Raw genomic sequence first — 41,793 nt, 5'->3', positions numbered from 1 at the left:
AGCTCAGCAGCCGGGTGAAGACCAGGTAGAGCAGACGTAGCCACACAGCATGAGATCCTTCCCGGCGCGCGTTGCTCTATCCATCGCTGCTGGTCACCGGGCCAAGCCGAGTTCTGGAACCCGACAGGGTCGCTGATGTCGTCCTGCACTGGATGACCGAAGACTTCGGCAACGCCGGCAGCCGCACTCACGAGTACGGTGCCCGTGCCAAGAAGGCGGTCCAGCAAGCCCGTTCCTTCCTCGCGAGCACCGTGGGCGCCAAGACCGAGGAAGTGATCTTCACCAGCGGGGCCACGGAGTCCAACAACATCGCCCTGCTTGGCCTCGCCCCGTTCGGTGAGCGCACCGGCCGGAAGCACATCATCACGTCGGCGATCGAGCACAAGGCCGTCCTGGAGCCCCTGTTGCACCTCGCGGAGAACCGCGGCTTCGCCGTGGACTTTCTTGAGCCGGGCCCGTCCGGCCGTATCACCGTCGAGCAGGTGATAGAGCGCCTGCGCCCCGACACGCTCGCGGTGTCTCTGATGCACGTCAACAACGAGACCGGCGTCATCCAACCGGTCGCCGAGTTGGCCGAACGTCTGCGGGCCACGCCTACTTACCTGCACGTGGACGCCGCTCAGGGATACGGCAAGATCGCCGATGACCTGTCCGCGCCAATCGACCTGATCAGCATCAGCGGTCACAAGATCGGCGCGCCGAAGGGGGTCGGAGCGCTCATTACACGACGTCGCGGCTGGGAGAAGGTGCCGCTGGAACCGATCATGTTCGGCGGCGGCCAGGAGAGGAAGCTGCGCCCCGGCACCCTCCCCGTCCCTCTGATCATGGGCCTTTATGAGGCCGCGAAGATCTTCCACGAGAGCCGGGACAACTGGGAACGCGACGCGCGAGCGATGCGCGAGCAGATCTTGGAAGCACTCGGCAAGACACGCTTCCGCCTCAACGGAGATCAGGCACACACCGTGCCGCACATCCTCAACGTCTCCTTCGACCAGCTCAACGCTGAAGCACTGATCGTCCGGCTCAAGGACCAGGTTGCCATTGCAACAGGGTCTGCGTGCACCAGCGCCTCCTACACCCCTAGCCACGTGCTCCAGGCGATGGGCCTTCCCGACGACGTAGCCGCAAATGGGCTGCGGTTTTCCTGGTTCCCTCCGCAGGCAAGGGACTTCGACCCGCTGCCCATTGCCGAGACCATCGCCCGCATGCAACCTCAGGAAGGCTGACCAGCCTACGCCTCGGTGCGACGCACCAGGCGGTGCCCGCGCAGCTCCCGGCCGCACCTGACGAGCTCGGCCTCCCAGCCGTTCTCGGTCCCGATCAGGTGCGGCCGTTCATACAATCCCGCCCGCGTCTCAGATTCGGTCAACCGGCGATATCGCGGCACATCCGGATCATCCGGTGCCAGAAACTCGTGCTTGCGGTGCAGCAACGGCCGGTTCGCCGAACTCTCATAGGAGAGATGGGATGCCTGAAACGTCTGCAGGTCCACCATGTAGGAAGATCGAATCCGCGGATGCGGGTCTTTGTCAAAGTCCGGGTAGTCCAGCCACGACACCGCTCGCCCTTGGTGCTTGAGCTTTGCCACTGTCCACTGCTCCGGGCGACCGGCAGCAATCGAAGCGCAGTGCTCGTACAAGCGCAAAACCGTCGGGATCCGCTCCAGCGTACGTCGATGCACATACAGCGCCGTCGGTGTCACCTTGCCTGCAACGGAGGCGTTCATGGCATTGCGCACATATCCGTCGTCGCGGAGCTTGAACAACAGCCGGTCAGCCCGCTGGCACGCCTCCTTGTAGGAGCTGAAGAACGTACGTACGTCCTGCTGTAGCCCCACTGGCAGACTGCCAAACGGTCCACGGCCGTTGAAGAGCTCCACCGCCAGGTAGAGCAACGTGTTCAGCGTCGATCGCTTAGCCCCCGCAGCGGCCCGCTCAGGATCAGCACCATCCCGCACCAGACGCTTGACCTCACCGGGGCGCAGATGAGCCAACAGCTGCGCAACGGTCCGCGGCATCTCCTCAATCCGCGGCGGACGTCCCCTACGCTCGAAGAAGTCCGCCACCGCACTCACCGCCGAGGCAGTGTCCTCGGAAGCAAGCCACTCGGCATCTGGGATCACACGCTGCGCCAGATAGCTCAGCCGGGCGCCCTCGTCCCGGAACGCGTAGACGACCCCTGGCGCAGCCGCCACCACCCGCGCGCCGGTCACCTGCTCCACGTACTCCCGCAGCTCACTCGCGGCATATAGATGCTGAAACGTCTGCAGGCTCGTCAGCAGGCCGTCACCGAACTCCTGACCGTGGACCTTTGACTTCTCCCATGTCAGGCGGGCTGAGACCACCAAAAGCGTCGAGGCCAGCTCCCACGCCTGCTCCAAGGTCTGCCGACGCTCTACCGGATCCTCGATCACGTTCAACACATACGTCAGCAACACCACGTCGTTGGCGCCCAGTTGTGTGTCAGAGCGGTAATACGGATCCCACCCCGTCACCTGGCAGTCCAGTTGCTGCAAAGCTCTGACATCGTCACCACGGCCACAGCCGTAGTCGAGGATCGTCCGCTCAGGTACCAACTGGCCGTCCGCCAGCGCCTGACGCGCGGGCACCGACAGCGTCATCCGCCCAATCGCCGTCCGCCGACGCTCACTACCCCAGATTTGCTGCATAACAGACACCTGCGTCCAGGTAACGACACCATGAACAGGGTAGAAGACGTTGGACCGGCCCACCCACGCAACGACAAAGATGCTCCCAAAGTGCCAATAGGCGGCTGTCTGGCAGTTGGACGGTTGTTACGCACGCTGGCCGGTCCTTGCGACGGTAAACGTAGCCTGGCTATGAGCGCACGCGAGGGGTGTAGCACTTGACGCTCGCCGCCGCGTCTGCCACCGCGGGAGCTATCGGGATGCGGCAGGCCTCTTTATGTGACTGAGCCACTTCTCGACCAGTGTCGCTTGAGTAGGGGTAAGCCCCGCCAGGGAACCATCCTGGAGTTTTTTGCGCAGATCCGTCCTTGTGAGGGACCTGGATAGTTCCTCGATTTCCCGGGCACCCACGATACGGCTTAGAAATAGCTCGAGGAGGAAGCTTGAATCTGGGTATTCCAGCAATTTTCGACCAGCCAGGGTCAAGTTCATGTGGTCATTCTCAACATCCACTAGACCCAGGGAAACCAGGACACGCGACCGTCGACGGGCCTCATCGGGGCGCGTAATAGCAGGAAACCGCTCCTGGAATTTTGCGACGTAGTCGTCCCAGCTCGGCTGACCGTCGGCAAGGTCCGTCATAGAAACGATGCAGTCCAAAAGATCCTTGCCTCGATCCGATGGCATCTTCTCGATGTAGTAGCGCGGCTGAGCATTTTGAGGCGGCCGGGAGGAGCTTCCTTGAATGGGGCTACCAGCCTTGCCTGTAATAGTTGCCAATGCCTCCAAATCGAGGGAAAGGAGGGAAAGACGCGACGCCTGGACGCCAATGCCGTGCTCAGTTAGCAAATCAGTCAACAACCGGCCATCGATCAGGTGAATTGGAGTGAGAGCATCATCCAAGGCCTCCTTGGGAGCATCCTTAGTGTACTTTCCAGTGGTCACGATAATCCCTTGCGTGCCGGCCCTCAGCGTGCCCCTGAGTTCTCTAACCTCCTTGACTGTTACCGGTTTCGACCAGCGCTTCACCTGAATCGCGGTAGGTACTGTCATAACGGCGCCTGCAACGAGAGTGGCTCGGACGTCAACGCCACCATCCTTAGATCTTCTAGTGACCTTTACATCTTCGTATCTCATCGCAGTGAACAAATCAGCCACGATGTGCTCGAATACTTCCGGAGGAACTTCTCGCAATTGCTTCAGCAGCTGCTCTTTGACTTGCTCATTTTCTTGTTCAATGGCCAGCTCCGCTCGGTTGCCGGGAGGGCGGAGGCGAATGGACCTCCCGGACATTGAAAAGCGCTGTCGATAACCCCGCGCCGAACGCAATCTGTCATCTCTCAACAACGCTTCAAGCAACTGCTCTTGCGCGAGGGTGCTGCTGGCAATCTGTTCGTCGCCCAATTCCGTGAGAATCCGGTCAAACTCCAGAGGACCCCCACTGTGGTCACGGAGGACTTCGTAGACCTTGTGAGCGGTGAGCTGTCCAGGAGTGGCGAGAACTGTGAAGGCGGAGTCCATCGGAGGTTTGCGTACCTTCTGTCAGGTTGGGCGCGTGTTGTCGGTGCGGCCGGCACATGAAGTAGAGGCAAGTGTCAGGAGCAAGCATGGCACTGAGGTCTGACAACCCACGGTGGGATCAAGGCATTTGGCCCCGCACCCAGCGGACAGCTGGTAGACGAGCAGTGGCTATCAAGACCTACCCATCCCCCTGACCAGCCAAGACGCCGCTGAAGCAGACGCCCTCCGGAGCCGTGTGCCATGAGCTGTCGGATCGGCGCAGGGTACTTGCTAGCACCCGTCGTTGATGGTCGTACGATCTGCTCACGCTCGTGATGGCACGGCGTGAAGCGGGAGGGGTTCATGAGGCTTTTCAGGTGGGGACTCGCAGCTGCGGCCGCAGGGGCGAGCGTGCTGGCCATGATTCCCGGCACAGTTCAGGCGGCACCGGCGGCTTTCGTCCGTTCCAAGCCGACCTGCACATATGGCGAGATCACCGGTTCCGGCAACTTGTACAAGATGCCGACCTCCACGAAGGCGGGGCAGAACCTGGTCACGTACACCACCGTGCGCAACGCCAAGTCGGCACCGCTGTCGGGGTGTTCTTCGACTACCAGATGGAGCCGCCGAGCAACCAGAAGGGCGCGGCACCGACTGTGTGGTGGAAGTTCAACGGCGGGTCGTGGCATCACTTGATCACGACCTGGTACCCGGCGACCAAGTCGTCCAACGCCCATTGGATCGGCGGCGACGCTGTCCTCGGAAACCTGCCCGGCTTCACCACCCGCACGTTGGAGATGACCGTCGACTATCCCGCCGGTGCGACGCCTGGGCCCTACGACAACAACCTCTGGATGGGGGCGAAGACTTGCGGATACCAGTTGCTGGGAGGGATCTCGGTCAGCACGGTGTACCTGCCGCGGTAGACCACTTGCTGGTCCCCGATACAGCAGCGAAATACAGCAACCTCCCCGACCGCAGCGACCCAACGCAGTTGTCACCGGCCGAGCGGCAACCTGTATGACCGCCGATGACCGTTCCCTCTACACATCGCCGGAGCCGTCGATCGCGCACACGTTTGCACCGAGAGACAGCCGAACCATGAACCGCACACAGCCCGACCAGCCCACGGACCCCACATTCAAACGACACCGTCGCTGTGACGACCAGAGACCCAGCGTTGACCGGCGAGGACCCTGCTTCTCATGTTCTGCTGCTCCTGCCGAGACTCGCACCTTCGGCCAAGCCTTATACCAGACCGTACGTCGCTTCGATCGTGACCACCCCCTCGCAAAACCGCAGCTCACGCCCATTCCCATCTGCCTGGTGCCCTGCTCAGGGCTCGAACCTGCGGCCAATGACGAATGAGGCTCGCCATCAGCAGCTCTGATGGGCCACCACTTCGCTCCACAGAGGCGACGTTCACATCATCGGCAGGACAGGCGTGAAGTCTAGCGACTACTCCTCACCCCTTGGACGACCAGGGCACCGGCGGCACGCCCAACGTGCGTGATCGACGACGACGGACTCCTCGCAGGCGAGTACGGCAACCAGTACTCTCGCGCGATGGACAGGTCCACTGATGCCCGTTCCCGAAGACGCATCCAATTGGGCGGCCGGTGGCCAACCGAAGGGCCCGATACCGCGCGAAGCGGCGTCCCACAGCGCTCCCATTGTGGGAGTGCCCCGTCTGCGGGGCGGCGCCAAGGGGCATTGCACCGACCTTACGGGATAGCGAGCGCCCTAGCGATGGCAGGCAAGGAGGGCTGACCTGCGGAATCAGGGAGTCGTGACCACTGGAGCCGCCCCGCAGCCCCCGCCCCATGGGGAGCACCCCACCCCGCTCCCTTGGCCAAAGGTCGGCCAGAAGCCACCAAGGGGCCTTTAGGCCTCTCGATGGCCGCTACATCAACATCATCCCGGGTGACCTCGCCGCCCACCGGTTGACGACGGCGCGCAACGCCCCCGTACCGCGCCCCACATCCACCCGACCGGGCGACGGACAAATCGCCCCCGATTGACACCACTTGAGGCTGGGAGCAAGAGCGCTCCCAGAGGGCTCCCCGTTCGCTCCCACCGCAAACACGACAAAGGCCGCTTCCGTTACTCACGGAAACGGCCTTCGACCTGCGGTTTCGCAAGTCGGGACGACAGGATTTGAACCTGCGACCCCTTGACCCCCAGTCAAGTGCGCTACCAAGCTGCGCCACGTCCCGGTGCTTGATCGGCTGGGGTTTCCCCGGCTGACCGCGCACGAGAACAATACCGCACTTCGGGTGGTGGCCGCTCGCACCCCGGGGGCCCGACATCTACCGTGGCCATGCAGACACACAGAGTCACCGTTGCTCGGGTGCCGGGTCTTCGCCCAGGAGGTAGCGGGCGCCGGGGCCGGTCTGGGCGGCCGTGTCGGCGGGGTTGTACAGGCGGCACCTGGTCAGTGACAGGCAGCCGCAGCCGATGCAGCCGGTGAGGCGGGTGCGCAGGCGTTCCAGGTCGGCGATCTGGGCGTCGATGCGGCGTTGCCAGGCGCGGGCGACCTGGGCCCACTCGGTGGCGTTGGGCGTGCGGTCGGCGGGGAGATCCGCCAGGGCCGCGCGGGCCTCGTCCAGGGTGAGGCCGACCTGCTGGGCGGCTCGGATGAAGGCGATGCGACGCAGCACGGCCCGCTTGTAGCGGCGCTGGCCGCCCGCGGTGCGTTCGGAGTGGATCAGGCCCAGTTCCTCGTAGTAGCGCAGCGCCGAGGTGGCCAGGCCGCTGCGGGCGGCGAGTTCGCCGATGGTCAGGCGATCGTGCGCGGTGAGCGACATGAGCCCGACAATAGCCGGTCAGCGCCGCTTGACTTCAAGTGAACTTGAAGTTGCACGATCTTCGCATGACTTCCACCAGCAGTGTTCATGACTTCACCGACCTTCCGCGGCTGATGTCGCTGATGACCGGCGACGAGAAGCACGGACCGGCCGCCACCTCCACGCTCGATGTGCTGTGGGTGCTCTACGACCGGGTGCTGCGGGTCTCTCCGCAGACCGCCGACGCCCCCGGCCGGGACCGGTTCCTGCTCTCCAAGGGGCACGGCCCGATGGCGTACTACGCCGTGCTCGCCGCCAAGGGGTTCATCCCGGAGGAATGGCTGGCGGGGTTCGGGGCGTACGAGTCGCCGCTCGGGTACCACCCGGACCGGACGCTCGTCCCCGGCGCCGAGATCGGCTCCGGGTCGCTCGGACACGGGCTGCCGCTCGCCGTGGGCACCGCGCTGGGGCTGAAGGCGCAGGGACTGCACGGCACCCGTACCTGGGTGCTGGTCGGCGACGCCGAGATGGACGAGGGCAGCAACCACGAAGCGGTCGCCTTCGCGGGCGCGGTCGGCCTGGAGGGGCTGCACGTGGTGGCCGTCGACAACTCGTCGGCCACCTACGGCTGGCGCGGCGGGCTCGCCTCGCGCTTCGAGGCGGAGGGCTGGTCGGCGCTCACCGTCGACGGGCGTGACCATGAGGCGCTGTACGAGGCGTTCACCACCGCGCACCCGGGCCGACCGCACGCCGTCGTCGCCCGCGTCGAGCCCAAGGACGCCTGACCACAACAGCCCCCACCTCAATTTTGCCCGCACAACCGTTAGTTGATGGGACATCAGCCATGGACACCATGCGTGAACGATTCGCCGCCGTCACCACCCGCCTTCTCGACGAGGATCCCCGGCTGGCCCTCGCCCTCGCGGTGATCTCCGGTGACCGGTTCAAGGACGCGGCCCGCGCCCACCCCGACCGGGTGATCGACGTCGGCATCCGCGAGCAGTTGCTGGTGGGCGTGGCCGGTGGGCTGGCGCTGGCCGGGATGCGGCCCATCGCGCACACCTTCGCCAGTTTCCTGGTCGAGCGGCCCTTCGAGCAGGTCAAGCTCGACCTCGGGCACCAGGGCGTCGGGGCGGTGCTGGTCAGCTCGGGCGGCTCGTACGACATCGCGTCCGGGGGACGTACCCATCAGGCGCCCGGGGATGTGGCGCTGCTCGACACCCTGGATGGGTGGACGGTCCACGTACCCGGCCATCCAGACGAGGCGGAGGCGCTGCTGCGGCATGCCGCAGCGGACGGTGACAACCGCGTCTACCTGCGGCTCACCGAACAGTCCAACCGTGAGCCGCTGCCGGTCTCCCCCGGACGCTTCCAGTTGCTGCGCGCCGGACGGTCCGGCGTGGTGCTGGCGGTCGGCCCCATGCTGGACGCGGTGCTGGAGGCGGTCGAGGGGCTGGACGTGACCGTGCTCTACGCCTCCACGGTGCGGCCGCTCGACGCGCACACGCTCCGCGCGGAGGTGCGGCGCGCCGAGGCGGCGGACGTGGTGCTGGTCGAGCCGTATCTGGCCGGTACCTCCGTGTCGTACGCCGCCGAGGCGCTGGCCGATGTGCCGCACCGCGTCCTGGGCCTGGGCACCGCCCGCGAGGAACTGCGGCGGTACGGGACGTGGCAGGAGCATGTCGCAGCGCACGGGCTGGACGCGGCGGGGTTGCGCGAGCGGATCAGCGGCTTCCTGAGGTGAGGGCAGGCGGGGCGCCGCCCGACGGCACGCCAACGCACGAGGCGCGCCCCCCACCACCGGGGAGTACCGGCCGCCGCATTCCTGGGGTGCGTCAGCGTGGCGGCGCGCCCCCTACCACCGGGGAGTACCCCGCGTACCACCTTGGTTGACCCCGTTCTTCCCACCACAGGCAGACGCCCCGCACCGCCCTGACCCCGTACGTTCCCTTTCGCAGGAAGCAGAGCGGCGGTCCACGGGCGCGGGGGATCCGCGGACCGCCGACCAGGCTCCGCGTCCGATCGTCCGCCCCCGAATCCCACTGGAGCCACGGAAAGGGACAACCACGGTGAACGGAAAGACACTCGCCACCCGGATCGGGCTGGTCGGCGCGGCCATCGGACTCGCGGTGGGCGCGTTCGCGGGCACGGCCAACGCCACCACCGTGGCGGGCTACGTCGGCTCGGGGCAGACCAACAACAGCCACGCGGTGTGGTGTGTGCAGAAGCTCATCGACGACTCCCCCGCGCCCTACACGACCCCGACCGACGGTGTGTTCGGCCCCGACACCGAGAACGCCATCGAGTCCTTCCAAGTGTGGGCGCACATCCGTCGGGACGGCATCGTCGGCCCGCAGACGGGAGACGCCCTGCTCACCAAGTTCCACGACTACTACGACAACTACTGCTACGGCTATCTGCCGACCACCTGGTAAGGAGCGGCACGCAGTAGCCGACACCGCAGTAGCCCACGCACACAGCAGGCTGTCCCGTGACCGAGGTTGGCGGTCACGGGACAGCCGTGTGGCATCCCCCACTACACCGCGGGAACGATGACGAGGCACGCCGAGCACATCTACGCTGCGCCGATGCACCTCGGCAAAGCGCTGGTCCGACGCCTGAACGAAGGCAACTCGCCGCTGTTCGACGTGCTGTTGGCGCTGTCCTGCGCACTGGTCAGCCTGCTGCTGGGCCATGAACGGCCGCCAGTCGGCTGGCGTCCGATGGACTGCACAGGCTATCTGCTGACCGGCCTGGTCAATCTGCTGGTCACCATGCGGCGGCGGGCTCCGGTGCTGACGTGTGTGGCTGTCTGCTGCGGTTGGGTGTGCTACATCGCGGCGGGATACTGGCCGGTCGTCAACAGCGTCGGCGCCCTGGTGGCGATCTACTCCGTGGCGACGAACCGTTCCGCCCGGGCGACGGTCTCCTGCGCGGCGCTGGCCGGGGCGGTGTGGATCTACGCGGGGCGGGCGGGCAGGCAGGACTCGGTGTCCACGGTGATCGCGCAGGCTGTGCTGTGGCCCGCGGTGATCTGCTACTTCGGCCGCGTCACCCGGCTCTCCGCGCAGCGCAACGTCCAACTCTCCCGTCTCACCGAGCGGTTGCGGGAGGAGCAACAAGAACGCGCCCGCCGCGCCGTGGCGGAGGAGCGGGTCAGGATCGCCCGCGAACTCCATGACGTGGTGGCCCACCACATGTCGGTGATCTCCGTCCAGTCGGGGTTGGCCCGCTACGTCTTCGGTTCCGAGCCGGACACCGCGCGCGGCGCGCTCGACACCATCGCCGCCACCAGCCATGAGGCGCTCCAGGAGATGCGTCGGCTGCTGGCGGTGCTGCGTCTCGGGCCCGAGGACGCCGACGAGCGGCAGCCGGAGACGGCCTTCGCTCCGGCCCCGGGCCTCGACCGGCTCGACGAACTGCTCGACCGCGTGCGCACGGCGGGCGTACCGGTGGAGTGCCGCACGACGGGCACGCCCCGCACCCTCACCCCGGCCGAGGAGTTGTGCGTCTTCCGGATCGTCCAGGAGGCGCTCACCAACGTCATCAAGCACGCGCAGCCAGCCCGGGCGAGCGTCACCATGGAGTTTGAGCCGCACCTGCTGAAGGTCACCGTCACGGACGACGGCCGCCCCCGGCCCGGCCACCCCGACGCGGCGCCCGGACACGGGTTGATAGGCATGCGTGAACGGGCCAGGATCTACGGGGGCACGCTGACCGCCGGTCCGCGGCCCACCGGGGGGTTCCAGGTCACGCTCACACTGCCGACCGCGGCGGCGCCGCCGTCGGCCGAGGTCTGAGCGGTGCGGATCGAGGTCTGAGCGGTGCGGATCAAGGGGGCGGGGATGACGAAGGTACTGGTGGTCGACGACCAGGACCTCATCAGAGCCGGTATCGCGGCACTGCTGCGCGCGGCACCGGGCATCGAGGCGGCGTACGAAGCCAAGGGCGGCGAGGAGGCCGTCGAACTCGCCGCCGCGCACCGACCGGATGTGATCCTCATGGACATCCGCATGCCGGGGGTCGACGGGATCACCGCCACCGAGCGGATCCTGGCCGAGGCGCCCGAACCACCGCCGCGCGTCCTGGTGTTGACCACGTTCGACCTCGACGAGTACGTCTACGCCGCGCTGCGGGCGGGGACGTGCGGTTTCCTCCTCAAAGACGCCGGCCCGGAGCGCCTGTTAGCCGCCGTGTCGACGGTGGCGGGCGGTGACATGCTCTTCGCACCGAGCGTCACCCGCCGCCTCATCGAGGCCTACGCGCCGCGGCGCAGCGCCCCGGTACCGGTTCCGGACGACCTTTCCACGCTCACCGGCCGCGAGCTCGAAGTCCTTCGCCTCGTCGCGAAAGGACTGTCCAACCAGGAGATCGCCGACCAACTCGTGGTCAGCGAAGGCACGGTCAAGACCCATGTCAACCGTCTGATGACCAAGCTCGGCCTGCGCAGCCGGGCCCAGGCCGTCGTGGCCGCCTACGAGACCGGGCTCGTCGTACCCCGTCAGCGCGGGGCGGCACCGCCGAACGACCCATGGCCGACGCGACCGAGCGACCGTTCCGGTTAGCGGCTCAGCGCACCCGTCCACGCGGCTTCAGCGGCCCGGGCGGATGGTCCCAGAGCGGGCAGGCCCTCGAACGGATCGCCGCCGAGCGGTACGAGGTCGGTCGCGGTGTCGGCGCGCAGTGGCAGTCCGGTTCGGCCGCAGCCGAGGTGGAGCAGCGAGCCGGGGACGAGCGGTACGTCGTCCACGATCGCGCCGTCCGACATGGTGAGCACCGGGTACTCGAAGGACGGATCTCGAAGGACAGATCGAGCGGCAACGTCACATCGGCACCGGCCTCCAGCAGCAGGTCCGCATCGGCCAGCGGGGGGGAACATCCGGCCGGGTCAGACGGCGCCCGTCCAGTTCGCCCGGGATGACGGTGGCGCAGGCCCGGGGCGGTGAGCACGGGCAGGGCGGTGTGGTGTTCGGTGGCGCGGTGGGCGTCGGCGGGCGGCCGTGCGCCCGCCCCGACGGCGAGCGCCACCCGCGGTTGGGCGCCGTGCAGGAAGCGGGCGTGCTGGCCCGGGAATCCTCGAAGTGCGCGATGCCCCGGTCCGGTGGTCATCAGGCCCAGCTCACCGGGGCGTAGGGTGCGCAGGCTCCCGAGGTTGCCGCGGTGCGGCACCTCGCCCGCGCGCAGCCGACGGACCGTCTGGAGGCCGCGATGTGCGGATGCGGCGGAGCCCGCATACCGGGTCCTTGGCGATGTCATCGGGGCCGTAGTGGTCGGCGAAGCACCGTGTGCCGAGCATGCGCCTGCCCAAGTCGGATAGCGGAGGCCGGACTTCGGTGCTCTCCGCCAGCAACGCCCGGCCCCTGGTGTGCAGTTCGCGCACCGGCTCGGCCGTGACGGCGGTGCGACCGCCGCTTGAGGGCCAGTTGGTACCCGCCTCCGCGGCGTGGCTCACGGCCGGTCTACGGGACGACGGTGACCGGCCAGCGGGCGGCCTTGACCAGCCGGACCGCCAGCGAGCCGATGATGCGGTGCCCCGCCTGTTCCGAGGCTCCGACGACCACGGCGTCGGCACGCAGATCGTCGGCGGCCTTGGCCAGCCCGGTGAACGGGTCCCCGGCGAAGGTGTGGAACTCCCAGCGCAGCGAGGCCGCCTCGCCCATCCGCTCGACCGCCTCCCGCACCTGCGCGACGATCTCCTCCGCGACCTTTGAGGTCGCCTCGGCCATCGGCACGCCGAGACCGGCCGAGCTGGCCATGACCATCGGCTGTACGTACACCATGGCGAGCAGGGACCGCTGCCGTCTGGCGAGGCCCGCGGCGTAGGCGGCCGCGCGCCATGAGGACTCGGAGCCGTCCACTCCGACCACTATCACCTTCGGGCCGTCCGTACCGAGCTCGAACGCTGACCCCGCGTCGTTCTCCATCACGCCTTGAGCGTAAGTCGTGCGCGAACGTTCCGCGGGGCTGGGGCACCGCCACGGCAACGGCGCGGTCCCCACACTCCCACCACTTTGTGAACCCTTGGCCAACATGCTGCTTGCCGAACCGTTGCCGTTCGCCTCACCGTACTCACCAGTCGCTACCGTTCGCCTGCCTTTCCGCGGCACCGCGGATCTGGCGGGGTACACGACCGCCTCCGGGTCCGCGCCACCGGTTGGCCAACCACACCATCTAGCAGGAGGCACCTGTGATCGCTCGTCGATCGACCGCCGCGGCCATGGTCGCGGCAACCGCCCTGGTCCTCGGCGGCTTGGCACAGCCCGCGGTGGCACAGCCGGTATCGGGCGCGGCCAGCACGACCGGCGGTTCGCTCTCCGTCTTCGCGTGGAACGTCGACCTCGGCACCGCCATGGTCGACTCGGTGGAGAACGAGAAGGCCGCCGAGCGCACCCCGGTGGTCGAGTCGGTGATCCGCCAGCACGACGCCGATGTCGTGGTGCTGGACGAGCTGTTCAACCATGCCTCGACCGACGACATCACCGCCAAGCTCGCCGACATCTACCCGTACCGGACGCCCGTGGTCGGCCAGGTGTGTTCCGGCGGTGGGTGGAACGGCATCAGCGGGGACTGCTCCAACTCCCCCTTCGTCATCAACGGCGGGACGGTGATCCTGTCCAAGTACCCGATCACCGCCCAGTACGCCCATGTGTTCGCCAACTCCACCTCCGGGACCTGGGACTACAACGCCAACAAGGGCGCGGCGCTGGTCCAGGTCGACAAGAACGGCAGCAGGACCTGGGTCGTGGGCACGCATCTGCAGGCGGACCAGTCGAACACCTCGACCGACACCACGCAGGCCACCCGGCTCGCCCAGCTCGGTGAGATCCGCGACTGGGTCAACGGCATCGTGGGCTCGGACGGGCCGGTGCTGATCGGCGGCGACCTGAACGTCGAGTACCACAACGGCCAGTCGCGCGGCGACTACGCCAACGCCCAGACCGCGGTGGGCGGTGTGCTCGGTACCCCGGCGAGCGATCCGTCGCAGACGCTCACCACCATCGACTGCAAGGTGTCGGCCTGGTGCCAGTACATGGCGGGCGTTGAGAGCTTCCCCACCGACTACACCGACGACGTGGACTACCTCGGCTACCTCAACGCACCGGGACGGCCGACCCCGACCGCGCTGCCGAACGTCGTTATTGACTTCGACCCGCAGAGCGGCTGGGCGCCGGGACAACTCGACACCAACGCGCCCAGCGACCACTACCCCGTGCAGGCCACGTTCCAGCTGGGCTGACGCCCGACAGCCGCGAGCACCGGACACCGGCGGTCAACTGGTCTTCCGCCTCATGCGAGTTACCCGTCCTCGTATGAGGCGGCCAGTTGCCGCGGCGCCGCCTGCCGCCAGGAGTCCAGCAGGATGGCGCGCAGTTCCCCGACATCCTCCACGGCGGCGAGCCGGACCCGTACCCAGGCGAAGTTGTCGTCATGGCCGCGGCGTATGAAGAACTTCTCCGGCTCCGCGGCGATCAACTCGTCCCGGTCCAGCATCGGGCACTTGACGCTGATGGAGGCGGCGTCCTCGGCCAGCCACGCGAAGGACTTCCCGTGCACCCGGAAGGACGGCATGCCCCAGGCCAGCTTCTCCACGGCCTCGGGCAGGGAGAGCGCGATTCTGCGGACATCCTCGGCGTCGGCCATCTCGGTCCTTTCGTTCCCACCGTTCACTACAGACGGTAGTGCCCAGCACCGGCCATGGCCGTCGACAGCGCTTCCATGCGCCGCCCAGGCGCCCACGGCCGCTCCCCGCGCTCCCGGCGCGGTACCGCGCCACCCCGGCGCGCGCGGTGAGTTGACGTGCCCGGCACCTGGAAGCGGGCACACTGGGCCGCATCGTTCTTCGCACTTCCGAGGTCGGCCGCCGTGACACCGAAGCTCCCACCTCCCGACCCGTCCCGCTCGCCGCTGACCGGATGGACGCGGGCGCACTGGGAGGCGGTGGCCGACCGGCTGCTGGACGCGCTCGTTCCGTATGCGACGCCCGGCTGGGCGCGGTACTGCCTGCCGGGGCGGGCGAGCTGCTCGGGGGGCGCCTCGGACGGTCTCGAAGGGTACGCACGGTCATTTCTGCTGGCCTCCTTCCGTATCGCGGGCGCCGGCGGCCACGTGGACCGACGCCTGACAGAACGCTACGCGCGGGGTCTGACAACGGGCACCGACCGCCGCAGCGACGAGGCGTGGCCGCTGATCAGCGAGCGGTCGCAGCCCATGGTGGAGGCGGCCTCGATCGTCATCGGGCTGCACGAGACCCGCCGTTGGATCTGGGACGGGCTGGAGCAGGCCGTCCAGCAGCGGGTGGTCGACTGGCTCTCCGGCACCATCGGAAAACGGACGCACGACAACAACTGGCGGCTGTTCCAGGTGGTTTGCGAACAGTTCCTTGCCTCGGTGGGCGCCGCATACCGCCAGTCGGACATCGACGGCGGCCTGGACCGGATCGAGGACTGGTACGTCGGCGACGGCTGGTACACCGATGGCACCGGCCGCAACTTCGACCACTACAACGGCTGGGCGCTGCACCTGTATCCGCTGCTGTGGGCGCGGATCGCCGGGGACCGCGCCGACCCCGCGCGGGTGGCCCGCTACCGTGACCGGCTGCGCCGCTTCCTGGCGGGCTACCAGCACTTCTTCGGCGCCGACGGCGCGCCGGTGCACCAGGGCCGGTCGCTTACCTACCGCTTCGCGGCCGTGGCGCCGGTGTGGCTGGGCGCGCTCACCGACTCCACACCGCTGCCGCCGGGCCGCACCCGCCGCCTCGCCTCCGGTGTGCTGCGGCACTTCACCGAGCACGAAGTGCCTGACGGGCGCGGGTTGTTGACCCTCGGCTGGTACGGACCGTTCCTTCCGGTCGCTCAGCGCTACTCCGGCCCGGCGTCACCGTACTGGGCGGCCAAGGGCTTCCTCGGACTGCTGCTGCCCGCGGACCACCCGGTGTGGACCGCCCGCGAACTCCCGTTGCCCGTCGAGGAGTCGGACCAGTACGTGGCGCTGCCCGCACCCGGCTGGCTGCTGCACGGCACTCGCGCCGACGGCATCGTGCGGCTGCTCAACCACGGCAGCGACCACGCGACGCCAGACCTCGCCGACGATCCGCACTACGTGAAGTTCGGCTACTCCTCGCGCACCGCGCCGCAGACCGCCCCGCACGCCCGGGCCGCGCTGCTTGACGGCCATCTGGCGCTGGTGGCCGCCGACGGGACCGCGTCCCGCCGCACCGTCATCCATCCACTGGGCGTCACGCGCTCCCGCGCCGCCTCCTGGCACGCGGCGCGGCTGCCGGGCGACGGGACCGGGTACCGCATCGAGACCACCGCCCTGCCGTACGGCGGCTGGGAGGTGCGCGTGCACCGGGTCGAGGCGCCCGCCGGGGTCACGGTCCGCGAGGGCGGCCACGCCGTCGCCGGAGCCCGGCCGCCGGTGGCCGAGGCGGGTGACGGGTGGGCGCTGGTCCGCCGCGACGACGGTCTGACCAGCGCCGTCGCCGGGCTGTACGGCTGGTGCGGCGGTCATGTCGCCCGTCACACCAACGCCAACGCGTTCGGCCCCTGTTCGGCCGTCCCGTACCTCACCTCGGCGCCGCACCCCGGCGGTCACAGCGTCCACGTCACGCTGGTCGCGCTGTCCGGCAGCGCGGTGGCCGCGGCCGTGCTGCGTCAGGTCGCCACCGCCGAGGTGGTGGACGGCACGGTCGTCATCCGATTCGCCGACGGCACCGAGCTGCGTGCATGACGTGACCGTCAACTGACCTCGTCGGCGGCCAGTTTGGCGGGCACCGGGGTGGGTCGGCTGTCCGGCGAGGGCACCGCGACCGGACGCCACCAGGGCTCCAGCGGCAGCTCGCCGCTCGGCTCGAAGGGCCTGCCCGGCGGCGGCAGGGCCACCGAGGCACCCACCGCGAGGGCGGCGGCGAGGGTGCGCTCCGCGGGCTCCTCCCAGGGGTGCGGGGCGAGGTTGAACGTGCCCCAGTGGATGGGCAGCAGCGCGCCGCGCAACGTCCCGGCGGACAGGTCGGCGTGTGCCTGTAGGCCCTCCTCCGGGGTCATATGGATGTCCGGCCAGAAGTCGCTGTACGCGCCGATCTGGATCATCGCCGCATCGAACGGGCCGTGTTCGGCGCCTATGTCGGCGAAGCCGGGGAAGTATCCGGTGTCACCGCTGTGGTAGATCCGGTGCTCGGGTCCGCGTACCACCCAGGAGGCCCACAGCGTGTGCTGCGTGTTGCGTATGGCGCGTCCGCAGAAGTGCCGGGCGGGGGTGGCGGTGAAGGTGAGCCCGGCGACGACCGCGGACTCCCGCCAGTCCAGCTCCACCATCTGCCGGGCGGGCACGCCCCACCGCTCCAGGTGCGCGCCGACGCCCAGCGGGACCGCGAACGTCGTTCCGGTTCGCACGAGTTGGCGGGTGGTGGGAAGGTCGAGGTGGTCGTAGTGGTCGTGCGAGATGACCACGGCGTCCAGCGGCCCCAGTTCGGCGAGCGGTACCGGGACCGGGTGCACCCGACGCGGGCCGATGAAGCCGAACGGGGAACAGCGCTCGCCCCACACCGGGTCGAACAGCACTCGCCGCCCGTCGATCTCGGCGAGGACGCTGGAGTGCCCCATCCAGGTCAGTCGCAGTCCCGACGCGGGCGGGGTGGCCAACTCGGCGACGGTGTACGGATACACAGGGACCGGGGCCGCTGGATGTCTGCGGATCCGGTCCGCCTTGCGCAGCTGGGAGGTGAGCATGCCCCAGCCCGGGCCGCGCGGCGGATGGGACGGACCGGTCGGGTTGACGAACACACCGTCCCTGAAGTTCGGAGAGCGGCGGATGCGCGCCATCCGCTCCCCCGTCGGATCCGCGCCGAAGGACAGCGGACGCCAGCCGGTCATGCGCGCCGCCCCGGCTGCCCGTAGGCGCGCTCCACCCGCAACCGCATGACCAGCCGCCGATCGGCGACCATCGCCGCGCGGTACTCGTCCCAGTCGGGGTGCTCGCCGCGCACCGCGCGGTAGAGGTCGATGAGTTCCTCGACCGCCGCGTCGTGCGGGTCGGTGGCGACCTCGGACAGTTCGGCGGTGCCTTCCGCCACCGTCCAGCTCCAGCGGTCGGGGCTGGTCACGTGGTAGCTGGCGCGCGGATCGCGGCGCAGGTTGCGGGTCTTGGCGCGGTCGTCGGTGATGGAGACCCGGATGATCCGGTTCTGCGGATCGTAGTGGTGGTTAACGTTGGACAGCTGCGGCCGTCCATCACGCTTGAGGGTGACGAGGACGCCACCGTCCACCTCCGTCAGCAGCCGCAGCAGCTGCGCTTCGCGCTCTTGGGCGTCCGAATCTGTTGCCGTCATGACGACCTCAACGCGCGGCCGCCGCACGGTGTTCCGGTGCGCTGCTCCTGTCCGGTGGATCCCCTCGCGGGCGCGGCCGGTCGGCACCGCGGCGGGAGGTCTGCCGGGGTCACGCCCGTACCGCGCGGACCGGGCGGCGGGCGGCGCACACATGGGGGCCGGTGACCGGGGCGTGGTCGCGCAGCGGGCCGACCCGCAGGCCGCGGCGGTCGCAGGTGTCCAGCAGCATCGGCAGCGCGCCGAGCGCAGAGCGCCAGGCGCCGGGGGCCGAGGTGCAGTCGGAGTCGTGCAGCAGGATCGTGCCGCCGCCGCGCAGATCGGCGGTGACCGTGCGGTACACCGAGCGCGGGGTGGCCCGCCGGGTCCAGTCCTCGCCCCAGCAGGTCCACAGCACGGGGGTCAGGCCGAGCCGCCGTACCGCCAGGTGCGCGGAGGTGGACATCACACCGTACGGCGGCCGGAACAGCCGGGGCATCTGGCCGGTGATCTCGGCCACCCGGTCCCGGGCGCGCGCGAAGTCCTGGTACGTCGCGCGCGGGCCGCGCAGCAGCAGCGGGCGGTGCTGCCAGCCGTGGATGCCGATCTCGTGCCCGGCGGCGGCCATTTCCTTGAGCAGTTCGGGCGAGCGGTTGGCCATCGAACCCAGCACGAAGAAGGTGGCGCGGATCCGGTACTCGTCCAGCACCCGCAGGAAGAACGGGGTGGACAGCGGATCGGGGCCGTCGTCGAAGGTGAGCGCCACATGGTCGGCCCGGCCCTGTCCGGACAGCGCCGGCATCAGCCGGTTGCGCAGCGGCCCGAAGGTGGAGATGACGGGAGCGGCGTGGACGGCGGCGAGCGCGGGCAGCGCCAGGCATCCGGACTTGAGGACCGTACGGGCCAGACCGGGCTTCCGGGTGGCGGGCATCGGCGCTCCTTCTTACGGGCTGGGCGGGCTTGCGGTGGTTGCGGGTTGGGTCAGCGGCCGAGGTCGTGCAGCAGGTGGAAGCCGCCGCGTGCGACCGCCGCCTCGGTGGTCTCCGGACCGGCGAGCATCGTGGTGGCCAGGGCGGCGGCCAGCACGATGGCGGTTCTGCGGACCGCGGGGCGGCGCAGCGGCGGCGGGGCGTTGCCCGCCTCGGGTGCCGTGGTGGCGGCGGCGCCGAGGATCTCGGCGACCGGTCCGGCCACCGGGTCGGCGTGGAACAGCGCGAGGGCGGCGGCGCGTTGGGCCTTGCCCAGTCGGCCTTCGAGCAGTTCGCCGAGCACCGGCTTGAGGTCGTCGCGGGAGTGGATCCACACGGCGAGGCCCGCCTCGTCCAAGGCTGCGGCGTTGGTGCGGCCGTGGCCGGGTATGCAGCCGTAGGAGGCGACCGGCAGTCCGCTGGCGAACGCCTCGAGCGAGGTCAGCCCGCCGGCGTTCTGCACCAGCACGTCGGAGGCGTGCATCAGTCCCGGCATGTCCTCGACCCAGCCGAAGGCGTGCTCGATGCCCAGGGCGCGCAGCCGGTCGGCGAGCGCCTGGTTGCGGCCGCAGACCACGACGGGCACCGCCGCGCCGCTGTCGCGGATCTCGGTGGCCACCTGCTCGACCGGGCCGACGCCCCAGGATCCGGCCACCAGCAGTGCCAGCGGCGCGCGTTGCGGGAGTCCGAAGCGGGCCCGGGCGGCGTCCCGTTCGGCCGCCGTGGCGGGACCGAAGCGCGGATTGACCACCGGACCGGTGGCGGTGACCCGTTCCGCGCCCGCCGCCCTGGCCTGCGCGGCCGGTACCGAATGGGCGGCGAGATGGGTGTCCACCCCGTCGGCCACCCACATGGGGTGGACGGAGAAGTCGGTGAGGTACGTCAGCACCGGCACCGGCAGCCGACCGGACCGGCGCAGCGCGCCCAGCACCTGGCTGGCCAGCGGATAGGTGGAGACCACGGCACGGGTGTCCGGCGGCAGCACCCGAAGCGTGCGGGACTCGGCGTGGCGCAGTATCGCGCGGGTGAGCCGTCCGGTGTCACCGTCGTGCTCGGTGGCCGCGTAGATGCGCTGGTAGGCCCAGGGGGCATAGGTCAGCAACTGGTGGTAGCCGCCGCAGATCAGCGAGCCCAGTCGGGCGGGCAGCAGGTCGAGGAAGTCATGGCGGTCGACGGTGGCACCGGCGGCGGTGAGCCGTCGGGCGAGTTCGGCGGCGGCGCCGTCGTGTCCCGCACCGACGCTCGCGGAGATGACCACGATCCGGCCCGGGACCGCTGTGGTGGGGTACGACACGACCGACCTTGCCTCCGTACGTCGGGGAGCGCTCCGCGCGGGCGACCTGGGGCGCCCCGTCGCCGAAAGCCGGTGCGGCGCGGCGCGATGGGGTGCGGGCAAGCGGAACTCTACAACGTGTAGTAGTTGGCTTCCGACCCACGCGCCCCGGAAAAACCCCGCATTCGCGAGCTGGTCACGAGCGGCCGCCCGCACGTCACCGAGCTTTTACGCGAAGTAGTAGATTGCGGGGTTGTATCGCGGGAGTGGATGCCATATGCGAGGAGGCCGGTCACATGGCAGGGGGCAGGGCGCGCTCGGCGAGCGGCAACGGTCGCAGAGCCGCCGGGGAGTTGGAAGCCGATGTGCTGGCCGCGCTGTGGGCCGCCGCCGAACCACTGACCGCCGCGCAGGTCAACGAACAGCTGCCCGGCGACCTCGCGTACACCACCGTGCTGACAATCCTGTCCCGGCTGTACGACAAGGGGATGCTCACCCGGCGCCGTGAGGGGCGCGGCTACGCCTACGCGCCCGTCGAGGACCAGGCCACACACACCGCGGAGCGGATGCGTTCGCTGCTCGACCGCGGCCCCGACCGGGCCGCGGTGCTCTCCCGGTTCGTCTCCGAGCTGTCCGCCCAGGACGAGTTGCTACTGCACCGCCTCCTTGCCGAGCAGGGCCACCCGAACCTCCGGACGTAGCAACGCGGTTGGGCGGGCCGTCCCAGGACGCGGCCCGCCCAGGTGAACACCAGACCAGCGGCGAATGAACAACTGTCGCTGATCCACGGTGCTTTTACGGACTGTAGTACGTTCTCCCCTGCCCGGGGCCTGTCCGGGTTCTGCTCCCTCGACCGAAGGTCGTCGATGTTCTCCGTCCTGACCTACCCCGAAGCGATAGGCGTCGGCCTGCTGCAAGGCGTCACCGAGCTGTTCCCGGTCTCCAGCCTCGGCCACAGCATCCTGCTGCCCGCGCTGCTCGGCGGCCAGTGGAAGCGTGACCTCAATGTGTCCGCCGAAGGCTCGCCGTACCTGAACGTACTGATCGGGCTGCACCTGGCCACCGCGTTGGCGCTCGTCGTCTACTTCCGGCGGGACTGGGCCAAGGTGGTGCGCGGACTGTTCAGTTCGATTCGCCAGCGGCGGATCCAGACCGTTGAGCAGCGGCTCGCCTGGCTGCTGATCATGGGCACGATCCCGGTGGGCGTCGCCGGGCTCGCCCTGGACAAGGTCTTCCGCAGCACCCTCGGCAAGCCCGTGCCCACCGCGGCCTTCCTGGCGCTCAACGGCATCGTGCTGTACGTCACCGAGCGGTTGCGGCGCGGCGGCACCGGGCGCCGCCGGGCGGGCGCGTCGGTGGCGCCGGGCGAGGAGCATCTGCACCCCGACGACCTGTCCGACCGGCGGATCACCAAGCTGACCTTCGGCCAGGCGGCCTGGGTCGGCGCCGCGCAGATCCTCGCCCTGTGCCCGGGGATCAGCCGCTCCGGTTCCACCATCAGCGCCGGGATCTTCCGGGGCATGAGCCATGAGGACTCGGCCCGGTTCGCCTTCCTGCTGGCCACACCGGTGATCGGCGCGGCGGCGCTGCTGAAGGTGCCCTCGCTGCTCGGCCCGGCCGGTGACGGCATCCGCGGTCAGTTGCTGGCGGGCAGCGTGGCGGCCTTCGCCGCGGGGTATGTGGCGGTGCGCTTCCTCACCAAGTACTTCGAGACGCGCACGCTCACCCCGTTCGCCGTCTACTGCACGCTGGCGGGGCTCGGCAGCCTTGCCTACTTCACGCTGACCTGAGCCTTCACGCTGACCAGAGCGCCGGGCCGCCGGGTCAGCGGCCTATCTCCTTGCGGGTGATCCGCTTCAACCTGGCCCGCTGCGACGGATCGAGCAGCAGATATCCGCCCACCGGCACGCCGATGATGACCAGCAGCGCCGCCCACAGCGGCAGCACGTACAGCAGCACAAGTCCGACCGCCACGCCCCCGACGGCGTATGTAGCGCGCTTTGACATCGCTTCCTCGCCTTCCGTCCGCGGTACGGGCCGCGCCAGCACGGCTCCGTTCTCCGCCCCACATGGACAACGCCGCCCGTCAGGGTGCGGTTCCCGCGCCTGCTTCATACACCCGTTCGGGTGTAGGGCGGGGTCAGTCGAGGGTCGCGGTGAGGGTGATGGTGGTACCGGTGAGCGCCTGGCTGACCGGGCAGTTCTTCTTGGCGTCCTCGGCCGCCGTGGTGAAGGCCGTCGCGTCCACCCCCGGCACCTCGCCGCGCACGCTCAGGTGGATCCCGGTGATGCCCTCGCCCGGCTGGAAGCCCACCTCGGCCTGGGTGTGCAGCGTGGTGGGCGGCGTACCGGCCTTGGTCAGGATGTTCGACAGCGCCATGGAGTAACAGCTGGAGTGGGCCGCCGCGATCAGCTCCTCCGGACTGGTCTTTCCATCCGGCTCCTGCGCGCGGGACGCCCAGGTGACCTCGGCCTCCCCGATGCCGGAGGAGTCGAAGGTGACGGTGCCCCCGCCGTCGAGCAGCTTGCCTTCCCAGACGGTGTGCGCGATGCGCTTGGTGACCACGGCGGATACCTCCTGTGGGTTAATGGGAGTGCTGGCTACTTACGGGATGCGAGTGGTGCACGATGCGGGTGTTATGGAACTCGTGCGGGTACTACGGGCGAGCGGTACGCGGCGCGGAACGGGTCCTCCCGATCATCCGCCACCGTGGTCTCCGCGCCGCGGCGCACCTCGCGGAACCGGGGCGGCTCCCCTCTTCCGGCCTCATTTCGGGCACCGGTCGGTCTCCCCGGGAGGTTCACCTGCCGACCAGGGGCTTCACGGGAATCACCCGTCTCTGAGAACCTTCACATCCGATTCTCATAGTCGTCGTCGATGATCTTCCCGCGGGGGCAGCAACGCCCTCTTGGACCTTGGCAGAAGGGTCACCGCATGTTCGGGCAGCAGCGGTTCCGGCGCGGCGGGTCAGGCCGCGCCCTCTCCCGCCGCGTGTGCCGCGATGTGGCACTGGTCCTGGGCTGGCTGGTCGTGGTCTCGATCGGAAGCACCGCCAGCGCGGCGGCGCTGTCCGCCTCGAACACGGCCCTGGGCACCTCGCACTCCGTGCACGACACCAAGGCGATCGCCACGGTCGGCGCCATCTTCCACGGCACCGTCTCGTCCGACGGTGACCACTTCTGCTCGGCGAGCGTCGTCAACAGCGCCAGCAAGGATCTGATCATCACTGCCGCGCACTGCGTCAGCAACGGCACCGACGACCTGTACTTCGTGCCCGGCTACCACGACGGCAAGGCCCCCTACGGCATCTGGAAGCTCGGCAAGGCCACACTGGACCCGCGCTGGACCGACAACCAGGACGAGGACCTGGACGTGGCCTTCGTCAGCATCCAGCCACTCGGCGGCCGACACGTCCAGGACGTGGTCGGCAGCTACACCCTGGGCGTCAACAAGAACCACACCGGCACGGTCCGGCTCACCGGCTACCCCTCCGACGAGGACGCCCCGATCACCTGCGTGAACCGCGTTTCCGCCTATAGCGCCACCCAGTTGCGCATCGCCTGCACCGCCTACAGCGGCGGCACCAGCGGCAGCCCCTGGATCATCGACGGCCACACGGTGATGGGCGTCATCGGCGGCTTCCAGCAGGGCGGCAACACCGACGACGTCTCCTACAGCGCCTACTTCGACAACGACATCGCCACCCTCTACCGGCAGGCCAACGCCACCCAGACCTGAGGATTTTGCCTAACAGGCACAAAACTTGCCGAGCTGGCACAACCGGTGTGCACTGAACGCATGACCGACAGCGCGCCCGAGGCCGAACCCGGACTTGTGCCCCCGCCCGAGATCAGCGGCCTGGGCGTGCGGCTGCGCGAGCGGCGGCGGCGCAGCGGGCTGACGTTGGAAGCGGCGGCCGCCCGGGTCGGGCTGTCGCCCGCCTACCTGTCCCGATTGGAGACCGAACGCCGTCAGCCCTCGCTCCCCGTGCTGCTGGGCCTGTCGCGAGCTTACGGGACGACGGTGGCCGAGCTGCTGGGCGAGGAGGCGGTGGCCCACGATCCGGTCATCCGCGCCGGACGGCTAGATTCCGGCCGTGCCGGGGGATGGAGCTACCGGCGCGCCGGTGTACCCGACCGGGCCATGCAGGCGCTGAAGGTGCACATCCCGCCCGCGGTGCAGGACGCCGTGGTCCGGGTGCACCCCGGCGAGGAGTGGCTGTACGTCACCTCCGGGCGGCTACGGCTGACGCTCGGCGAGGCCGTCCACGTCCTCGAACCCGGCGACTCGGCACACTTCGACTCGCTCACCCCGCACCGGCTGGCCGCCGGGTCCGCCGAGGGCGTCGATCTGCTCTTCGTCCACACGCTGTTGCAGAGCCCGGCGGGCGGGCTGTGCGTCGACCCCGCCAACCGCGCCCACTGAACCATCCGCGAACCGGCCGCCCTTTCACGGAATCCAAGGAAAAGGAAGGTGTCCTCGCCATGCCCGAAACCGCCCCCGCCCCCGCCTCCTCGGACAACAGGATCAAGTCGCTCACCCCGAAGTGGCTCAGCCGCGGCCTGACCATCCGGGTCTTCATCTACCTGGTCGGCGCCCACCTGTTCGCGGCCTTCCTCTACCTGCTGTTCTGGCTCGGCACCCGCGCGTCCCACTGAGTGCGGCATGATCAACGGCATGGAGCCATGGACGATCACGCCGGAGCCGGTTGACGGACCGGTCGGCACCGCGTTGCTACGGGAGTACTACACGGAGATCGTGCACCGCTACTGCCAGGTGCGCTACGGGCGCGAGGCCTCGCAGGCCGAGATAGACGAGACGCTCGCTGACGAGCCCAGCGGTCATCTCGCCCCGCCCAAGGGCGAGTTCCTGGTCGCCCGGCGCGACGGGGTGGTGGCCGGATGCGCCGGAGTACACCTACTGGCGCCCGGCACCGCGGAGTTGGCCCGGGTGTTCATACGCCCGGCGGCCCGCCGCCGCGGCGGCGCGAGACGGCTGATCCACGCCGCCGAGCGAACCGCCAGGCAGTCCCTGGGCGCCTCGCTGCTACGGCTGGACACCCGGCACGACCTGGTCGAGGCCCGAGCGCTGTACGCGGGGATGGGCTACGCCGAGATCCCCGCGTACAACAACTCCCCTTACGCCGGGCACTGGTTCGAAAAGCCGCTCACTCCCTGACGCCGACACCGCCGTAGAAGGCGATCCGGCGCAGGTCCTCGGCGTTCGGCGGGGAGCCCTCCGGACGCCACAGCGGCACCTGGACGACGCCGGGGTCGAGCAGTTCGAACCCGTCGAAGAACGGCAGGAACTCGTCGTAGCCGCGCAGGGTCAGCTGCGCGGCCGCCTTCTTGTAGACCTCCCTGGCGTCGCCCTCCGCATCCTGGTGGAAGTCGGTGGTGCCATGGGTGAGCACCAGGTGGCTGCCGCGCGGCAGCGCACCGGTCAACGTGGCGAGGATTCCGGCCGGGTCCTCCTCGTCCTTGACGAAGTGCAGTACGGCGACGAGCAGTACGGCGACCGGCTGGTCGAAGTCGATCAGCTCCTGGATCACCGGATGCCCGAGGATCGCCTTGGGGTCTCGCACATCGGCGAGCGCGAACCCGGTGCCGTCGGCGTTGGTCAGCCGCGCGTCGGCGTGTGCGGCGACGATGGGGTCGTTGTCGACGTAGGCGACGCGCACGTCCGGCGCGACCTCGCGGGCCACCTCATGGGGGTTGGGCGAGGTGGGGATGCCGGTGCCGATGTCGATGATCTGGCGGATGCCGCGGCGCACCACGGTGCGTACCGCCCGGCGCATGAACGCCCGGTTGGCGCGGGCGCTCGCGGGCGCCTCCGGGGCCATGGCGATGACGCGCTCCGCGGCCTCGCGGTCCACCTCGTAGTTGTCCCGGCCGCCCAGGTAGTAGTCGTACATCCGGGCCGGATGGGGCTTGCTGGTGTCTATCTGTTCGGCGGAGAAGCCTGGCTCGATCACGCCGTCCTCCTGGTGTGGGCTGGCTGGGTCGGGTCAGGCGAGGAGGAAGTCGGCTTCACCGGACTTCGCACCCTTGATGAAGGTCTCGATCTCATGGAGCGTGTAGATCAGCGCCGGTCCGTCCGGATCGGTGGACTGGCGCAGCGCGACCCTTCCGTCGCGCAGCTTCATCGCCTCCACACAACTGCCGCCGTTGCCCCCGCTCCACGGCTTGCGCCAGCCGTCGGTGCCCAGGTCCTTCGCCGGCATGCCGTTGTATATGCGTTCCCCGCTTGCACGGTCCCCGTAATGCGTGCGATGCATGTGGTCAGATCTCCTTGCGAATGGCATCGAGGAAGGCCTCGGTGCGCTGTGCTGGCGCGGCTTGCGCGCACAACCGGTCCAGCGCCTCCTGGAAGCCCGACACGTCATCGCGCTGGTCGAAGTAGACAGCCCCAATCAGGCTCTCCGCGCAGACGATGTCGGGGAGTTCGGCGACCTGGAACCGGAAGATGTGGAACGGCCCGTACATCGCGGGATGCGGGCCCGCGGCGAACGGTATGACCTGGAGCCGGACCTGCGGCAGCGCGCATGCCTCGAGCAGTCGGTCAAGCTGACCGCGCATGACGCTCCGGCCGCCGATCGGGCGGCGCAGAACCGTTTCATCAAGCACGACCCACAGCAGCGGCGGGTCATCCCGGGTGAGCACGGACTGGCGCTCCAGCCGCAGCGCGAGCAGGCGGTCGATCTCCTCGTCCGCGGCCTGCGGCATTCCGGACCGGAACACCGCGCGTGCGTACTCCTCGGTCTGCAGCAGTCCGGGAGCGTAGTGCGGTTCGTACGCCCGGATCAGGCCCGCCTCGCCCTCCAGGCTGACGAAGGCGCTGAACCACTCTGGCAGCACGTCGCGGTAACGGTGCCACCAGCCGGGGCGGTTGGCCTCCCGAGCCAGCGCCAGGAAGCCCTCGACATCCTCCGGGTCGGTCACCCCGTAGGTGTGCAGCAGCTTCTCGACGTACGGGATCTTCAGGCCGACCTCGGCCTTCTCCATCCTGCGGACGGTGGCGTGTGTGACGTCGAGCGCCGCGGCGGCCTGCTCATAGCTGAGCGCGGCCTTTTCCCGAAGGACCGCGAGCCGCTTGCCGAGGACCACGCGAAGGACCGTCGGCGCGCCCGAGGCGCGAGCATCCGTCACCGCCCACCCCTTCCAACTACCCAACCGGACAAGCAGTGTGTCATGCCGTCAGAGACGTGGAACAGACTGTCGTGATTGATTCTGCAAATTGCAGATCGCATCTTGCCATCTGTTGCACGCTACGCGCATAGTGGCCTGGTGGCTTCCTCCCATGACGCTCTTGGACTGGAGCGCCCGGCGGGCTTCGACGTCCCGCGGCACCTGAGCGCGTCCCGCACGGACGTGTTCCATCTGCCGGCGCTCGGCGCCTGTGTCGCCGAGGCGAGGAGGCGGCTTCGAGAGCTGCTCGCCGAGCGCGGTGTCGACGAGGCCGTTCGGGACGATGCCGGGCTGGTGCTGTCCGAGTTGTTCACCAACGCCATTCGGTACAGCGACAGTGATCGGATAGCGTGCGCACTGCGGGTCACCTCGACCCTGTTGCGGCTCGAAGTCGCGGACCAGGGGCGGGGGTTGACACAGCCTCAACCCCGCGAGGCCGGAGTGGACGAGGAGAGTGGGCGCGGCCTGCTGCTGGTCAACGCACTCGCGGCGGCGTGGGGCGTGCATCCGTGTGGGGACGGGCACGGGCGCGTCGTCTGGGCGGTCCTCCGCCGCGGGTAGCTCCCGCCGGGGTCCGGGGGTTCGGGGTTCGCCCGCCCACCCACAAACCCGCACCGCGCGCGACGGCACCGCAAGGTCCAAGGCAAACGGGCGGGCGAGCCCCCAACGCCAGCGGGAGCGGTTAGGGAAGCGGCAGCAGATCCGGCCGCTTCGCGGAGACGCGATCCCCGCTGGACTCCCCCCGGAGCCGTCGCCCGATCCACGGCACGAGATGCTCGCGCGCCCACTGGATGTTCTCCCGCCGGGCATCCGCGGGGGTACGGACCGCCTCCGGCGGCCACGGCTCCTCGGCGCGACCGGACGCCGCGACCCCGAGCACCTCGGCCGCCCGCAGGGCAACCCGCCGGTGCCCTTCGGGCGAAAGGTGCAGCCGGTCCTCGCTCCACGCCCTCCGGTCCTGCACCGACCGCAGCGACCACAGGTCGAGCACAAGGCACCCGTGCCGATCAGCGATGGCCCGTAGATGCGCGTTGTAGGTGGCGATCTTCCCCCGCAGATGCCGCAGCACCGGCACGCCGCGGGTGTCGAAACCCGTGGCGATCAGTACCGTCCCGCTGCTGCGCGCCAGCGCCGCGACGGCCTCCTCGAAGCGCTCGGCGACCGCGTCGGGATCGGTCCCCGGCCGCAGGATGTCGTTGCCGCCGCCGCAGAACGTGACGAGGTCGGCAGCGAGTTCCACCGCCCGGGGCACCTGCTCGGCGACGATCTGGTCGAGCAGCCGCCCCCGCACCGCGAGGTTGGCGTACCGCAGTTCGTGCCGCGGGTGCTGCTCGGCGAGCATGACCGCGAGCCGGTCCGCCCAGCCGACATACGTACCGTCCGGGCCCGGGTCGCCGACGCCCTCGGTGAAACTGTCGCCGATCGCCGTGTATGACGCGATGGCAGCCCCCGGCGTGGACAAGGTGTCAGGTTTCTTCACTTCAGCCACTCGCGACATCTTCCACCCGGACACGTGACCTACGCCACCGTAACCAGGGGTTGACGAGGGGTGATTCATCCCACTCGGATTTCCGGCTCGGTGCGGAATAGGGCCGCGTGCCACGGGGTGCGTGGTGAGCCGCGGGCGCGAGAAGAGTCGTTGAGCTCCCACATACCACCTGGTACGCCCTGGGTCAGACTGTCGTATGGTCAGCTGAGGCAGTCACGGCGGTGATCCGCACCGCCGGCCCGTTCCGAAGGAGGCACGGTGACCCAGCAGACGCCGCAGGCCCCAACACAGACGCAAGCCCAGCCAGAGCTGACCGGAGTGCGCAACTTTCGGGACGTCGGTGGTGTGGTCACCGGCGACGGCCGCCGGGTCCGGTACGGGCGGCTCTACCGCAGCGGTCACCTCGCCCACGCCACCGAGGAGGACGCCGCCCATCTCGCCTCCCTCGGCCTGCACACGATCTTCGACTTCCGCAACGCCTCCGACATCAAACTGGAGGGCCCGGACGTCACCCTGCCCGGCGTGCGGAACGTGAACATGCCCCTGAGCGATCCGGCCGAGGGCGCCGAGTTCTGGGGCACCGTACGGGACGGCGACCTCGACGCGCTGCGCGCCGCGCTGGGCGGCGGCAAGGCCGCGTGGCGGATGAAGCGGGCCTACCGTTCGCTGATCCTGGAGCGCACCCGGGACCACGCCCGGCTGCTGGACTTCCTGATCGAGGAACGTTCGGTACCGGCGCTGCTGCACTGCGCGGCGGGCAAGGACCGGGCGGGCACCTCGATAGCGGTGGTGCTGCTGGCTCTTGGCGTCAAGCGCTCCGAGATCGAGGCGGACTACATGCTCAGCAACGAAGCACACCGCCGGTACCGGATCCACCGCGGCCGCAACGCCGCGGGCCTGGCCACGCCGGAGGTGGTGGAACTGCTCAACCCCCTGTTCGAGGCGCGCCCCGAGTACCTGGCGACGGCGTTCGACGCCATGGAGGAGGGCTGGGGGTCGACCGACCGCTATCTGGCCGAGGGCCTCGGACTGACCGACGAGCGCAGGGAGTTGCTGTGCGCCCTGCTGCTGGAGGACGACAGCCGCTAGGGTCGGCGGGGTGAGCGAGAACCCGTTCTTCTCCCGGAGCACCCTCCCGTACGAGCTGCCGCCGTTCGACGAGGTGCGGGTGGCGCACTATGCCCCGGCGCTGGACCGGGGCATGGCCGAGCAGCTCGCCGAGATCGCCGCGATCACCGGCGACGACCAGCCGCCCGACTTCGACAACACGGTCGTCGCGCTGGAGCGCAGCGGCGCTGCGCTGCACCGGGTGGAGAGCGTGTTCCGCAACCAGGTGGACGCCGACACCTCCCCCGAACTCGACGCCCTCAACGCCGAGTACAGCCCCAGGCTCGCCGCGCACCGCGATGCGATCCATCTGGACGCCGCGCTGTTCGCCCGGATCGACGCGCTGTACGGCAAGCGCGACCAGCTCGGTCTCGACCCGGAGTCGCTGCGGCTGCTGGAGCGCTACCACGCCGATTTCGTCCACGCCGGAGCCCTGCTCGGCCCCGCCGAGCAGGACCGACTCCGCGCGATCAACGCCGAGTTGGCCCGGCTGTGCGCCGTCTTCCAGCAGAACCTGGCGGCGGACACCGAGGCCGCCGCCGTGGTGCTGGACACCGCGGAGCAGCTCGCCGGGCTCTCCCCCGACGCCATCGCCGCGGCGGCGGCGAACGGCACGGCGCGCGGCCACGACGGCCGCTATGTGCTCAGCCTCAAGCTGTTCTCGAACCAGAGCGAGCTGGCCGTACTGCACGACCGCGCGGTGCGCGAGCGGCTGTTGACCGCCTCGCTCGGCCGCGGCCTGGAATCCAACCGGCAACTCGTCGCCCGTATCGCCAGGTTGCGCGCCGAGCGCGCCGCGCTGCTCGGGCACCCCAGCCACGCCGCCCATGTGGGCAGCGAGATGACGGCGGGCAGCACCGAGGCGGTGGAGGAGCTGCTGGCCCGGCTGGTCCCGCCCGCCGTCGCCAACGCGCACGCGGAGGCCGAGGCACTGCGCGCGCGGATGGGCGACGAGGCCCACCAACTGGAGCCGTGGGACTGGGCGTACTACGCCGAGCGGGTCCGCAAGGACCGGTACGACATCGACGCCGCCGCGCTGCGCCCGTACTTCGAGTTGGAGCGGGTGCTCACCGACGGGGTGTTCTTCGCGGCGGGGCTGGTGTACGGGCTGCGCCTCACCGAGCGGACCGATCTAGTGGGGTACCACCCGGACGTCCGGGTCTTCGAGGTGTTCGACGACGACCGTCCACTGGGCCTGTACCTGCTGGACGCCTACGCCCGGCCCGGCAAGCGCGGCGGCGCCTGGATGGACTCACTGGTCGACCAGTGCGAGCTGTTGGGACAGCGGCCGGTGGTGGTGAACAACCACAACGTGGCCAAGCCGCCGACGGGCGAGCCGACGCTGCTCACCTTCGATGAAGTGCGCACGCTGTTCCATGAGTTCGGGCACGCTCTGCACGGCCTGCTGTCCGATGTGCGCTATCCGATGTTCTCCGGCCCCAAGGTACCGCACGACGTGGTCGAGTACCCCTCGCAGGTCAACGAAATGTGGATGGTCTGGCCTCAGGTGCTGGCCAACTACGCCCGCCACCACGAGACCGGCGAGCCGCTGCCGGTGGAGTGGGTGGACCGGTTGGCCGCGGCGGAACGGTTCGGCGAGGGCTTCCGTACGGTGGAGTACCTGGCCGCCGCGGTGCTCGACTGGAAGTGGCACACTCTGGGTGCCGACGACGACCCGGGAGACACCGAGGAGTTCGAGACCGCGGCGCTCAAGGGCGCCGGGCTCGCGGTACCGGGAATTCCGCCGCGCTACCGCAGTACGTACTTCGCGCACGTCTTCGCCCACGACGACAGGCAGAGCTACAGCGCCGGGTACTACTCGTACATCTGGAGCGAGGTGCTGGACGCCGACACGGTCGAGTGGTTCCGGGAGAACGGCAGGACGGTGCGGGAGAGCGGTGAGTTGTTCCGGCACGGGCTGCTGGCGAAGGGCGGCTCCGCCGACATGATGGAGTCGTTCCGCGCGGTGTGCGGCCGGGAGCCGCGGATCGAGCCGCTTTTGGCCCGCCGTGGACTCACCGGCCGCGGTTGAGCCTCAGCCCGCCAGCGCCTGTTTGACGAGGGTGCGGCCGAAGTCCCACATCAGACCGCTGCCCTTGTGGGCGTCGTCCATGACATCGGTGAACGCGGCGACGAACCGGTCGACCTCCTTCTCGCCGATGGTCAACGGCGGGATCAGCTTGATCACCTCAAGGTGGTCGCCGGAGACCTGGGTGAGGATCCGGTGGCGCTGCAGCAGGGGGACGACGACCATCTGGGCGAACAGTCCCTTGCGGGCGGCCTGCAGCATCGCCCAACCACCGCGCAGCTTCAGAGACTTGGGGCGGCCGAACTCGATGCCGATCATCAGGCCCCGGCCGCGTACCTCGTGCAGCAGCTCATAGCGGTCGACCAGGGCGGCCAGCCGGGAACGCAGCAACTCGCCGGTGGTCCGGGCGTTCTCCACCACCTTCTCGTCGTCCATCACCGCCAGCGTGGCGAGCCCCGCCGCCATCGCCTGGGCGTTGGAGCCGAAGCTGGCGGAGTGCACCAGCACCCGGTCCATGGACGAGTAGACCTTCTTGAAGATCCACTCCTTGCCGAGGGTGGCGCCGACCGGCACATAGCCGCCGGACAGCGCCTTCGCCACGCACACCAGGTCCGGCTCGACGCCCTCCTCGTGCTGGTACGCGAAGAAGTCACCGGTGCGGCCGACGCCGGTCTGCACCTCGTCGGCGATCAGCAGGGCCTTGTGCCGGTGCAGCAGCTCCTGCGCGGCGCGCAGGAATCCGGGCGGTGTCTCATGGACGCCCTTGCCCTGGATCGGCTCCACCACGAACGCCGCGACATCGCCGCGCCGCAACTCCCGCTCCAGCGCGGCCAGATCGCCCATCGCGATCGCGGTGTCGGGCAGCAGCGGCGCGAAGCCGTCCCGGAACCCGGTTTCTCCGTTGACCGACAGGGATCCGGCGGTCAGGCCGTGGAAGGCGTGCGTGCAGTACAGCACGCGCGGTCGGCCGGTGGCGCAACGGGCGAACTTCAGCGCCGTCTCCACCGCTTCGGTGCCGCTGTTGCCGAAGAAGACCCGGTCCAGGTGGGGTGCGTAGGACAGCAGCTTCTCGGCGAGCAGGCCGGGCAGCGGCGGGCAGTCGAACCGGGTGAGGTCGGCGAGCCCGGCGTCCAGCACGTCGTGCAGCGCCTTGCGGATCACGGGGTGGTGCCGACCCAGGCCCATCACCCCGAATCCGGCGAGCATGTCGAGGTAGTCCTGGCCGTCGGCGTCCCAGAAGTACGCGCCCTCGGCCCGCTCGTACACCTTGTCGAAGCCGATGGTGTGCAGCATGCGGGGCAGTTGGTGGTTGAGGTGCCTGGCGTGCAGCTCGTAGCGTTCCGCGCCCCGCTCGGCCAACAGCCTGCCCAGGTCAAAGCCCTTGTGTTCGGCGGCGTCAGGCTCGGCCATCGGCTTCCTCCTTCTCGGTCGCACCTTGTCCGGCGGCCCGTGCGTCGATCCGGGCCAGGGCCGTGCCTATGCGCCCCGCGAGCTCGGCGGGGGTGAGGCCGAGGTCGGCCAGTACCTCATTGCGTTTGGCGTGCGCCAGGAACTGCGCCGGAACCCCGAAGTCCCGTACCGGCACGTTCACTTCGGCGTCGCGAAGGGCCTGGGCGACCGCCGAGCCGACGCCTGAGGCGCGTGAGTTGTCCTCCACCACGGCGAGCAGTCGGTGCTCGGCGGCCAGCGGTGGCAGCGCGGGGTCCACGGGCTTGACCCAGCGCGGGTCGACCACGGTGACGCCGATGCCCCGGTCCCGTAGCAGCGCCGCGGCGGACAGGCAGGTGTCGGCCAGCGCGCCGACCGAGACCAGCAGCACATCGCGGCGCTCGCCGCGGTGGAGGACGTCCATGCCGCCGATCCGGTCGATGGCGGGCATCGGCTCGCCGACCGACGCCTTGGGGAAGCGGATGACGGTGGGCGCGTCGTCGACGTCCACCGCCTCCCACAACTGGGCGCGCAGTTGGTCGGCGTCGCGGGGTGCGGCGATCCGCAGGCCCGGTACCACCTGGAGGACCGACATGTCCCACACCCCGTTGTGCGAGGCGCCGTCCGGCCCGGTCACTCCGGCCCGGTCCAGTACGAAGGTGACCCCGCAGTGGTGCAGGGCGACGTCCATCAGCACCTGGTCGAAGGCGCGGTTGAGGAAGGTGGCGTAGACGGCGACGACCGGGTGCAGGCCGCCGGTGGCCAGGCCCGCCGCCGAGGTCGCCGCGTGCTGCTCGGCGATGCCCACGTCGTAGACCCGGTCAGGGAACCGCTCGGCGAACTTCGCCAGCCCGACCGGCTGGAGCATGGCGGCGGTGACGGCGACCACGTCCTGCCGCTCCCGGCCGAGTTCGACCATCGCCTCGCCGAACACCGAGGTCCACGATCTCCCGGCGGACGGGGCCAGTGGTGCGCAGGTGAGCGGATCCATGGCGGCCACGGAGTGGAAGCGGTCCGCCTCGTCCTGCTCGGCGGCGGCGTAACCGCGGCCCTTCTGTGTCAGGCAGTGGATGAGCACCGGTCCGCGGAAGCGCTTGGCCCGGCGCAGCGCGGCCTCCACGGCCGCGATGTCGTGGCCGTCGATCGGGCCGACGTACTTCAGCCCGAGATCCTCGAACATCCCCTGCGGGGCGACGGCGTCCTTGAAGCCCTTCTTCGCGCCGTGCAGCGACTCGTACAGCGGTCGGCCGATCACCGGGATGGCCTGGAGGAGTTGTTTGCCCAGGTCCAGCGCCCACTCGTACTCGTTGGTGGTGCGCAGGGCGGCGAGGTGGTCGGCGAGGCCGCCGATGGTGGGCGCGTAGGAGCGCTCGTTGTCGTTGACGACGATGATCAGCGGGCGGTCCTTGGCGGCGGCGATGTTGTTGAGCGCCTCCCAGGCCATGCCGCCGGTCAGCGCGCCGTCGCCGATCACGGCCACCACGTGGTCGCTGCAGTGCCGTACCTCGTTGGCCTTGGCCAGGCCGTCGGCCCAGCCGAGCACCGTGGAGGCGTGCGAGTTCTCGATGACGTCGTGCTCGGACTCGGCGCGCGACGGGTAGCCGGACAAGCCGCCCTTGCCGCGCAGCTTGGAGAAGTCCTGACGGCCTGTCAGGATCTTGTGGACGTAGGACTGGTGACCGGTGTCCCACAGTATGCGGTCGGCGGGTGAGTTGAAGACCCGGTGCAGCGCGATGGTCAGTTCGACCACGCCGAGGTTCGGCCCGAGGTGGCCCCCGGTCCTGGCCACCGCCTGTACCAGGAACTGCCGGATCTCACGGGCGAGTTCGTCCAACTGGTCGGCCGCAAGGGCCTTGAGGTCACGTGGCCCTCGGATGCTCTCCAACAGCGTCACGACGGGGGCCTCCTTCCCTGGTTCTCCCCTGACCGGGCTGGGTCGTGCGGACGTAACGGGGTCACGCGACGGTGACGGCTGGTTCCCCGGACGGTACGCCGTCGGCCTCCATCCGCGCGGCGAGCTTCATCGCCTCCTCGATCAGGGTCTCGACGATCTTCGACTCCGGAACCGTCTTGATCACCTCACCCTTCACAAAGATCTGCCCCTTGCCATTGCCCGAGGCCACACCCAGATCCGCCTCACGCGCCTCACCGGGACCGTTGACCACACACCCCATCACCGCGACCCGCAACGGCACCTCCATGCCCTCCAGACCCGCGGTCACCTCATCCGCCAACTTGTACACATCCACCTGCGCCCGACCACACGACGGACACGACACAATCTCCAACCGCCGCTGCCGAAGCCCCAACGACTCCAGAATCTGGATACCGACCTTGACCTCCTCCGCAGGAGGCGCCGACAGCGACACCCGGATCGTGTCCCCGATCCCCTCCGACAACAGCGCACCAAACGCCACCGCCGACTTGATCGTCCCCTGGAACGCCGGACCCGCCTCCGTCACCCCCAGATGCAGCGGATAGTCACACCTGGCCGCCAGCAACCGATAGGCATTGACCATCACCACCGGATCGTTGTGCTTCACCGAGATCTTGATATCCCGGAAACCGTGCTCCTCGAACAACGAGCACTCCCACAACGCCGACTCCACCAACGCCTCCGGCGTCGCCCTGCCGTACCGCTCCAGCAACCGCTTGTCCAACGACCCGGCGTTCACCCCGATCCGGATCGGCACACCCGCCTCCGACGCCGCCTTCGCGATCTCCTTGACCTTGTCATCGAACTGCCGGATGTTCCCCGGATTCACCCGCACCGCCGCACACCCGGCATCAATCGCCGCGAACACATACTTCGGCTGGAAATGGATGTCCGCGATCACCGGAATCTGCGACTTCTTCGCGATCACCGGCAACGCGTCCGCGTCATCCTGCGACGGACACGCCACCCGCACGATCTGACAACCAGCCGCCGTCAACTCCGCGATCTGCTGCAACGTGGCACCGATGTCCGCGGTCACCGTGGTCGTCATCGACTGCACCGACACCGGCGCATCCCCACCCACCGCCACCGACCCCACCTGGATCTGACGGCTCTTGCGCCGCTGCGCGAGCGTGGACGGAACCGATGGCATACCAAGCGAAACCGCGGCCATGGCTCAACCCCGGTTTCCGGCAACGGTGTCGCGTGCGGCGCGCAGCGACTCCTTGAGCGAACCCATGGTGGCGAAGACGGCGGTGGGCTCGTAGCCGCAGTGCGCCATGCAGTTGTCGCAGCGCGCGTCCTTTCCACGGCCGTACTTGTCCCAGTCGGTCTTCTCGATCAACTCCTTGTAGGTGGGGACGTATCCGTCGCTCATCAGGTAGCAGGGGCGTTGCCAGCCGAACAGCGAGTAGTTGGGGATCGCCCAGGCGGTGCAGGGGAAGTCCGCCTTGCCCTCCAGGAAGTCCAGGAACAGCGGGCTGTGGTTCAGCCGCCAGCGTTTCCGGTTGCCGCCCGCGAAGGCCTTCTTGAACAGCTCGCGGGTCTGCTCGACACCGAGGAAGTGGTCCTGGTCGGGCGCCTTCTCGTAGGCGTAGGCGGGCGAGATCATCATCTCGTCCACCTTCAGCTCGTCGTTGAGGTAGTTGAGTACCTCGATGACGGTCTGCGGGGTGTCGGTGTTGAAGAAGGTCGAGTTGGTGGTCACTCGGAAGCCGCGCCGCTTGGCCTCCTTGATCGCGGCCACGGCCTCGTCGAACACGCCCTCCTTGGCCACGGACTCATCATGGCGCTCGCGCAGTCCGTCGATGTGTACCGCGAAGGCGAAGTACCGGGAGGGAGTGAACTTGTCCAAGTTCTTACGGAGCAACATCGCATTGGTGCACAAGAAGACGTATTTCCTTCTGTCCACCAACTGCCGTACGATCTCGTCAATCTGTGGGTGCATCAGCGGCTCGCCACCGGCGATCGACACCATCGGCGCACCGGACTCAAGGACGGCGCCCACCGCCTGGGCGACCGGCATGCGCTGCTTGAGCACGCCCGCCGGGTGCTGGATCTTGCCGCAGCCCTCGCATTTGAGGTTGCACGCAAAGAGCGGTTCAAGTTCCACGATCAAGGGGAACTTCTCGCGCCGACGAAGCATTTTCTGTTCAAAGAGGTAGGTCCCGACCCGGACGGTCTGACGGAGCGGCATGGCCATCTGGCTCACCTCCAAGGGAGCTCGGTAGAGCGGTGCCAATCAAGAAAGGCGGGAAGAATAGACCTCAACACGCGGAACGCGTTGATTCCTGTGCGCAGCGTCGCGACACGCAGGAGTTCGTACTCAGGGGTGTCCACAACGACACGGACGGCGGTCACCGGACGCGGCCCCGCGGCGAGGGCCGCGTGCTGCACGGCGGCCGACTCCATGTCGACCGCCGTCGCCCCGGCCGCGCGCAGCGCGGATCGCTCCGCGCCCCGGACCACATGGTCGGACCCGGCGATCCGCCCGGTGTGGACGGTGACCCCCAGCCGGGTCAGGGCGGCGGCCAGCGGCGCGCCGTCGGCCGTGCGGTCGTCGACGACCACGTCGCCGGGGGCGACACCGGGGGCCAGCCCGGCGCAGAACCCGGTGGCGAGCACCGCCGCGCGGTGCAGCGCGGGGTTATCGCGCAGCGCCCGGGTCACCGCGCGCCGCGCGGCCCGCGGCCCCATGCCGGTGCGCAGCAGCGCGACCGGAGCGGCCGCGCCGGAGCGGCTTCCCCGGCGCAGCGCGGCGGCCTCGATGCCCAGCGCACAGACGATCAGCAGCGGCCCGCGACCGAGGTCCGCACCGTCCGGCCGTTTCTCCACGTCGGGTGGTATCGGCTCGGTTTCGGACCGGTACATCAAGCGGCCTTCCCCAGCGGGGCGGCGGCCTGCAGGGAGGGTTCACCGTGCAGGTAGCGACCGAGCGCTGTGACCGGGAAGACCATCCGGTACAGGTGGTAGTTGATGGAGAAGTCCCAGGGGAAGCCGGTGCCGGTGAAGTACGGCTCGTCCCAGGAACCGTCGGGGGCCTGGGTCTGGGCGAGCCAGCGGATGCCGCGCTCGACCGCCTTGCCGTCCCGCTCGCCCGCGGCCAGCAGGGCCAGCAGCGCCCAGGCGGTCTGCGAGGCGGTGGAGGTGCCGCGGGCGATCCAGCCGGTGTCGGCGTAGGAGCGCAGGTCCTCGCCCCAACCGCCGTCGGCGTTCTGCACGCTCTCCAGCCAGCTGACCGCTTGGCGGATCGCCGGATGCGACGCCGGAATCCCGGCGGCGACCAGCGCGGGCACCACCGAGCCCGTGCCATAGACGTAGTTGACGCCCCAGCGGCCGAACCAGGAGCCGTTGGCCTCCTGTTCGGACAGCAGCCACTCCACGCCGCGTCGGGTGCGCGGGTCGTCGGCCAGGCCGACGGCGGCCAGCATCTCCACGACGTGCGCGGTGACGTCGGCCGACGGCGGATCGATGACCTCGCCGAAGTCGCAGAACGGCAGCAGGTTGGGCAGTCGGCTGGTGTTGTCCACGTCGAACGCGCCCCAGGCGCCGTTCTTGGACTGCATGCCCAGCACCCAGCGCGTGCCGCGCTCGATGGCGGTTCGAAGCCTGGCCCGATCGGGGTGGGCGATGCGCCTGAGCGCCAGCACCACCTCCGCGCTGTCGTCGATGTCCGGGTAGTTGTCGTTGTGGAACTCGAACGCCCAGCCGCCCGGCGGCAGTTGGGGACGGCGCACCGCCCAGTCACCGCTGCGGATGATCTGCTCGTCCAGCATCCAGCCTGCCGCCTTCACCAGCGCCGGGTGGTCGGCGGGCAGCCCGGCGTCGGCCAGGGCGATGGCGGCCAGACAGGTGTCCCACACCGGGGACTGGCAGGCCTCGATCATCCGGCTGCCGTCCTCGTGCCACACCGCGAAGCGGTCCAGCGACTCAAGCCCGGCGCGCATCACGGGGTGTTGCATGTCGTAGCCGAGCAGGTGCAGGGCGATCAGCGAGTAGACGGCGGGCGGTTGGATGCCGCCCCAGCAGCCGTCGTTCTCCTGCCGCTCGATGATCCAGCGGGCGCACACGTTCAACGCGGTACGGCGCAGCGGCTTGAGGTTGACCCTGCGGTAGGCGTGCAGCGCCTTGTCCAAGCGCTGGAAGACGCCCTCCCAGCTGGTCAGCGGGGCGGTCGGGCGGGGCGGGTTGGGCCGGGCGGGATCGGTGTGCAGCTCGTCCAGCGAGAACGGCGCGGGGCGCACCGGGCGGTGGGCGCCGACCACGGTCAGCGGCACGATGGTCTGCCGGGCCCACTGGCCGAAGGAGTAGATGTTGAGCGGGAACCACTTGGGCAGGTAGATCAGTTCCGGCGGCAGTTCGGGCAGGTCCTCCCACCGCCACCAGCCGAACAGGGCCAGCCAGATGCGGGTGAAGACCCGGGTGGCGGCGATGCCGCCCTGTTCGCGCACCCAGGCCGAGGCCTTCGCCATGTGCGGCGCGTCGGGTTGGTCACCGGCGAGCCGCAGTGCGGTGTAGGCCTCGACGGTGGTGGACAGTTCGCCCGGGCCGCCGTAGAACGTGGCCCAGGTTCCGTCCTCCCGCTGCTGGGAGCGGATCCAGCGGGCGCCCGCCTCAAGGGTCCTGTCGTCCTGGATACCCAGGAACTGACGGAGCATCAGATCCTCGGCGTCCATGGTGACGTTGGTCTCCAGGGCACCCTTCCACCATCCGTCCTCGTGCTGGGCGGCGAGCAGATAGGAGGTGGCCCGCTCCGCGGTGCGGGCCGCCATCTCGTCCAACTCCGGTACGGAGTCGGCCGCGGAGGCCGGGGTCGATGTTTTGTTGGCCGAGGTGACACGGGGTGACGATGATCCCGCGCTGCCGTCGGTCGTCGCTGTCATGGCTTCCCCTTCTGCACAATGCGCTGGTGGGGCTTCCACCGCACGTCGCTGCGGACGTGCGGTCGGCGACTGGGTTAAGTCGTCGGACTGTGATAAGTCGTCGGTTGCCTTGGTCATCTTTCTCGTACCACAACGAAGTCGGCGAGAGCGAAGAGGTTTTGCCGGGTTTCTTCGGGCATGGCGACCCCCCGCAATGCGTCCAGCGCCGTCGCGTGCTGGCGGCGGGCTTCCCGCGCGGTCCACTCGCGTCCGCCCGCCTCTTCGATCAACGCGGCGCGGTCGGCGAATTCTTCCTCGCTGAAGTCGCCGATTTCCGGGTTCTTGGCGTCGGCGGCCAGCAGTTCGGCGAGCCGCTCGGCGGCGGCGCCCTCGGCGGCCAGCGCGGCGACGACCGGCAGCGACTTCTTGCGCTGCCGCAGGTCGCTCCAGGTCTGCTTGCCGGTGACGGCGGGCTCGCCCCAGATGCCCAGCAGGTCGTCCACCGCCTGGAACGCCAGGCCCAGGTGGTAGCCGTACGCCTCCAGGGCGTCGGCGGTGGCCTCGTCGGCGCCGCCGAGCACCGCGCCGATGGAGGAGGCACAGGCCAGCAGGGCGCCGGTCTTGTTGCCCTCCATCTCCAGGCACTCCTCGACGGTGACCCGCTCGCGGTGCTCGAAGGAGATGTCCTGGGCCTGACCGTCGATCAGCTTGCGGGTGGCGGTGGTGAGCCGCTTGGTGGCGCGCAAGGCGTCGTTGGTGCCGACCTCCAGCAGGATCTCGTTGGCCAGCGCGAACAGCGCGTCGCCGACCAGGATCGCCTGCGCCGGGCCGTGCACCTTCCACACGGTGTCGCGGTGACGGCGTTGCTCGTCGCCGTCCATCAGGTCGTCGTGCAGCAGCGAGAAGTTGTGCACCAGCTCGACGGCGACCGCTCCCGGGATGCCGGTCTCGGGCGCGGCGCCCGCGGCCTGAGCGGACATCAGGGCGAGGGCGGGGCGTACCGCCTTGCCGCTGTCGCCGTCGGTGGGGCGTCCGGTGGCGTCGATCCAGCCGAAGTGGTAGGCGGCGACGGTGTTCATCGGAGGCGCGAGCCGGTCCACCGCCGCGCGGAGCACCGGGGTGGACATCGTCCGCCCGCGCTCCAGCAGCGCGGTGACGCCGTCGTGCGCCTCGGGCGCTGCGACCTGCTCGTGGGCCGGGGTCACGTGTTCTCCTTGGGTCTTATGGATGTCCTGGTGGCTCATGCGGCCGTCAACTCCCCGTCCGGAGCGGGCCTGC

At 69.4% G+C, this 41,793-nt stretch carries 43 protein-coding genes, 1 tRNA gene and 1 pseudogene (1 of these 45 cut by a window edge); 19 read left to right on the top strand and 26 right to left on the bottom strand.

What is annotated here, in order from left to right; all coding sequences use genetic code 11:
- Positions 1-152: 152 nt before the first annotated feature.
- Positions 153-1,226 carry a cysteine desulfurase DndA gene (dndA, locus tag NON19_RS18635; RefSeq protein ID WP_372514183.1) on the top strand — a complete coding sequence of 358 codons (1,074 nt, stop codon included), beginning with the start codon at positions 153-155 and terminating at the stop codon, positions 1,224-1,226.
- 5 nt (positions 1,227-1,231) lie between these two features.
- Here dndA and NON19_RS18630 read toward each other — a convergent pair whose 3' ends face one another.
- Together NON19_RS18630 and NON19_RS18625 are read right to left on the bottom strand one after the other, a co-directional pair.
- Positions 1,232-2,668, bottom strand: coding sequence for a DNA phosphorothioation-associated putative methyltransferase (locus NON19_RS18630; protein WP_255929498.1), 1,437 nt, complete (start codon positions 2,666-2,668; stop codon positions 1,232-1,234).
- A gap of 231 nt (positions 2,669-2,899) precedes the next feature.
- On the bottom strand, positions 2,900-4,168 hold the full coding sequence (locus NON19_RS18625) for a restriction endonuclease (protein WP_255929497.1): 1,269 nt from the start codon (positions 4,166-4,168) through the stop codon (positions 2,900-2,902).
- Between the two features lie 578 nt (positions 4,169-4,746).
- Between NON19_RS18625 and NON19_RS18620 the strand changes: the two genes are divergently transcribed.
- Positions 4,747-5,073: a hypothetical protein gene (locus NON19_RS18620; RefSeq protein ID WP_255929495.1), complete on the top strand. Its 327-nt coding sequence runs from the start codon at positions 4,747-4,749 to the stop codon at positions 5,071-5,073.
- A 1,216-nt stretch (positions 5,074-6,289) separates the two neighbouring features.
- Here the strand turns inward: NON19_RS18620 and NON19_RS18615 are convergent.
- Together NON19_RS18615 and soxR are read right to left on the bottom strand one after the other, a co-directional pair.
- A tRNA-Pro gene (locus NON19_RS18615) sits at positions 6,290-6,363 on the bottom strand.
- Positions 6,364-6,483: 120 nt separating this feature from the next.
- Positions 6,484-6,954, bottom strand: coding sequence for a redox-sensitive transcriptional activator SoxR (soxR, locus tag NON19_RS18610; RefSeq protein ID WP_255929493.1), 471 nt, complete (start codon positions 6,952-6,954; stop codon positions 6,484-6,486).
- Positions 6,955-7,019: 65 nt separating this feature from the next.
- Here soxR and NON19_RS18605 point away from each other — a divergent pair, with 65 nt between their 5' ends.
- The 5 genes from NON19_RS18605 to NON19_RS18585 all read left to right on the top strand — a co-directional run bounded on the left by NON19_RS18605 (position 7,020) and on the right by NON19_RS18585 (position 11,498).
- Positions 7,020-7,718: a thiamine pyrophosphate-binding protein gene (locus NON19_RS18605; protein WP_255929491.1), complete on the top strand. Its 699-nt coding sequence runs from the start codon at positions 7,020-7,022 to the stop codon at positions 7,716-7,718.
- A gap of 59 nt (positions 7,719-7,777) precedes the next feature.
- Entirely contained in the window at positions 7,778-8,677 is a 900-nt protein-coding gene (locus tag NON19_RS18600) for a transketolase family protein (protein WP_255929489.1), read from the top strand.
- A 325-nt stretch (positions 8,678-9,002) separates the two neighbouring features.
- Entirely contained in the window at positions 9,003-9,368 is a 366-nt protein-coding gene (locus NON19_RS18595) for a peptidoglycan-binding domain-containing protein (RefSeq protein WP_255929487.1), read from the top strand.
- Positions 9,369-9,521: 153 nt separating this feature from the next.
- Entirely contained in the window at positions 9,522-10,733 is a 1,212-nt protein-coding gene (locus NON19_RS18590) for a sensor histidine kinase (RefSeq protein ID WP_255929485.1), read from the top strand.
- A gap of 45 nt (positions 10,734-10,778) precedes the next feature.
- Complete coding sequence (locus tag NON19_RS18585; RefSeq protein WP_255929483.1) at positions 10,779-11,498, top strand: response regulator; 720 nt, start codon at positions 10,779-10,781, stop codon at positions 11,496-11,498.
- Here the strand turns inward: NON19_RS18585 and NON19_RS18580 are convergent.
- Entirely contained in the window at positions 11,495-11,701 is a 207-nt protein-coding gene (locus NON19_RS18580; protein ID WP_255929510.1) for a hypothetical protein, read from the bottom strand. The two genes, NON19_RS18585 and NON19_RS18580, sit on opposite strands and share 4 nt — an antisense overlap.
- A 149-nt stretch (positions 11,702-11,850) precedes the next feature.
- On the opposite strand from NON19_RS18580, the gene NON19_RS18575 reads away from it, so the two are divergent.
- Positions 11,851-12,066, top strand: a complete 216-nt coding sequence (locus NON19_RS18575; RefSeq protein WP_255929509.1) for a hypothetical protein — start codon at positions 11,851-11,853, stop codon at positions 12,064-12,066.
- A gap of 18 nt (positions 12,067-12,084) precedes the next feature.
- On the opposite strand, the pseudogene NON19_RS18570 reads toward NON19_RS18575, so the two are convergent.
- Positions 12,085-12,189, bottom strand: a pseudogene (locus tag NON19_RS18570) (hypothetical protein); the annotation flags it as partial.
- 203 nt (positions 12,190-12,392) lie between these two features.
- Positions 12,393-12,857, bottom strand: a complete 465-nt coding sequence (locus NON19_RS18565; RefSeq protein WP_255929507.1) for a universal stress protein — start codon at positions 12,855-12,857, stop codon at positions 12,393-12,395.
- Between the two features lie 263 nt (positions 12,858-13,120).
- Here NON19_RS18565 and NON19_RS18560 point away from each other — a divergent pair, with 263 nt between their 5' ends.
- Positions 13,121-14,170, top strand: a complete 1,050-nt coding sequence (locus NON19_RS18560) for a sphingomyelin phosphodiesterase (RefSeq protein WP_255929481.1) — start codon at positions 13,121-13,123, stop codon at positions 14,168-14,170.
- A 59-nt stretch (positions 14,171-14,229) separates the two neighbouring features.
- Here NON19_RS18560 and NON19_RS18555 read toward each other — a convergent pair whose 3' ends face one another.
- Positions 14,230-14,574: an MmcQ/YjbR family DNA-binding protein gene (locus tag NON19_RS18555; protein WP_255929479.1), complete on the bottom strand. Its 345-nt coding sequence runs from the start codon at positions 14,572-14,574 to the stop codon at positions 14,230-14,232.
- 222 nt (positions 14,575-14,796) lie between these two features.
- Between NON19_RS18555 and NON19_RS18550 the strand changes: the two genes are divergently transcribed.
- Positions 14,797-16,662: a DUF2264 domain-containing protein gene (locus tag NON19_RS18550; protein ID WP_255929477.1), complete on the top strand. Its 1,866-nt coding sequence runs from the start codon at positions 14,797-14,799 to the stop codon at positions 16,660-16,662.
- A gap of 8 nt (positions 16,663-16,670) precedes the next feature.
- Here NON19_RS18550 and NON19_RS18545 read toward each other — a convergent pair whose 3' ends face one another.
- From NON19_RS18545 to NON19_RS18530, 4 genes are all read right to left on the bottom strand, one after another.
- On the bottom strand, positions 16,671-17,804 hold the full coding sequence (locus tag NON19_RS18545) for an MBL fold metallo-hydrolase (protein WP_255929475.1): 1,134 nt from the start codon (positions 17,802-17,804) through the stop codon (positions 16,671-16,673).
- Positions 17,801-18,259: a PPOX class F420-dependent oxidoreductase gene (locus NON19_RS18540; RefSeq protein WP_255929473.1), complete on the bottom strand. Its 459-nt coding sequence runs from the start codon at positions 18,257-18,259 to the stop codon at positions 17,801-17,803. Before NON19_RS18540 ends, NON19_RS18545 begins: the two co-directional genes overlap by 4 nt.
- A gap of 109 nt (positions 18,260-18,368) precedes the next feature.
- Complete coding sequence (locus NON19_RS18535) at positions 18,369-19,166, bottom strand: polysaccharide deacetylase family protein (protein ID WP_255929471.1); 798 nt, start codon at positions 19,164-19,166, stop codon at positions 18,369-18,371.
- A gap of 50 nt (positions 19,167-19,216) precedes the next feature.
- On the bottom strand, positions 19,217-20,497 hold the full coding sequence (locus NON19_RS18530) for an MGDG synthase family glycosyltransferase (RefSeq protein WP_255929469.1): 1,281 nt from the start codon (positions 20,495-20,497) through the stop codon (positions 19,217-19,219).
- 275 nt (positions 20,498-20,772) lie between these two features.
- On the opposite strand from NON19_RS18530, the gene NON19_RS18525 reads away from it, so the two are divergent.
- Positions 20,773-21,177 (top strand): BlaI/MecI/CopY family transcriptional regulator, encoded by a 405-nt coding sequence (locus tag NON19_RS18525; RefSeq protein ID WP_255929467.1) that lies wholly within the window; start codon positions 20,773-20,775, stop codon positions 21,175-21,177.
- Between the two features lie 165 nt (positions 21,178-21,342).
- On the top strand, positions 21,343-22,266 hold the full coding sequence (locus tag NON19_RS18520) for an undecaprenyl-diphosphate phosphatase (RefSeq protein ID WP_255929465.1): 924 nt from the start codon (positions 21,343-21,345) through the stop codon (positions 22,264-22,266).
- 34 nt (positions 22,267-22,300) lie between these two features.
- Here NON19_RS18520 and NON19_RS18515 read toward each other — a convergent pair whose 3' ends face one another.
- Together NON19_RS18515 and NON19_RS18510 are read right to left on the bottom strand one after the other, a co-directional pair.
- Positions 22,301-22,483 carry a tail-anchor membrane protein gene (locus tag NON19_RS18515; protein ID WP_255929463.1) on the bottom strand — a complete coding sequence of 61 codons (183 nt, stop codon included), beginning with the start codon at positions 22,481-22,483 and terminating at the stop codon, positions 22,301-22,303.
- Positions 22,484-22,616: 133 nt separating this feature from the next.
- Positions 22,617-23,042, bottom strand: a complete 426-nt coding sequence (locus NON19_RS18510) for an OsmC family peroxiredoxin (protein WP_255929462.1) — start codon at positions 23,040-23,042, stop codon at positions 22,617-22,619.
- Between the two features lie 369 nt (positions 23,043-23,411).
- On the opposite strand from NON19_RS18510, the gene NON19_RS18505 reads away from it, so the two are divergent.
- From NON19_RS18505 to NON19_RS18490, 4 genes are read left to right on the top strand one after another with little or no spacing between them, the layout of a single operon-like run.
- Complete coding sequence (locus NON19_RS18505; RefSeq protein WP_255929461.1) at positions 23,412-24,215, top strand: trypsin-like serine peptidase; 804 nt, start codon at positions 23,412-23,414, stop codon at positions 24,213-24,215.
- Positions 24,216-24,275: 60 nt separating this feature from the next.
- Positions 24,276-24,902 carry a helix-turn-helix domain-containing protein gene (locus tag NON19_RS18500; protein ID WP_255929460.1) on the top strand — a complete coding sequence of 209 codons (627 nt, stop codon included), beginning with the start codon at positions 24,276-24,278 and terminating at the stop codon, positions 24,900-24,902.
- A 59-nt stretch (positions 24,903-24,961) separates the two neighbouring features.
- The gene (locus tag NON19_RS18495) at positions 24,962-25,135 is read left to right on the top strand and encodes a DUF6126 family protein (RefSeq protein ID WP_255929459.1); all 174 of its coding nucleotides are present in this window, start codon (positions 24,962-24,964) and stop codon (positions 25,133-25,135) included.
- A 19-nt stretch (positions 25,136-25,154) separates the two neighbouring features.
- On the top strand, positions 25,155-25,655 hold the full coding sequence (locus NON19_RS18490; protein WP_255929458.1) for a GNAT family N-acetyltransferase: 501 nt from the start codon (positions 25,155-25,157) through the stop codon (positions 25,653-25,655).
- On the opposite strand, the gene NON19_RS18485 is transcribed toward NON19_RS18490, so the two are convergent.
- Genes NON19_RS18485 through NON19_RS18475 form a run of 3 tightly spaced genes read right to left on the bottom strand, consistent with a single transcriptional unit; the run spans position 25,645 to position 27,625 of the window.
- On the bottom strand, positions 25,645-26,451 hold the full coding sequence (locus NON19_RS18485) for an SAM-dependent methyltransferase (RefSeq protein ID WP_255929457.1): 807 nt from the start codon (positions 26,449-26,451) through the stop codon (positions 25,645-25,647). The two genes, NON19_RS18490 and NON19_RS18485, sit on opposite strands and share 11 nt — an antisense overlap.
- Before the next feature lie 33 nt (positions 26,452-26,484).
- On the bottom strand, positions 26,485-26,754 hold the full coding sequence (locus tag NON19_RS18480) for a DUF397 domain-containing protein (RefSeq protein WP_255929456.1): 270 nt from the start codon (positions 26,752-26,754) through the stop codon (positions 26,485-26,487).
- A gap of 4 nt (positions 26,755-26,758) precedes the next feature.
- The gene (locus NON19_RS18475) at positions 26,759-27,625 is read right to left on the bottom strand and encodes a Sco1979 family transcriptional regulator (protein WP_255929455.1); all 867 of its coding nucleotides are present in this window, start codon (positions 27,623-27,625) and stop codon (positions 26,759-26,761) included.
- A 138-nt stretch (positions 27,626-27,763) separates the two neighbouring features.
- Here NON19_RS18475 and NON19_RS18470 point away from each other — a divergent pair, with 138 nt between their 5' ends.
- Positions 27,764-28,225: an ATP-binding protein gene (locus NON19_RS18470; RefSeq protein WP_255929454.1), complete on the top strand. Its 462-nt coding sequence runs from the start codon at positions 27,764-27,766 to the stop codon at positions 28,223-28,225.
- Between the two features lie 121 nt (positions 28,226-28,346).
- On the opposite strand, the gene NON19_RS18465 is transcribed toward NON19_RS18470, so the two are convergent.
- Complete coding sequence (locus NON19_RS18465) at positions 28,347-29,153, bottom strand: SGNH/GDSL hydrolase family protein (protein ID WP_372514181.1); 807 nt, start codon at positions 29,151-29,153, stop codon at positions 28,347-28,349.
- Positions 29,154-29,411: 258 nt separating this feature from the next.
- On the opposite strand from NON19_RS18465, the gene NON19_RS18460 reads away from it, so the two are divergent.
- Both NON19_RS18460 and NON19_RS18455 read left to right on the top strand, forming a co-directional pair.
- On the top strand, positions 29,412-30,242 hold the full coding sequence (locus NON19_RS18460) for a tyrosine-protein phosphatase (protein WP_255929453.1): 831 nt from the start codon (positions 29,412-29,414) through the stop codon (positions 30,240-30,242).
- A 10-nt stretch (positions 30,243-30,252) separates the two neighbouring features.
- Complete coding sequence (locus tag NON19_RS18455; RefSeq protein ID WP_255929451.1) at positions 30,253-32,292, top strand: M3 family metallopeptidase; 2,040 nt, start codon at positions 30,253-30,255, stop codon at positions 32,290-32,292.
- A 3-nt stretch (positions 32,293-32,295) separates the two neighbouring features.
- Here the strand turns inward: NON19_RS18455 and NON19_RS18450 are convergent, their stop codons facing one another.
- The 8 genes from NON19_RS18450 to hpnE form a co-directional block, all read right to left on the bottom strand.
- Entirely contained in the window at positions 32,296-33,699 is a 1,404-nt protein-coding gene (locus NON19_RS18450; protein ID WP_255929450.1) for an aspartate aminotransferase family protein, read from the bottom strand.
- Entirely contained in the window at positions 33,686-35,611 is a 1,926-nt protein-coding gene (dxs, locus tag NON19_RS18445; RefSeq protein ID WP_255929449.1) for a 1-deoxy-D-xylulose-5-phosphate synthase, read from the bottom strand. The genes NON19_RS18450 and dxs overlap by 14 nt, the downstream gene beginning before the upstream one ends.
- Positions 35,612-35,672: 61 nt before the next feature.
- Complete coding sequence (gene ispG, locus NON19_RS18440; protein ID WP_255929448.1) at positions 35,673-36,827, bottom strand: flavodoxin-dependent (E)-4-hydroxy-3-methylbut-2-enyl-diphosphate synthase; 1,155 nt, start codon at positions 36,825-36,827, stop codon at positions 35,673-35,675.
- 3 nt (positions 36,828-36,830) lie between these two features.
- Positions 36,831-37,856 (bottom strand): adenosyl-hopene transferase HpnH, encoded by a 1,026-nt coding sequence (hpnH, locus tag NON19_RS18435; RefSeq protein WP_255929446.1) that lies wholly within the window; start codon positions 37,854-37,856, stop codon positions 36,831-36,833.
- Positions 37,857-37,861: 5 nt separating this feature from the next.
- The gene (locus NON19_RS18430) at positions 37,862-38,524 is read right to left on the bottom strand and encodes a phosphorylase family protein (protein WP_255929445.1); all 663 of its coding nucleotides are present in this window, start codon (positions 38,522-38,524) and stop codon (positions 37,862-37,864) included.
- Entirely contained in the window at positions 38,524-40,536 is a 2,013-nt protein-coding gene (shc, locus tag NON19_RS18425) for a squalene--hopene cyclase (protein WP_255929444.1), read from the bottom strand. The genes NON19_RS18430 and shc overlap by 1 nt, the downstream gene beginning before the upstream one ends.
- A 113-nt stretch (positions 40,537-40,649) precedes the next feature.
- Positions 40,650-41,759, bottom strand: coding sequence for a polyprenyl synthetase family protein (locus NON19_RS18420; RefSeq protein WP_303653935.1), 1,110 nt, complete (start codon positions 41,757-41,759; stop codon positions 40,650-40,652).
- A protein-coding gene (hpnE, locus tag NON19_RS18415; protein WP_255929442.1) for a hydroxysqualene dehydroxylase HpnE crosses the window boundary here: on the bottom strand, positions 41,756-41,793 show its end. It continues 1,396 nt past the right edge of the window; only the last 38 of its 1,434 coding nucleotides appear in the window; its start codon lies beyond the right edge, outside the window; it ends in the stop codon at positions 41,756-41,758. Before hpnE ends, NON19_RS18420 begins: the two co-directional genes overlap by 4 nt.

Origin of the sequence: Streptantibioticus rubrisoli (genome assembly GCF_024436055.1) — a bacterium.
Classification (GTDB): Bacteria; Actinomycetota; Actinomycetes; order Streptomycetales; family Streptomycetaceae; genus Streptantibioticus_A; species Streptantibioticus_A rubrisoli.
The sequence above is the reverse complement of the archived record's forward strand: the minus strand, read 5'-3'. Positions and strand labels throughout refer to the sequence as shown.

Bases quoted from the DNA above. Each gene is read 5' to 3' on its own strand.
- dndA (WP_372514183.1), top strand. From the start codon at position 153: ATGACCGAAGACTTCGGCAACGCCGGCAGCCGCACTCACGAGTACGGT.
- NON19_RS18535 (WP_255929471.1), bottom strand. From the start codon at position 19,166: ATGCCCGCCACCCGGAAGCCCGGTCTGGCCCGTACGGTCCTCAAGTCC.
- NON19_RS18590 (WP_255929485.1), top strand. From the start codon at position 9,522: ATGCACCTCGGCAAAGCGCTGGTCCGACGCCTGAACGAAGGCAACTCG.
- NON19_RS18490 (WP_255929458.1), top strand. From the start codon at position 25,155: ATGGAGCCATGGACGATCACGCCGGAGCCGGTTGACGGACCGGTCGGC.
- NON19_RS18430 (WP_255929445.1), bottom strand. From the start codon at position 38,524: ATGTACCGGTCCGAAACCGAGCCGATACCACCCGACGTGGAGAAACGG.
- NON19_RS18575 (WP_255929509.1), top strand. From the start codon at position 11,851: ATGACGGTGGCGCAGGCCCGGGGCGGTGAGCACGGGCAGGGCGGTGTG.
- NON19_RS18555 (WP_255929479.1), bottom strand. From the start codon at position 14,574: ATGGCCGACGCCGAGGATGTCCGCAGAATCGCGCTCTCCCTGCCCGAG.
- NON19_RS18520 (WP_255929465.1), top strand. From the start codon at position 21,343: ATGTTCTCCGTCCTGACCTACCCCGAAGCGATAGGCGTCGGCCTGCTG.
- ispG (WP_255929448.1), bottom strand. From the start codon at position 36,827: ATGGCCGCGGTTTCGCTTGGTATGCCATCGGTTCCGTCCACGCTCGCG.
- hpnH (WP_255929446.1), bottom strand. From the start codon at position 37,856: ATGGCCATGCCGCTCCGTCAGACCGTCCGGGTCGGGACCTACCTCTTT.
- NON19_RS18565 (WP_255929507.1), bottom strand. From the start codon at position 12,857: ATGGAGAACGACGCGGGGTCAGCGTTCGAGCTCGGTACGGACGGCCCG.
- NON19_RS18625 (WP_255929497.1), bottom strand. From the start codon at position 4,168: ATGGACTCCGCCTTCACAGTTCTCGCCACTCCTGGACAGCTCACCGCT.
- NON19_RS18600 (WP_255929489.1), top strand. From the start codon at position 7,778: ATGGACACCATGCGTGAACGATTCGCCGCCGTCACCACCCGCCTTCTC.
- NON19_RS18540 (WP_255929473.1), bottom strand. From the start codon at position 18,259: ATGACGGCAACAGATTCGGACGCCCAAGAGCGCGAAGCGCAGCTGCTG.
- shc (WP_255929444.1), bottom strand. From the start codon at position 40,536: ATGACAGCGACGACCGACGGCAGCGCGGGATCATCGTCACCCCGTGTC.
- NON19_RS18545 (WP_255929475.1), bottom strand. From the start codon at position 17,804: ATGACCGGCTGGCGTCCGCTGTCCTTCGGCGCGGATCCGACGGGGGAG.
- NON19_RS18580 (WP_255929510.1), bottom strand. From the start codon at position 11,701: ATGTCGGACGGCGCGATCGTGGACGACGTACCGCTCGTCCCCGGCTCG.
- NON19_RS18480 (WP_255929456.1), bottom strand. From the start codon at position 26,754: ATGCATCGCACGCATTACGGGGACCGTGCAAGCGGGGAACGCATATAC.
- NON19_RS18495 (WP_255929459.1), top strand. From the start codon at position 24,962: ATGCCCGAAACCGCCCCCGCCCCCGCCTCCTCGGACAACAGGATCAAG.
- NON19_RS18450 (WP_255929450.1), bottom strand. From the start codon at position 33,699: ATGGCCGAGCCTGACGCCGCCGAACACAAGGGCTTTGACCTGGGCAGG.
- soxR (WP_255929493.1), bottom strand. From the start codon at position 6,954: ATGTCGCTCACCGCGCACGATCGCCTGACCATCGGCGAACTCGCCGCC.
- NON19_RS18420 (WP_303653935.1), bottom strand. From the start codon at position 41,759: ATGAGCCACCAGGACATCCATAAGACCCAAGGAGAACACGTGACCCCG.
- NON19_RS18500 (WP_255929460.1), top strand. From the start codon at position 24,276: ATGACCGACAGCGCGCCCGAGGCCGAACCCGGACTTGTGCCCCCGCCC.
- NON19_RS18585 (WP_255929483.1), top strand. From the start codon at position 10,779: ATGACGAAGGTACTGGTGGTCGACGACCAGGACCTCATCAGAGCCGGT.
- NON19_RS18515 (WP_255929463.1), bottom strand. From the start codon at position 22,483: ATGTCAAAGCGCGCTACATACGCCGTCGGGGGCGTGGCGGTCGGACTT.
- NON19_RS18605 (WP_255929491.1), top strand. From the start codon at position 7,020: ATGACTTCCACCAGCAGTGTTCATGACTTCACCGACCTTCCGCGGCTG.
- NON19_RS18630 (WP_255929498.1), bottom strand. From the start codon at position 2,668: ATGCAGCAAATCTGGGGTAGTGAGCGTCGGCGGACGGCGATTGGGCGG.
- NON19_RS18505 (WP_255929461.1), top strand. From the start codon at position 23,412: ATGTTCGGGCAGCAGCGGTTCCGGCGCGGCGGGTCAGGCCGCGCCCTC.
- NON19_RS18525 (WP_255929467.1), top strand. From the start codon at position 20,773: ATGGCAGGGGGCAGGGCGCGCTCGGCGAGCGGCAACGGTCGCAGAGCC.